Annotated in this window: 54 protein-coding genes (1 of these 54 only partly in view); 17 read left to right on the top strand and 37 right to left on the bottom strand. The window is 67.0% G+C overall.

The features are described 5' to 3' along the window. Nucleotides 1-531: the 5' end (the start) of an efflux RND transporter permease subunit gene (locus AC5W54_RS18625; RefSeq protein WP_495963594.1), read on the bottom strand. Its footprint begins 2613 nt before the window's first position; the window shows 531 of its 3144 coding nt (coding positions 1-531); it begins with the start codon at nt 529-531; its stop codon lies beyond the left edge, outside the window. Next, nucleotides 531-1736, bottom strand: coding sequence for an efflux RND transporter periplasmic adaptor subunit (locus AC5W54_RS18620; RefSeq protein ID WP_495963593.1), 1206 nt, complete (start codon nt 1734-1736; stop codon nt 531-533). Before AC5W54_RS18620 ends, AC5W54_RS18625 begins: the two co-directional genes overlap by 1 nt. A 239-nt stretch (nt 1737-1975) precedes the next feature. Here AC5W54_RS18620 and AC5W54_RS18615 point away from each other — a divergent pair, with 239 nt between their 5' ends. Continuing rightward, on the top strand, nt 1976-2902 hold the full coding sequence (locus AC5W54_RS18615) for an alpha/beta fold hydrolase (protein ID WP_495963592.1): 927 nt from the start codon (nt 1976-1978) through the stop codon (nt 2900-2902). Here the strand turns inward: AC5W54_RS18615 and AC5W54_RS18610 are convergent, their stop codons facing one another. After that, on the bottom strand, nt 2903-3742 hold the full coding sequence (locus AC5W54_RS18610) for a fructosamine kinase family protein (RefSeq protein WP_495963591.1): 840 nt from the start codon (nt 3740-3742) through the stop codon (nt 2903-2905). 202 nt (nt 3743-3944) lie between these two features. Between AC5W54_RS18610 and AC5W54_RS18605 the strand changes: the two genes are divergently transcribed. Beyond that, nucleotides 3945-6767, top strand: coding sequence for an AMP-binding protein (locus AC5W54_RS18605; protein WP_495963590.1), 2823 nt, complete (start codon nt 3945-3947; stop codon nt 6765-6767). Between the two features lie 96 nt (nt 6768-6863). Here AC5W54_RS18605 and AC5W54_RS18600 read toward each other — a convergent pair whose 3' ends face one another. Then, complete coding sequence (locus AC5W54_RS18600) at nt 6864-7373, bottom strand: fasciclin domain-containing protein (RefSeq protein WP_495963589.1); 510 nt, start codon at nt 7371-7373, stop codon at nt 6864-6866. 222 nt (nt 7374-7595) lie between these two features. Between AC5W54_RS18600 and AC5W54_RS18595 the strand changes: the two genes are divergently transcribed. Further along, nucleotides 7596-7907, top strand: coding sequence for an NGG1p interacting factor NIF3 (locus tag AC5W54_RS18595; protein WP_495963588.1), 312 nt, complete (start codon nt 7596-7598; stop codon nt 7905-7907). 50 nt (nt 7908-7957) lie between these two features. Here the strand turns inward: AC5W54_RS18595 and AC5W54_RS18590 are convergent, their stop codons facing one another. The 15 genes from AC5W54_RS18590 to AC5W54_RS18520 form a co-directional block, all read right to left on the bottom strand. After that, entirely contained in the window at nt 7958-9256 is a 1299-nt protein-coding gene (locus AC5W54_RS18590) for a TRAP transporter large permease (protein ID WP_495963587.1), read from the bottom strand. Continuing rightward, a complete protein-coding gene (locus AC5W54_RS18585) occupies nt 9256-9786 on the bottom strand; it encodes a TRAP transporter small permease (RefSeq protein WP_495963586.1) in 531 nt (176 codons plus the stop codon). Before AC5W54_RS18585 ends, AC5W54_RS18590 begins: the two co-directional genes overlap by 1 nt. 74 nt (nt 9787-9860) lie before the next feature. Continuing rightward, nucleotides 9861-10877 (bottom strand): TRAP transporter substrate-binding protein DctP, encoded by a 1017-nt coding sequence (gene dctP / locus AC5W54_RS18580; protein WP_495963585.1) that lies wholly within the window; start codon nt 10875-10877, stop codon nt 9861-9863. Between the two features lie 354 nt (nt 10878-11231). Next, nucleotides 11232-12185 (bottom strand): transaldolase, encoded by a 954-nt coding sequence (tal, locus tag AC5W54_RS18575; RefSeq protein ID WP_495963584.1) that lies wholly within the window; start codon nt 12183-12185, stop codon nt 11232-11234. A 48-nt stretch (nt 12186-12233) separates the two neighbouring features. After that, nucleotides 12234-13724, bottom strand: a complete 1491-nt coding sequence (gene xylB / locus AC5W54_RS18570; protein ID WP_495963583.1) for a xylulokinase — start codon at nt 13722-13724, stop codon at nt 12234-12236. Then, on the bottom strand, nt 13724-15211 hold the full coding sequence (locus tag AC5W54_RS18565; RefSeq protein ID WP_495963582.1) for a mannitol dehydrogenase family protein: 1488 nt from the start codon (nt 15209-15211) through the stop codon (nt 13724-13726). The genes xylB and AC5W54_RS18565 overlap by 1 nt, the downstream gene beginning before the upstream one ends. A 49-nt stretch (nt 15212-15260) precedes the next feature. Beyond that, complete coding sequence (locus AC5W54_RS18560; protein ID WP_495963581.1) at nt 15261-15896, bottom strand: nucleoside/nucleotide kinase family protein; 636 nt, start codon at nt 15894-15896, stop codon at nt 15261-15263. A 95-nt stretch (nt 15897-15991) separates the two neighbouring features. Further along, entirely contained in the window at nt 15992-16780 is a 789-nt protein-coding gene (locus AC5W54_RS18555) for an L-iditol 2-dehydrogenase (protein WP_495963580.1), read from the bottom strand. An 89-nt stretch (nt 16781-16869) separates the two neighbouring features. Next, nucleotides 16870-17547, bottom strand: a complete 678-nt coding sequence (locus tag AC5W54_RS18550) for an HAD family hydrolase (RefSeq protein WP_495963579.1) — start codon at nt 17545-17547, stop codon at nt 16870-16872. Nucleotides 17548-17556: 9 nt separating this feature from the next. Further along, a complete protein-coding gene (locus AC5W54_RS18545; RefSeq protein ID WP_495963578.1) occupies nt 17557-18702 on the bottom strand; it encodes an ABC transporter ATP-binding protein in 1146 nt (381 codons plus the stop codon). 15 nt (nt 18703-18717) lie between these two features. Continuing rightward, nucleotides 18718-19578: a carbohydrate ABC transporter permease gene (locus AC5W54_RS18540; protein ID WP_495963604.1), complete on the bottom strand. Its 861-nt coding sequence runs from the start codon at nt 19576-19578 to the stop codon at nt 18718-18720. A 90-nt stretch (nt 19579-19668) separates the two neighbouring features. Next, complete coding sequence (locus tag AC5W54_RS18535) at nt 19669-20556, bottom strand: carbohydrate ABC transporter permease (RefSeq protein ID WP_495963577.1); 888 nt, start codon at nt 20554-20556, stop codon at nt 19669-19671. 82 nt (nt 20557-20638) lie between these two features. Continuing rightward, complete coding sequence (locus AC5W54_RS18530; protein ID WP_495963576.1) at nt 20639-21958, bottom strand: ABC transporter substrate-binding protein; 1320 nt, start codon at nt 21956-21958, stop codon at nt 20639-20641. 158 nt (nt 21959-22116) lie between these two features. Then, nucleotides 22117-23073 (bottom strand): sugar-binding transcriptional regulator, encoded by a 957-nt coding sequence (locus AC5W54_RS18525; protein ID WP_495963575.1) that lies wholly within the window; start codon nt 23071-23073, stop codon nt 22117-22119. Between the two features lie 59 nt (nt 23074-23132). After that, the gene (locus AC5W54_RS18520; protein WP_495963574.1) at nt 23133-23690 is read right to left on the bottom strand and encodes an NUDIX hydrolase; all 558 of its coding nucleotides are present in this window, start codon (nt 23688-23690) and stop codon (nt 23133-23135) included. Nucleotides 23691-23794: 104 nt separating this feature from the next. Between AC5W54_RS18520 and AC5W54_RS18515 the strand changes: the two genes are divergently transcribed. From AC5W54_RS18515 to AC5W54_RS18495, 5 genes are read left to right on the top strand one after another with little or no spacing between them, the layout of a single operon-like run. Continuing rightward, entirely contained in the window at nt 23795-24439 is a 645-nt protein-coding gene (locus AC5W54_RS18515; protein WP_495963573.1) for a CoA pyrophosphatase, read from the top strand. Between the two features lie 8 nt (nt 24440-24447). Beyond that, complete coding sequence (locus AC5W54_RS18510; RefSeq protein WP_495963572.1) at nt 24448-25098, top strand: 2OG-Fe(II) oxygenase; 651 nt, start codon at nt 24448-24450, stop codon at nt 25096-25098. Beyond that, on the top strand, nt 25098-26702 hold the full coding sequence (locus AC5W54_RS18505; protein ID WP_495963571.1) for a PAS domain-containing protein: 1605 nt from the start codon (nt 25098-25100) through the stop codon (nt 26700-26702). Before AC5W54_RS18510 ends, AC5W54_RS18505 begins: the two co-directional genes overlap by 1 nt. Further along, the gene (locus tag AC5W54_RS18500) at nt 26699-27358 is read left to right on the top strand and encodes a response regulator transcription factor (protein ID WP_495963570.1); all 660 of its coding nucleotides are present in this window, start codon (nt 26699-26701) and stop codon (nt 27356-27358) included. The genes AC5W54_RS18505 and AC5W54_RS18500 overlap by 4 nt, the downstream gene beginning before the upstream one ends. Nucleotides 27359-27408: 50 nt before the next feature. Continuing rightward, complete coding sequence (locus tag AC5W54_RS18495) at nt 27409-28536, top strand: fatty acid desaturase (protein ID WP_495963569.1); 1128 nt, start codon at nt 27409-27411, stop codon at nt 28534-28536. A 12-nt stretch (nt 28537-28548) separates the two neighbouring features. Here the strand turns inward: AC5W54_RS18495 and AC5W54_RS18490 are convergent, their stop codons facing one another. From AC5W54_RS18490 to AC5W54_RS18480, 3 genes are all read right to left on the bottom strand, one after another. After that, entirely contained in the window at nt 28549-29619 is a 1071-nt protein-coding gene (locus AC5W54_RS18490; protein ID WP_495963568.1) for a L,D-transpeptidase family protein, read from the bottom strand. Nucleotides 29620-29775: 156 nt separating this feature from the next. Next, on the bottom strand, nt 29776-31167 hold the full coding sequence (cls, locus tag AC5W54_RS18485) for a cardiolipin synthase (protein WP_495963603.1): 1392 nt from the start codon (nt 31165-31167) through the stop codon (nt 29776-29778). A 133-nt stretch (nt 31168-31300) separates the two neighbouring features. After that, a complete protein-coding gene (locus AC5W54_RS18480) occupies nt 31301-31834 on the bottom strand; it encodes a hypothetical protein (protein ID WP_495963567.1) in 534 nt (177 codons plus the stop codon). Nucleotides 31835-32080: 246 nt separating this feature from the next. Here AC5W54_RS18480 and AC5W54_RS18475 point away from each other — a divergent pair, with 246 nt between their 5' ends. From AC5W54_RS18475 to AC5W54_RS18460, 4 genes are read left to right on the top strand one after another with little or no spacing between them, the layout of a single operon-like run. Beyond that, nucleotides 32081-32539 carry an ATPase gene (locus AC5W54_RS18475; RefSeq protein WP_495963566.1) on the top strand — a complete coding sequence of 153 codons (459 nt, stop codon included), beginning with the start codon at nt 32081-32083 and terminating at the stop codon, nt 32537-32539. Beyond that, entirely contained in the window at nt 32540-34237 is a 1698-nt protein-coding gene (locus AC5W54_RS18470; protein WP_495963565.1) for a PHA/PHB synthase family protein, read from the top strand. 52 nt (nt 34238-34289) lie between these two features. After that, complete coding sequence (locus tag AC5W54_RS18465) at nt 34290-34880, top strand: ABC transporter permease (protein ID WP_495963564.1); 591 nt, start codon at nt 34290-34292, stop codon at nt 34878-34880. 49 nt (nt 34881-34929) lie between these two features. After that, nucleotides 34930-35991, top strand: coding sequence for an AI-2E family transporter (locus tag AC5W54_RS18460; protein ID WP_495963563.1), 1062 nt, complete (start codon nt 34930-34932; stop codon nt 35989-35991). A gap of 7 nt (nt 35992-35998) precedes the next feature. Here the strand turns inward: AC5W54_RS18460 and AC5W54_RS18455 are convergent, their stop codons facing one another. The 14 genes from AC5W54_RS18455 to AC5W54_RS18390 form a co-directional block, all read right to left on the bottom strand. Continuing rightward, nucleotides 35999-36451, bottom strand: coding sequence for a hypothetical protein (locus tag AC5W54_RS18455; RefSeq protein ID WP_495963562.1), 453 nt, complete (start codon nt 36449-36451; stop codon nt 35999-36001). A 52-nt stretch (nt 36452-36503) separates the two neighbouring features. Then, the gene (locus tag AC5W54_RS18450; RefSeq protein WP_495963561.1) at nt 36504-36872 is read right to left on the bottom strand and encodes a cation transporter; all 369 of its coding nucleotides are present in this window, start codon (nt 36870-36872) and stop codon (nt 36504-36506) included. A 2-nt stretch (nt 36873-36874) separates the two neighbouring features. Further along, nucleotides 36875-37132 (bottom strand): hypothetical protein, encoded by a 258-nt coding sequence (locus tag AC5W54_RS18445; RefSeq protein ID WP_495963560.1) that lies wholly within the window; start codon nt 37130-37132, stop codon nt 36875-36877. Next, entirely contained in the window at nt 37129-37365 is a 237-nt protein-coding gene (locus AC5W54_RS18440) for a DUF2933 domain-containing protein (RefSeq protein WP_495963559.1), read from the bottom strand. The genes AC5W54_RS18445 and AC5W54_RS18440 overlap by 4 nt, the downstream gene beginning before the upstream one ends. An 88-nt stretch (nt 37366-37453) precedes the next feature. Then, entirely contained in the window at nt 37454-37846 is a 393-nt protein-coding gene (locus AC5W54_RS18435) for a hypothetical protein (protein WP_495963558.1), read from the bottom strand. Nucleotides 37847-38030: 184 nt separating this feature from the next. Further along, nucleotides 38031-38801: a copper resistance protein B gene (locus AC5W54_RS18430; protein ID WP_495963557.1), complete on the bottom strand. Its 771-nt coding sequence runs from the start codon at nt 38799-38801 to the stop codon at nt 38031-38033. Between the two features lie 9 nt (nt 38802-38810). Continuing rightward, nucleotides 38811-40712 (bottom strand): copper resistance system multicopper oxidase, encoded by a 1902-nt coding sequence (locus tag AC5W54_RS18425; RefSeq protein ID WP_495963556.1) that lies wholly within the window; start codon nt 40710-40712, stop codon nt 38811-38813. 73 nt (nt 40713-40785) lie between these two features. Beyond that, nucleotides 40786-42114, bottom strand: coding sequence for a sensor histidine kinase (locus AC5W54_RS18420; protein ID WP_495963555.1), 1329 nt, complete (start codon nt 42112-42114; stop codon nt 40786-40788). Next, complete coding sequence (locus tag AC5W54_RS18415) at nt 42101-42766, bottom strand: response regulator transcription factor (protein ID WP_495963554.1); 666 nt, start codon at nt 42764-42766, stop codon at nt 42101-42103. The genes AC5W54_RS18420 and AC5W54_RS18415 overlap by 14 nt, the downstream gene beginning before the upstream one ends. A gap of 4 nt (nt 42767-42770) precedes the next feature. Beyond that, nucleotides 42771-43268 carry a cupredoxin domain-containing protein gene (locus tag AC5W54_RS18410; protein ID WP_495963553.1) on the bottom strand — a complete coding sequence of 166 codons (498 nt, stop codon included), beginning with the start codon at nt 43266-43268 and terminating at the stop codon, nt 42771-42773. Nucleotides 43269-43371: 103 nt separating this feature from the next. Then, the gene (gene lgt, locus AC5W54_RS18405; RefSeq protein WP_495963552.1) at nt 43372-44193 is read right to left on the bottom strand and encodes a prolipoprotein diacylglyceryl transferase; all 822 of its coding nucleotides are present in this window, start codon (nt 44191-44193) and stop codon (nt 43372-43374) included. A 51-nt stretch (nt 44194-44244) separates the two neighbouring features. Further along, on the bottom strand, nt 44245-45117 hold the full coding sequence (locus AC5W54_RS18400; RefSeq protein ID WP_495963551.1) for a WD40/YVTN/BNR-like repeat-containing protein: 873 nt from the start codon (nt 45115-45117) through the stop codon (nt 44245-44247). A gap of 84 nt (nt 45118-45201) precedes the next feature. Continuing rightward, on the bottom strand, nt 45202-46899 hold the full coding sequence (locus tag AC5W54_RS18395) for a multicopper oxidase family protein (RefSeq protein ID WP_495963550.1): 1698 nt from the start codon (nt 46897-46899) through the stop codon (nt 45202-45204). Between the two features lie 72 nt (nt 46900-46971). After that, on the bottom strand, nt 46972-47316 hold the full coding sequence (locus AC5W54_RS18390) for a hypothetical protein (protein WP_495963549.1): 345 nt from the start codon (nt 47314-47316) through the stop codon (nt 46972-46974). Nucleotides 47317-47693: 377 nt separating this feature from the next. Here AC5W54_RS18390 and AC5W54_RS18385 point away from each other — a divergent pair, with 377 nt between their 5' ends. From AC5W54_RS18385 to AC5W54_RS18375, 3 genes are all read left to right on the top strand, one after another. Further along, complete coding sequence (locus AC5W54_RS18385; protein ID WP_495963548.1) at nt 47694-47978, top strand: hypothetical protein; 285 nt, start codon at nt 47694-47696, stop codon at nt 47976-47978. Nucleotides 47979-48102: 124 nt separating this feature from the next. Then, entirely contained in the window at nt 48103-48846 is a 744-nt protein-coding gene (locus AC5W54_RS18380; RefSeq protein ID WP_495963547.1) for a Spy/CpxP family protein refolding chaperone, read from the top strand. Nucleotides 48847-48919: 73 nt separating this feature from the next. Next, entirely contained in the window at nt 48920-51433 is a 2514-nt protein-coding gene (locus AC5W54_RS18375; protein ID WP_495963546.1) for a heavy metal translocating P-type ATPase, read from the top strand. Nucleotides 51434-51485: 52 nt separating this feature from the next. Here the strand turns inward: AC5W54_RS18375 and AC5W54_RS18370 are convergent, their stop codons facing one another. After that, nucleotides 51486-52406, bottom strand: coding sequence for a LysR family transcriptional regulator (locus AC5W54_RS18370; protein ID WP_495963545.1), 921 nt, complete (start codon nt 52404-52406; stop codon nt 51486-51488). Nucleotides 52407-52580: 174 nt separating this feature from the next. Between AC5W54_RS18370 and aptA the strand changes: the two genes are divergently transcribed. Then, a complete protein-coding gene (gene aptA / locus AC5W54_RS18365; protein ID WP_495963544.1) occupies nt 52581-53924 on the top strand; it encodes an omega-aminotransferase AptA in 1344 nt (447 codons plus the stop codon). A 124-nt stretch (nt 53925-54048) separates the two neighbouring features. Then, the gene (locus AC5W54_RS18360; protein ID WP_495963543.1) at nt 54049-55539 is read left to right on the top strand and encodes a CoA-acylating methylmalonate-semialdehyde dehydrogenase; all 1491 of its coding nucleotides are present in this window, start codon (nt 54049-54051) and stop codon (nt 55537-55539) included. Nucleotides 55540-55914 lie beyond the last annotated feature (375 nt).

The raw sequence follows: 55914 nt of genomic DNA, 5'->3' as shown, positions 1-55914 counted from the left end.
CAGCGAGGCATCGCCCACCCCGGGGATACGCACCAGCTCGTCGAGCACGTTGAGCAGCGCATAGTTGGAGATGAACAGCGGTTCCTGGCTGCCGTCCGGCGAATACATCACCGGCACCATCAGCATGTTGGTCGAGCGCGCCTCGACCCGCACGCCCTGGTCGCGTACCTGCTGCGGCAGGCGCGCCGCGGCGGCCTGGACGCGGTTGTTGACGTTGATCGCCGCCTGGTCGGGGTCGGTGCCCATCTCGAAGGAGACGGTGATCTGCAGGCTACCTGCGTCGGTGGCGCTGGACTCCAGGTAGATCATGTTGTCGACGCCGTTGATCTCCTGCTCCAGCGGCGCCGCCACGGCTTCGGCCAACACCTCGGCGCTGGCCCCGGGATAGTTGGCCTCGACCACTACCTGGGGCGGCACCACGTCGGGATACTGCTCCACCGGCAGCGCCCGCAGGGCGGCGAGCCCGGCCAGCACGATGATGATGGAGATGACCGAGGCGAAGATCGGTCGATCGATGAATAGCCTGAGCATCACGCCTCCTCGTCGGACTGGGCGTCTCTGGGTTGCGCCTCGGCAGCAGACGCCCCGACCTCCTCGGCCTCGACCGGCATGCCGTCCTGCAGCGCCACCTGCCCATTGACCACGAGGCGCTCTCCCGGCTCGAGGCCGGAGAGGATCACCTGCTCGCCGCCGACGATGGGGCCGAGCTCGACGACGCGCGCCTCGGCGACGTCGTCGGCGACCACGAAGACCCGGGCGCCTTCGGCCCCCTGCCCCACGGCGGCCTGGGGTATCCGATAGACGTCCTCGAGGTTCTGTACCTCGACCCTCACCCGCACGAACTGGCCGGGCACCACCTCGCCGTCGGGATTGGGGAAGACAGCCCGAGCCGAGACGCTGCCGGTGCGCGGGTCGATGGTGCTGTCGGTGAAGTCGATCACCCCGCTCTCGGCATATTCTCGGCCATCGGGCAGGATCAGCCGCGCCTCGCGACGCTCCACCTCGCCGTTGGCGACCATGGCCCGCCGCGCGGCGCGCTGCAGGGCGGCGTCGCCCTCCGGCAGCGCGAAACGCACATGCACCGGGTCCTGCTGGGTCACGGTGGTCAGCAGGGTGCCGCGCTCGATCAGGCTCCCCTCGGGGAAGCTCTCGAGCCCGGTCATGCCGGCGAGCGGCGCACGCACCTCGGTGTAGTCGAGGTTGAGCTGCGCAGTGGCGACCCCCGCCTCGGTCAGGGCGTAACGCGCCTCGGCCAGTTCCCGGGCGGAGAGCGCGGTGTCCCGCTCGCGTTCGCTGACGGCGTTCTGGTCGTACAGCGCCGAGATGCGCTGCCACTCGCGGTTGGCCTGGTTCAGCTCGGCGCGGGCATTGGCCCGCTCGGCCTCGGCGCGCTTGAGTTCGATCTCGTAGGGCTCGCGGTCGATACGAAACAGCGGGGCGCCATCCTCGACGACCTGCCCCTCGACATAGAGGCGCTCCTGCAGGATGCCCTGCACCCGAGCACGCACCTCCACCTCGCGGGAACCACGCACCCGCGCGGCATACTCCGCCTCGACCGACACGGAGCCCGGCGACACGCCGACCACGAAGACACGGGGAGGCGGCCTGTCGCCGCCCATGGGACCGCCCTGTCCCCCGACATCGTCCTGGCCACAGGCAGAGAGCAAGGTCGCCAGCAGGCCGACCATCAGGACGTATCGAAGGGGGCTGCGCCCTGCGAGGGGTACCAGACGCATGCAATGCCTCCACTGTGGAAAGTGCCATCGGGAATCCGAAGCGGCACGGGGCGCCATCGGGGCCCCGCGTTCAGAAACGGTCGTTTGTCAGGAGTCGGGGATTATAGCTACATCCATGTATGTATGCTAGCCGTCCCCTGATCGTCTTCTCGTCCCCATCGGGGAAGTCGGTTATGCTGCCATGCAGCATAGCCCTTCGATAACAGCCCTTCGATAACAGCCCTTCGATGGAGGCAGCGATGGATGCACTGGAGCTGATTCGGGTACGGGAACTCGAGGTGGCCGTCCGCATCTGGCACCCCGAGGCCCCGAGGACCGTGGTCGCCTGGCACGGGCTGGCCCGTCATGGCGGCGATTTCGCCGGCCTGGCCCGGGAGCTCGGCCCCGGTTGGCGGGTACTGGCCCCGGACACCCCCGGGCGGGGCCTGTCGAGCTGGTCGCTCTATCCCGCCCACGACTACCTCTACTCCCACTACATGACGGTGGCCGTGGCGGTGCTCGATCACTTCGGCCTGGAGCGGGTCCCCTGGGTGGGCACTTCCATGGGCGGCCTGCTGGGCATGCTGCTGGCCGCCGAGGCCGAGACCGCCGGACGCATCGAGCGGCTGGTGCTCAACGACGTGGGGCCCGAGCTCGACCCCGACGGCCTGACCGAACTGGCCACCTACTTCGGCGTGCCCCATCGCTTCCACCGCTTCGGTGACCTGGAGAAGGAGTTGCGCCGCCACTACGTCGGCTTCGGCATCGAGGGCGACGATGCCTGGCGCCAACTGGCGCTGGGCAGCGCCCGCCGCCTGCCCGATGGCAGTTGGACCTATCACTACGATCCCCGCATCGGCGAGCAATTCATCCACGACACACCCCGCGATACCTGGGCCGACTGGGCCGCGATCCACTGCCCGCTGATGGTGATCCGCGGCGAGACCTCGCCGCTGCTGCGTGCCAACAGCGTGGTACGCATGGCCGAGGTCCATCCCCGCCTGGTCCGTCTCAAGGTGCCCGGCTGTGGCCACGCCCCGATGCTCGACCGCCCGAGCCAGGTCACCCCCATCGCCGATTTCCTCACTCGCCCCCGGCGCGACCTGCTGCCGGCCGCCGACCGCCGCCACGGCATGCCCTGGTGGCAGCGGGGCATTCGCTGGATGAAGGCGCTTCGCGGCGGCTGATCAGGCCGCCTCCAGCCGCGCCACCGTGCGCTCCACCCCGCTGCGGTAGGCGCCGCCGAACAGCAGCAGGTGGTTGAGCAGCGGGTAGAGCTGAAACAGCGCCTCGCGCCTCGGCCAGTCGGCCGGGGGATCGCCATTCCAGTAGGCCTCGAAGAAGGCCTCGCCGGGGGAGCCGAACAGCGTCAGCATGGCGAGATCCACTTCCGGATAGTGGCGGTATACCGCCGGGTCGATGACCGCTGGCCCCCGAGGCGTGAACAGCACATTGCCCGCCCACAGGTCACCGTGGAGCAGACTCGCCGGGGCATCGGGCAGCCAGCCCTCCAGCCCCTCGGCGATCGCCTCGAGCCGAGCGCGCAGGCGGTTGTCGAGCAGCCCCCGGACCTGGCAGGCCTCGACCAGCGGCAGCAGGCGACGCTCGCGCTGAAAGGCCCGGCCATCGCCGAGCGGGGCGTTGGACTGGGGCGTACGCCCGCAGGCGTTGTCGCGGGGCCAGCCATGCTCGCCCGCGGCATGGCCGTGCAGTTCACGCAACCCCTCGCCCAGGGTGGCCTCGTCGCTCGCCGAACGGGACACCGTTGCCAGCGCCTCCATCACCAGCCAGCCGTCGCCTGCGGCCAGCACGGCGGGCACGACCAACCGGGTGCCGGCCTCACGCAGCGCCTGCAGTCCCTCCGCTTCACCGGCCAGGCGTACCGGATCGTCGCGCTTGACCACCGCCGGCCCCCGATCGGTTGCGACGCGATAGACCGCGGCGATATCGCCACCCCCCAGCGGGTGCAGTTCGCCGTGCGGTGTCAGGCCATGACGCGCCAGCAACGTCGAGAGAGCGGGTTCCATGCCATATCCCCTTTCCTGTACCTGCCACCAGCCTCACCAGTGTCGGAATGTGAATCAAGTGCCTAGGCTCGTTGACCAAGTACAGTAAGCACGCGACGTTACCGCCACCCTGCACGGAGCACTGGCCTGGCCAGCACCTACAGTAAAGAAGCCTCTTCCCGGAATCGCCCATGGAAGGGCGGAGCAAGCCGCGAGGTCACCGATGGATCCAGCCAATGAGACCCGACGTGCACAGCAAGCCGAAGCGTTGCAGCACCGGCTGCTCGACGTGATCGACGCCCTGGTGCGCGAGACGCAGCCCCGCCGCGGCAAGACCGGCCGGCCGACGCTCGACTCACGCCTGGACCGGGACCTCGGCCTCGACAGCATGGCCCGCTCCGAGCTGCTGCTGCGGCTCGAGGACGCCTTCGGCGTGACGCTGCCCGAGACCGCCCTGATGGCGGACACCCCGGCGGAGCTGCTGGAGATCCTGCTGGCCACCCCGGCCGGCGACCGCGACACGGCACCCGCCACGCCCACCCCGCACGTCGAACCGGTACAAGGCACTCCCGATGCCGCCGACAGCCTCAATGCGGTTCTCGACTGGCACCTGGCGCGCCACCCCGATCGCCCCCACCTGCATGTCTACGGCGACGGGGACACGCCACGCACGCTGAGCTACGCCGATCTCGATCGCGGCGCCCAGGGCATCGCCGCGGCCCTGTGCCAGCGCGGCGTGCAACCCGGGGATCGCATCGCGTTGATGCTGCCTACCGAGCCGGACTACTTCACCGCCTTCTTCGGCATCCTGCGCGCCGGCGCCGTGCCCGTGCCCATCTATCCCCCGGCCCGCCCGACCCAACTGGAAGAGCACCTGCGGCGCCACGGGCGCATCCTGACCAGTGCCGGCGCACAGATCCTGATCACGGTGGCCGAGGCCCGCCGAGTGGCGCACCTGCTGCGGGCCGAAGCACCGCGGCTGTCGGCCATCGTCACGGTGGCGGAGCTTGCGAATTCGACCGCCGGGGGGGCCACGCCCCCCGAGCCGCCCGCCTCGTCGGACCTGGGCCTGCTGCAGTTCACCTCCGGCAGTACCGGCGACCCCAAGGGGGTCATGCTGACCCACGGGCAGCTGCTGGCGAACATCCGCGCCATGGGCGAACGCCTGGAGGCGACCTCCCGGGACGTCTTCGTCAGCTGGCTGCCGCTCTACCACGACATGGGCCTGATCGGCGCCTGGCTCGGCAGCCTCTACCACGCCATCCCGCTGGTGGTGATGTCACCGCTCGCCTTCCTGGCCCGCCCGCTGCGCTGGCTCGAGCTGATCCACCGCCACCGGGCCACCCTCTCTGGCGCCCCCAACTTCGGCTACGAGCTCTGCCTGCGCGCCCTGACACCCGAGCGGGTCCAGGGGCTGGACCTGAGCTGCTGGCGGGTCGCCTTCAACGGGGCGGAGCCGGTCAGCCCCCGCACCATGCAGCGCTTCACCGAGGGCCTGGCCGACTGCGGGCTGCGCCCGGACGCCCCGATGCCCGTGTACGGGCTGGCCGAGGCGGCGGTGGGGCTGTGCATCTCCCCGCCCGGGCGAGGCCTGCGGCTCGACCGGGTGGATCACGAAGCCTTCACGCGCAAGCAACAGGCGCGCCCGGTCCATGGCCACGAGCCGACCCTGACCTTCGTCAACTGCGGTCCACCGCTGCCCGGCTACGCGGTCCGCATCGTCGATCGTGATGGCCACGAGCTGGCGGAGCGACACGAGGGCGACATCGAATTCCGCGGGCCCTCGGCCACGGCGGGCTATTTCGACAATCCGGCGGCGACCCGCGACCTCTTCGACGGCGAGTGGCTGCGCACCGGCGACCGCGGCTACCTCGTCGACGGCGACCTTTATATCAGCGGCCGGGTCAAGGATGTGCTGGTGCGCGGCGGGCGCAACCTCTACCCCTACGACCTCGAGGAGGCCATCGGCCGCATCGAGGGCGTCAGGAAGGGGTGCGTGGCGGTGTTCGGCAACCCCGATCCGGAGAGCGGTATCGAGGAGCTGGTCGTGGTGGCGGAAACCCACGTCGACGACCCGGCCCGCCGCGACGCGATCACCCGGGCGATCCGCGACGTCACGGTCGACATCGTCAACATCCCGGCCGACGCCATTCGCCTGGTCCCGCCCCACAGCATCCTGAAGACCTCCAGCGGCAAGCTGCGTCGCACGGCGACCGCCGAGCGCTATCGCAGCGGTCGCCTGGGCCTGCGCGCCACCCCCGTCTGGCGACAGGCGCTCGGGCTGGCGGCGAAGGCCGGCCTGCAGCGCTCGCGAGTGCATCTGGTGCGGTTCGTCGAGATCCTCTATGCCGGTTATGCCTGGAGTATCTTCGGCCTGGGGGCCGCCCTGGTCTTCCTGCTGGCGCTGCCCCTGCCGCGGCCCGCCTGGCGCTGGCGCGTCGCGCACCATCTCAGCCGCCTGGCCGCGGTACTGGCCGGGATTCGCCTCGAGCGCCAGGGAGTCGAGCGCCTCCCCCAGCGGGCGCCCTGCGTGCTGGTGGCCAATCACGCCAGCTACCTGGACGCCCTGGTGCTGACGGCGACGCTGCCGCGGGGATTTCGCTACCTGGCCAAGACCGAGCTCCAGCGGCACCTGCCGCTCCGGCTGATACTGAAGCGCATGGGTGCGCTGTTCGTGGAGCGCTTCGATCCCCGCCAGGCCACCCGCGACACCGCCCGCATCCTCGAGGCCGTCGACGCCGGCGACGCCCTGGCGTTCTTCCCGGAAGGCACCTTCCGCTCGGAGGCCGGCCTCGGTGACTTCCATATGGGGGCCTTCGTCACCGCCGCCCAGGCCGGCGTCCCCGTGGTGCCGGTGGCCCTGCAGGGCACCCGTGAGGTACTGCGCGGCAGCGAGTGGTTTCCCCGCCCCGGCCGCGTGCGCATCAGCGTCGGCGAGGCGATCCAACCGACGGCCACCGGCTGGGCCGAAGCCGTCAGGCTGCGCGACACCGCCCGATCGTTCATCCTGTCGGCGAGCGACGAGCCGGACCTGACCGCCCCCTGAGTCAGACGACGATCACGCTGCGATGATACAAAAAGGCCGCCCGGTCGGGCGGCCAGACAGGGAACGGCAGGGGCAGCCGTCGGAGGAGCCGTGGGGCTACTCGGGCATCAGGACGCTGTCGATCACGTGAATGACGCCGTTGCTGGCCTCGACATCGGCCTGGATCACGGTGGCATCGTCGATCATCACCTGCCCGTCCATGGTGGTGATGGTGAGGTCCTGTCCCAGGACGGTGGTCGCGCTGTCCGCGCCCATGGCGTCCTCGGCCATGATCTTCCCGGGCACCACGTGATAGGTGAGGATGGCCTGCAACTGCGCCTGGTTCTCCGGCTCGAGCAACCCCTCGACGGTACCCTCGGGGAGGGCGGCGAAGGCCTCGTCGGTGGGGGCGAAGACGGTGAGGGGCCCTTCCCCCTTGAGCGTCTCGACCAGGCCGGCGGCCTCGACGGCAGCCACCAGGGTCTGGAACTGACCGGCCTCGACGGCGGTATCGACGATGTCCTTGTCCATGGACGAATGGCTCCCGGCCTGGACGGCACTCGCTAGCAGCAGGCCAGCCAGGCCCGTACCGAGAGACAGGGATAGGGCACGATTGATGATACGCATGGGGTCTCACTCCTCCTGGTGGGCGAAGGCACGTCGGCGGCCACGCCCTGATCTGGGGAATCCGGTCCGACGCGGCGGCGTCAAGACCTATACAGACACTAGACCATGCACATGATTTGAACAAGATATGTTTTACCCTTGTACAAGAAAATTCCCCGAGCTGACACGACAGGGGCTTCTGTGGCACAACAGGGAGGACGAAACCCACGAGGAGAGGATCCCATGTACAAGCTGGCCTTCTTCGTCCCGGTGGCGGACGCCGAGACCGTCAAGGAAGCGATCTTCGCCACCGGTGCCGGCCGCATCGGCGACTACGAGGCGTGCTGCTTCCAGACCCCGGGCACCGGACAGTTCCGCCCGCTGGCCGGGGCCAATCCACATATCGGCCGGGTCGGCGACCTGGAGCGGGTGGAGGAGCTCAAGGTGGAGCTGGTCTGCGAGGATGCCCTGATCCGAGAGGCGGTGGCCGCGCTCAGGGCTGCCCATCCCTACGAGGAGCCGGCCTTCGACGTCTGGAAGCTGGAGACCTTGTGACACGACGACGCCTGCCGCGGGGCCATCCCGCGGCAGGGCGCGGACTCACCTCAGCGGATAAAGCCCAGCTGACGCGGCAGGAACAGCGACAGTTCCGGTACGAAGGTGGTGATCAGCATCACCGGCAGTCCCACGCAGGCGATCAGCAGCAGCGCCGGCGAGAAGGTCTTGTGGATCGACACCCGGCCGATGCGACAGGCCATGTAGAGGATCGGCGCCACCGGCGGACTGTTGGCACCGATCACCACCGAGCAGGCCACGATGGAGGCGTAGTGCACCGGATGGATTCCCGTCTCCACCATCAACGGCAGGAACAGCGGCGCGATGACCACCGTCACCGAGACGTCGTCGAGGATGGCGCCGGCCAGGATCAGGAAGACGTTCACCGCGATCAGGATCATCAAGGGATCGCTGATCATCACCGTGATCAGCTCGGTGAGCTCCTGGGGCACCCGCTCCGCGGCGAGGATCCGCCCGATCATGAACGAGAACAGCAGGATCAGGATGATCGACCCGGTGGTCTCCGAGGCGGCGATCACGCTGCGGTAGAAGCTCCCCAGGGTCTGGTCGCGATAGACCAGGAAGCCGATGACGATGGCGGCGAAGGCCGCCACGGCCGCGGCCTCGGTGGGTGTGAACACGCCACCGTAGATGCCGCCGAGGATGATCACCGGCAGGCACAGCGCCGGCAGCGCGCGCAGGGTGGCGCGGCGGCGGGAGCGCTGACCCGCCGCGGCGCCCTCCTGGCCCGCCACTTCCTGGAACAGCCGCCCGCAGGCGAGGCGATTGACCAGGATCAGTCCCACGATCAGCAGCAGCGCGGGCCCCACCGTGGCGGCGAACAGCGCCGCCACCGACTGGCGGGTCACCACGGCGAACAGGATCATGGTGATCGACGGCGGGATCAGGATGCCCAGCAGCGACGAGATGCCGAGCAGCGCCGAGGAGTAGCCGCGGGGATAGCCGCGCTGCTCCAGGGGCCCGACCATGATGGTACCGATCGAGGCGACCGCCGCCGTGGCGGTACCGGCGATGGCGCCGAAGATCCCCGAGGCCAGCACCATGGACGCCCCCATCCCGCCCCGCCGCCGCCCCACCAGGGTCTCGATGAAGACCACCAGCCGGGTGGCGATGCCGCCGCTCTGCATCAGGTAGCCGGTCAGCACGAACAGCGGCAGGGCGATCAGGATCACCGAATCCACGGAGCGGAACCCCTGCAACATCAGGGTATTGAAGTTGGCGTCGTAGACGAAGGCCAGGTAGGCCAACACACCGGCGAAGGACCAGGCGATGGGGACGCCCAGCCCCATCAGGATCAGCAGCAGAACGATCGCGAGCAAGCCTTCCATCATCGCTCTCCCAGGGTCGCGAGAGGTGCCGACCGGCCGGCACCAGTGAACTGGCGGATTCCCGCGACGAGGTCTCGCAGGGCATAGCAGAAGCAGCCGACGCTGGCGACCATGATCGAGAGCTGGGAGATCCACAGCGGAATGGCCAGCTCGGGGGTACGCTGGGGCCGCACCATGCCCCACGAGAGCATGCTCCAGGCCCAGTAGACGAAGAAGGCGCAGATCACCGCGACGATGGTCGAGACGAGCGCCTTGTGCAGCGCCCGGGTACGCGAATCGCGGATCTGCAGTTCGAGGAAATCCACCACCAGGTGCTCGTTCTGGCGGCTGGCGATCAGGGCCCCGGTCATGTAGAGCCACATGCCGGCGAGCATCACCAGCTCCAGGGTGCCGACCAGCGACCAGCCGAAGACATAGCGCGCCAGGATCAGGAACACCATCAACCCCACCACGAGCAGGCTCGCGGTGAAGGCGATGATATCGAGCAAGCGACCGACCCACAGGTCCAGCCGGGAAAGAAACCTCTGCATGACGAGCTCTCCACGCAGTAAGGGGTCGACCCGCCGGGCGGGTCGACGCCATGGCTAGCGAATCACCTCACCCGTTACAGCGGCGTGGCGTTGGCGCGGATGACATCCATGATGTCCTGGCCGATCTCGCGGCCCATCAGCGGCCAGACCTGCTCGCGGGCACGCCGGGCGAAGTCGTGGATCTGCTCGTCGGCGAGCTCGAAGTACTGCATGCCATCCTCCTGGGCCTTGGCGATGTAGAACTCGTCCTGCTCGCGGGCCGCCACGAACTGCTGGTTCATCACCTCGAGTGCCGCCTCGCTGACCACCTGCTGGTGGGCCTCGCTGAGCGACTCGAAGGCCTCCATGTTCATGGTGAGGATGCCGGTCATGAAGAAGTGCTTGGTGTGGACGTAGTAATCGAGGATGTCGCGGAAATACTCGTAGGGCCAGTAGATGACATTGCCGGCCTCGCCGTCGACCACGCCGGTCTGCAGCGCGGTATAGACCTCGCCCCAGTCGATGGCAGCAGTCTGGTAACCGAGCGCCTGCATGGTCTGGGGGGCCGGGAACACCGTCATGGTACGCACCGCCAGATCGGCGGCCTGCTCGACATCGAGGGCGTACTTGCCACGGGAGGCGACGCCGTTGAAGCCTTCCGGCCAGGGGCCGAAGAACTTCAGACCGATATCGGCATAGATGTCGCCGAGCAGTTCATTGACCCAGCCCCCCGGGCTGTAGGCCTCGAAGGCTTCTTCCCAGGACAGGGTCATGTAGGGGGTGTAGATGACACCGATGCGCCGATCGTAGGAGGTCATCGGCCAGTTGAGCATCATGTGCACGTCACCGGAGACCAGCAGATCGAAGACCTCCTGCTGCCCACCGATCTCGTTCTGGTAGAAGATATTGACCTGCAGCTCGCCGCCCGAATTCTCCTCGATCAGGCGCCCCCAGGTCTCCAGGGCGTCCCCGGCGGGGGAGCCCTTGGTCCCTGAATCCGTGGCCAGGCGCAGGGTGGTGGCCTCGGCATCGAGCGAAGCCCCCATCAGGAAGATAGCAGCAGTGAAGGCCGAAACCGCGGGCAGGAATCCGCCTTTCGTGGCAAGTGTCATGACCGAATCTCTCGCGTAGTTGTGGTTGGCACGACACTGTTTACCGCCCGCCCCAAAACCGGTCAATGAACCTCTCTGAAACGACAAATAAGTATTGACGACTATAAAAGACCAATTAAGCAGATATTTTTATGGAAAATAAGCGATATAATGCCATCCTCTCGCTTTATCGGTCGGGAAAGGCCGCAAAGCCATGAGGCGCCGGCTCGAGGTGCCGTGTCGCCGATGCCTGCCTGGAGGTCGCATCAGGGCAGGATTGCAGGGGGCGCTTTTTACCTGACCCGCAACCCTGACCCAGGTCATTGTTTTACAGTCGAAAGTCTGCTGATCCCCGGGTAGAGGGCGCCACCCGTGCTATCCCAGGCGCGCGTCGATCAGCGCCTCCAGGGCCTGCTGGTCCTCGGCGAAGCGGCGGATGCCCTCGGCCAGCTTGTCGTTGGCCATGGCATCCCGGTTATGCTCCCAGCGGAACGCGGCCTCACTCAGCGGGGCCGGACGCGACCCCGAAGCCTCCGCCATGGCCACCCGACGCTCCACCTCGCCGTCGCTCGCCGCCAGCTCCTCGAGCAGGGCCGGCGAAATGGTCAGCCGCGGGCAGCCGGCCAGCGCCAGCACCTGGCCGGTGGTGCGGAAGCTCGCCCCCATCACCACGGTGTCGTAGCCGCCCTCGCCGGCGCGGGCGCAGACCCCACGCACGAACTGCACGCCGGGATCCTCGTCCGGCGTGAAATCACGGCCGGTTTCCTTCTTGTACCAGTCGGTGACCCGGCCGACGAAGGGCGACACCAGGAACACCCCGGCATCGAAGCAGGCCTGGGCCTGGGCCTCGCTGAACAGCAGGGTCAGGTTGCAGTTGATGCCCTCGCGCTCCAGCACCTCGGCGGCGCGGATGCCCTCCCAGGTCGAAGCCAGCTTGATCAGCACCCGCTCCGGGCCCACGCCGCGCCGGCCGTAGAGCTCGATCAGCTCGTGGGCCTTGCGGATGCTGGCCTGGGTGTCGAAGGACAGTTTGGCGGCCACCTCGGTGGAGACCCGGCCGGGCACCAGCCGGGAGATCTCCACCCCCTTGGCCACGGCGAGCCGGTCCACGGCGTGCTCGACCTGCTGCTGCCGGTCACCTCCCTCGGCCCTGACCGCAGCCAACTCCGTGTCGATCAGCGCCTGGTAGCCGGGCAGCTCGAAGGCCTTGAGCAGCAGCGAGGGGTTGGTGGTGGCGTCCTGGGGCCGGTAACGGCGGATCGCCTCCAGGTCGCCGGTGTCGGCCACCACCAGGGAGTGGCGTTTGAGATTGTCGAGCCGTGATGTCATGGCGTCCTCCTTATGCTGTCGATGAACAGAGAGTGTCCGGAACGATGATCAAGCCGCGATACCATGCCGCTCGGCCAGTGCCCGCCGGTAGCGGTCGTAGGCGGCGCGATAGGCATCGACACTCGCCGGGGCGGGGTCGGCCCGCGACTGCTCGTCGAGGTGCACCAGGCGCTCGCAGAGTGCGGCCAGCGACACGCCCCGATCTCGTTGATGACACCAGGCGGCCTGCAGCGCCGCGCCGAGGGCCGCGGCATCGGTGACCTCGGGGCAGATCACCTGGGTATCGGTGATGTCGGCGACCATCTGCCGCCACACCGGGCTCTTGGCCCCGCCGCCGATCAGGCGGATCTGGCTGGCCCCCTCGGCCAGCCCCCCGAACAGCTCGAGGCCATAGCGCAGGCCGAAGGTGGCGCCCTCCATCACCGCCCGGCACAGATTGGCCGGGGTGGCGTTGACACCACTCAGGCCGAGGAAGCTCGCGGTGGCCTCGGGCAGCATCGGTACCCGCTCGCCGTTGAAGAACGGCAGCACGGTGACGCCCTCGGCACCGATCGGCGCACCGGTGACCCGTTCGCCGAAGGCTGCCAGGTCGAGGTCGAACAGCTCGCGCACGCGGGTGGTGGCCGAGGTCACGTTCATGGTGCAGATCAGCGGCAGCCAGCCACCGGTGCTCGAACAGAAGTTGGCGACCATGGCGCTGTCGGCGATCACCGGCTCGGGCGAGTAGGCGCACAGGGTGCCCGACGTGCCGAGGCTCATGGTCACCAGGCCCGGGGTGATATTGCCGGTACCAATGGCGCCGAGCATATTGTCACCCCCACCGCTCGACACCAGCACATCGTCGGATAGCCCCAGCTCCCGGGCCACCTCGGGGCGTACCACGCCGACCGGCGCATGGGACTCGATCAGCCGCGGCAGCACCCCGCCGGGGTCGAGCTCCGGGGCGATCTCGGTGAACACGTCCTCTCGCCAGCGCCGGGTGCGGGTATCGAAGTAGCCGGTGCCGGAGGCGTCCCCGGCCTCGGTGACCCGCTCGCCGGTCAGCCAGAAATTCAGGTAGTCGTGGGGCAGCAGCAGCGTGGCGATGCGCCGGTAGGCCTGGGGCCGGTGCTCGCGCAGCCAGGCCAGCTTGGAGGCGGTGTAGCCGGTCTGCAGCACCAGGCCAAGCCGGTCGAGACACTCCGCCTCACCGCCCAGGCGCTCGACCAGGGCGGCGTTGTGCGTCGCGGTTTCGGTGTCGCACCACAGCTTGGCCGGGTGCACCGGCTCGCCGGCGGCGTCCAGGGCCACCAGGCCGTGCTGCTGGCCGGAGACGCCGATGGCGCGCACCGCACGAGCATCGATGCCGGTCCGTGCCACCGCCTCGCCGAAGGCGCCGCGCAGCGCTGCCACCCACTCGCCGGGATCCTGTTCGCGGCGCCCATGGTCGCCCTCGATCAGACGGTGCGGACGACTCGCCTCACCGAGAATCGCCGCCCGTTCGACGTCGACCACCACCACCTTGGTACTCTGGGTACCGCAATCCACCCCGATATACATCACACCATTCCTTTTGCGCCGACCAGTGTCTCGAGGGTAGCGCGTGCGCCACGCTCGTGCAGAGAGCTCAGGGCAACCAGGTAGGCCTCGCGGAAGCGCGCATTCTCGGCCAGCTCGCCGAACAGCTCGCGATTCTCGATAAAGGCGGTCGGGTGCTCGCGGTTGCGCTGCGCCAGCGCCATCAATTCCCCCTTGAGGCGATCCACCACCGCGATGGGCTCGCCCCGCTCGTCGACGCCCTCGGCATAGCGCGCCCAGCTCGCCACCACCGCCGCCGCGCGGTGGACCTCGCCCCCCGTCTCGAGCTGCTGGCGGATCACCGGCACCAGCCACTTGGGGATGCGATCCGAGCTCTCGGCGCACAACCGGGCCAGGGTGTCCTTGACCTGGGGGTTGGCGAAGCGCTCGATCAGCGTCAGGCGGTAGCGTTCGAGGTCCACCCCCGGCACCGGCGCCAGGGTCGGCGAGGCCTCGCGGCGCATGTAATCGAGCAGGAAGTCGACGAACAGCGGGTCCTGGCACACCTCGTGGGCATAGCGATAACCGGCCAGATAGCCGAAGTAGGTCAGCGCCTGGTGGCTCGCATTGAGCAGTCGCAGCTTCATCAGCTCGTAGGGCTCGACGTCGTCGACCAGCTGCACGCCGGCCATGTCCAGCGGCGGGCGGCCGGCGACGAAATGGTCTTCCAGCACCCACTGGGTGAAGGGCTCGCAGACCACCGGCCAGGCGTCGTCGAGGCCGAAACGCGCCGCCAGCTCGTCGATGTCGGCCTCGCTGGTCACCGGGGTGATGCGATCGACCATGGCGTTGGGAAAGGCCACCGAGGCCTCGATCCAGTCGGCGAGTTCCGGGTCCCGGGCCCGGGCGTAGGCGCAGAAGGTCCCCCTGGCCACCTCGCCGTTGCCCTGGATGTTGTCGCAGGACATCAGGGTGAACGGCGCCACCCCGCGTTCGCGACGCCGTGCCAGGCCCTCGACGATCAGCCCGAAGGCGGTGCGCGGCGCCGTGGGGTGCTCGAGATCGTGGCGGATATCGGGATTGGCCAGGTCGAACTCGCCGGAGACCGGATGGACGTTGTAGCCGCCCTCGGTGACGGTCAGCGAGACGATGCGGATCGCCGGGTCGGCCAGCAGCTCGATCACCGCTGCCGGGTCGTCGGGGGCGAACCGATAGTCGATGAGGCTGCCGATGACTCGCGGCTCCCGGCGCCCATCCGGGTGCTTCACCACCAGGGTATAGAGGTGGTCCTGGGCGGCCAGGACCTCCTGCATGCGGCGGTCGCCGGGCATCACCCCGATGCCGACGATGCCCCAGTCCAGTGCCTCGCCTCGGTTCATCAGGGCATCCAGGGTCATGGCCTGGTGGGCGCGGTGGAAGCCGCCGACCCCGAAGTGGACGATGCCCGGGGTCACCTCGCGTCGATCGTAGGCGGGCCGGGCCACCTCGGGGGAGAGTTGGGCGATAGTGTCGTTGTTGAGTCGGATCATGGGAGTCTCCGGCCGAGTCGTGCCCGGCGTGTCGGCCCGCGGCGCGGCGTCAGCGCCACACCAGATCGGGCGGAATGGAAGTGGTCTTGACCAGGCGGGCGTTGAGCATGTCCTTGTCACGGGCCTTGGCCTGGGCCCCCTCGGCGTCCTGGCCCATGGTCAGCCAACGCTCGACGAGGCGTCGCTCGAGGGTGGCGTCGTCCACCTCGAGCATCACCCGGAGGTCGAAGAGGCCGTGCAGGGCCCGCCAGGGCCCCTGGTCGAGAAGCAGGTAATTGCCCTCGACGATGACGATGCGGTGGGCCGGGGTGACCAGGCGGCCACCGGCCCGGGCCAGGTCCAGGGGGCGATCGAAGATCGGCACCGCCACCGTGGCGTCGTGACGGCGGATGCGCTCCAGGTCGACGCGCAGCCCCTCGGCATCGAAGGTGTGGGGTGCCCCCTTGACCGGCAGCTGCGCCTCGTCGAGCACGGCATTGTCGAAGTGGTAGCCGTCCATGGGCACCACCACCGCCTGGCCGGGCAGGTGGGCGTCGATGGCCCGGTAGAGCCGCTCGGAGCAGTAGGACTTGCCGGCCCCGGGCGGCCCGGCGAGGGCCACCAGGAAGCGGTCGCGGCCCTCGGCGGCGACGATGACGGTCTCGGTGATCTCGGTCAGCGACTCGACATGGGGAACGGAATGCATGGCGTCTCTCCTGGCAGGGGCTGGATTCACGAGCGTCATGATGCCCGGCCTCGGAGCGCCACGACACCGCCGCGGGTGGCGATAGTGCTCATGGTTCAGCTCATCCAGTTGCCGCCGTCGACGTTCAGCGTCTGGGCGACGATATAGTCGCTGTCGTCGCAGGCCAGGAAGACCGCCGGACCGGCGTAGTCCTCGGGACGCCCCATGCGCCCGTAAGGCACCGCCTCGCCTACCAAACGCTTCTTCTCGCCCAGCGGCCGCTGCTCGTGGCGAGCGAAGAGTGCATCCACCTCCTCCCACATCGGGGTGTCCACCACCCCGGGGGCGATGCCGTTGACGCGAATGCCGTGCTGGATCAGGTCCAGGGCGCAGGACTGGGTGAGGCTGATCACCGCCGCCTTGGTGGCGCAATAGAGGCTCACCAGCGGCTCACCGCGGCGCCCCGCCTGGGAAGACATATTGATGATGGCCCCGCCCCGGCCGCACGCGACCATGGCCCTGGCCACCGCCTGGAGGGTGAAGAACAGGCCCTTGACGTTGACGGCGAACTGCTTGTCGTAGCTGGTCTCGGTCACGTCCAGGACCGGGGCCATGTCGAAGACGGCAGCGTTGTTGACCAGGATGTCGATGCCGCCGAAGCGCTCGGTGACGCTTTTCACCATGGCGTCGATGGCGGCGCGGTCACAGACGTCCAGGCGTACGCCCATCAGCCGCTCGGCGGCGTGCCCCTCGCCCTGCAGGGTGGTCAGGGCCTCGTCGATGGCGCCCTGGTCGATATCGGCCACCACCACGCTGGCCCCCTCCTCCAGATAGGCCCGGACGACGGCCAGGCCGATGCCGCGGGCGCCGCCGGTGACGACGCCGATCTTGTCTTTCAGTTTCATGCTGCGTGCCTCCCATAGGGGGGGTGAGAAAGCGGGTTGAGAAAGCAAATTGAGAAAACGGGTCGGGAATCCTGCGCAACGGCTTGGGGCTAACCGGCTCGGTGCGCGGTACGCCAGGCAGCCACCAGGGGCTCGAGCTCCTGCATCTGCGCGATGACCCGCCAGGCGCCGGCGGCGGTCAGGCGCTCGGCCTGGCCCGGCTGTACGTGGCTGGCGCCGGTGAAGCCGATCACCGTCATGCCGGCGGCGTGGGCGGCGGTGACCCCGGAGACGCTGTCCTCCACCACCAGGCAGCGTGCCGGTGCCACACCCAGGGTTTCGGCGGCCAGGCGGTAGAGGGCGGGATCCGGCTTGGGGCGGACCACCTCTTCGGCGGTGAAGACCGGCGCCCCCTCGAGGCGGGCCGCGAGCCCGGTGGTGGACAGCGAGGCCAGCACCCGCTGCCGTCGGCTGTTGGAGACCACCGCCTTGGGCAGGTCGATGGCGGCGATGGCCGCGGCCACCCCGGGCATCGCCTGGAGCTCCCGGGCCAGGCGCGCCTCGATGGTATCGTCCACCCGATCGGTGGCCGCCGGCGGCAGGCAATGCGCACTCAGGCCCTCCAGGTGACGCAGAATATTGGCGGTGGTCATGCCCAGCGCCTGGCTGAGCACGGTGTCAGCGTCCAGGTCCGGCAGCCACTCGCCGAGCAGTTCCACCAGGGTCGCCTCGGCGATCGCCTCGCTGTCCACCAGCACGCCATCGCAGTCGAAGATCAGGGTCTCCATGACTCCCCCTCAGGCGCCGTTGACATCGGTCGCGGCACGGTTGTCCTGGCGGCGCAGGCCGGCCAGGGGGTGGCGATCCAGGCTCGGCAGCGCCAGCCCCTGGCCGTCGAAGAGATGCGCGCGGTGCGGCTCGAAGCCGAAGCGTACCCGCTCGTGCACCCGATGGGTCACGTCACCGTCGGCCATCAGGGTGATCAGGTCATCGCCCATCTTCAGGTAGAGGGAGGTCTGGCCTCCGAGACGCTCGATCACCTGGATCTCGCCCTCCAGCGGCCCCGTCTCGTCGAGCACCAGGTGCTCGGGGCGAATGCCCAGCTCCAGAGACGAGTCGCTGTCCAGCTCGGTACCGTTCACCGGCACCCGGCAGCGCCGGCCTCCCGGCAGCGTCACTTCGACGCCCTGCCCGTTCGCATCACTCAGCGAGACCGGCAGGAAGTTCATCTTCGGCGACCCGATGAAGCCAGCGACAAAGCGGTTGCAGGGATGGTGGTAGAGCTCCATGGGCGAGCCCACCTGCTCCACCACGCCGCCCTGCAGCACGACGATCTTGTCGGCCATGGTCATGGCCTCGATCTGGTCGTGGGTGACGTAGATCATGGTGGCGTCGAGCTCCTCGTGGAGGCGCGCCAGTTCGATGCGCATCTGCACCCGCAGGGCCGCATCCAGGTTGGAGAGCGGCTCGTCGAACAGGAAGATGCTGGGATTGCGCACGATGGCCCGGCCGATGGCCACCCGCTGGCGCTGGCCGCCGGAGAGCGCCTTGGGCTTGCGGTCGAGCAGCGGCTCGAGTTGCAGGATCCGGGCTGCCTCGCGCACCTTCTCGCGGCGCGCCTCCTTGCCGACGCCGGCCAGGCGCAGGCTGAAGCCCATGTTGTCCTCGACGGTCATGTGGGGATAGAGCGCATAGCTCTGGAACACCATGGCCAGGCCGCGGTCGGCGGGCCCGACCTCGTTGATACGCTGGCCCTCGATGACGATATCGCCTGAGGAGGCGCTCTCCAGGCCGGCGATGATGCGCAGCAGGGTCGACTTGCCGCAGCCGGAGGGCCCGACGAAGACCACGAACTCCTTGTCGTTGACTTCCAGGTCGACGCCCTTGATGACGTCGGTGTCGTCGAAGCGCTTGGTGATCTGCTTGAGTTGTAGTGTTGCCATGGGAAGGCTCCTTGATTACTTGACGGCGCCGAAGGTCAGGCCACGCACCATCTGTTTCTGGGTGAGCCAACCGAAGACGAGGATCGGGGCGACGGCCATGGTCGAGGCAGCCGAAAGCTTGGCCCAGAAGAGCCCTTCGGGGCTGGAAAAGGAAGCGATGTAGGCGGTCAGGGGGGCCGCCCGGGACGAGGTGAGGTTGAGGCTCCAGAAGGCCTCGTTCCAGCTCAGGATCACCGACAACAGACCGGTGGAGGCGATGCCCGGCAGGGTCAGCGGGATCAGCAGGAAGCCCACCTCCTGGAGGGTGCTGGCGCCGTCCATGCGCCCCGCCTCGAGGATGTCCTTGGGCAGATCCTTGAAGAAGGTGTAGAGCATCCAGATGACGATCGGCAGGTTCATCAGGGTGTAGACGACGGTCAGGCCGATGCGGGTATCCAGCATGCCCAGGTCGCGGAAGATCAGGTAGATCGGCACCAGCACACCCACCGGCGGCAGCATCTTGGTGGAGAGCATCCACAGCAGGGTGCCCTTGGTGCGCTTGGTGGGCAGAAAGGCCATGGAGTAGGCCGCGGGAATGCCGATCAGCAGCGCCAGCAGGGTCGAGCCGACGGAGACATAGACGCTGTTCCAGGCGAACCGGAAGTAGTCGGCCCGCGCGTGCACGGCCTCATAGCTCTCCAGGGTCGGCGTGAAGAACAGTGTCGGGTTGGCGATGGCCTGGGCCTCGGTCTTGAAGCCGGTGAGCACCATCCACAGGATCGGGAAGAAGATGACGAAGGTGATCGTCCAGGCCAGCAGCGCCAGCCAGAGGCGCTTGTGGCGCGCCAGGACCCCGCCGATGCCCTGACTGCCCAGCGCCTGGTGGGTCGGGGGCATCGCGGTCGTGGCCGGTGCGGTGGTGGGTGTCTTGTTGAACATCTCGTGACCTCGTTGCGTGTGCCGCGGTGCGGCTTAGTCTTCCCGGTACTACTCTTCCAGGTTCCTGGCGACCATGCGGATCAGGAAGATCGCCACGATGTTGGCCAGGATGATGGCGATGACCCCGCCGGCGGAGGCGCCGCCCACGTCGAATTCCAGCAGCGCGCGGATATAGATCAGGTAGGCCAGGTTGGTGGTGGCCAGCCCGGGTCCGCCCGAGGTGGTGACGAAGATCTCGGCGAAGATCGTCAGCAGGAAGATCATCTGGATCATGATCACCACGCTGATCGCCCGCTTGAGATGCGGCAGGGTGATGAAGAAGAAGACGGCCACGGGGCCCGCCCCGTCCATGCGCGCCGCCTCGACCTGATCATCGTCCAGGGATTGCAGGGCGGTGAGCAGGATCAGCAGGGCGAAGGGCAGCCATTGCCAGGCGACGATGATGATGATCGACAGCAGCGGGTAGGAGGAGAACCAATCGATGGCCGGCAGGCCGAACAGGCCGGTGAACCAGGCCAGCACGCCGTTGACCGGGTGCATCATCATGTTCTTCCACACCAGGGCACTGACGGTGGGCATGATGAAGAAGGGCGAGATGGCCAGCACCCGGGCGATGCCGCGGCCGAAGAACTCCTGCTGGTAGAGCACCGCCAGCAGGGTGCCACCGATCACCGAGATCGCCAGCACCGAACCCACCAGCACCAGGGTGGTGCCCATGGCCGACCAGAGCGCCGGATCGGTGAGCAGGTATTGGTAGTTTTCCAGACCGGCGAACTGCTCCATGCCGGGCATCAGCAGGTTGTAACGCTGGAAGGAGAACCACAGGGTCATCCCCAGGGGAATCAACATCCAGATCAGGAGGAGCGTGACGGCCGGTGCCTGCAGCGACATGGAGCGCAGGCCACCGACGGTCCGCCCGGAAGCGCGAGTACTCATGGGAATTACCCTTGGGTAGCGGAGTGGAGGGGGCCGGCCTGACCGGGAGTCAAGCGCCAGCCGGCCGGCCCTGTCGCTCGGATCAGTCGAAGTAGCCGGCCTGCCGCATGGCCCGTTCGGCGCCGCGCTGGGCGTTGTCGAGTGCCTGCTGCACCGGCATCTGGCCGGTCAGGGCCGCGGCCACCATCTGGCCCACCTGGGTGCCGATGGCCTGGAACTCCGGGATGCCGGCGAACTGCACCCCCACGTAGGGGCTCGGCTCCAGGGTGGAGTCGGTGGGATCCGCGTTCTGCATCGCCTCGAGCACGAAGCCGGCGAAGGGTGCGGCCTCGAGGTAGCGCGCGTCCTCGTAGGTGGACGTCCGAGTGCCCGGCGGTACGCTGGTCCAGCCCTCGCGTTCACCCACCAGCTCGATGTAGTTGCGGGAGGTGGCCCAGGTGATGAACTGCCGGGCGGCCTCCTGACGCTCGGACGACGCCGGGATGGCCAGCGACCAGGACCACAGCCAGTGGGAGCCCTTGGGCGTCACGGCCACGGGGGCCTGGGAGAAGCCCAGCACCTCGGCCACGTCCGACTCGCGGGGGTCGAAGATGCGGCCCGCCGCCGAGGTGGCGTCGATCCACATCGCACAGCGCCCATTGGAAAACAGCGCCAGGTTCTCGTTGAAACCGTTGGAGCTGGCGCCGGGCGGGCCATAGTTGCCCAGCAGGTCGACGTAGAAGGCGATCGCCTCCTGCCACTCGGGCGAGTTGATCTGCGGCTGCCACTCCTCGTCGAACCAGCGTCCGCCGAAGGTGTTCACCAGGGTCGAGACGAAGGCCATGTTCTCGCCCCAGCCCGGCTTGCCGCGCAGGCAGATGCCGTAGACGCCGTTATCCGGGTCGTGGATCTGACTGGCCCAGTCCCGGGCCTCTTCCCAGGTCGGCTGCTCCGGCATCGCGATGTCGTGCTGTTCGAAGAGGTCGGTGCGGTAGTAGAGCATCGAGCTCTCGCCGTAGAAGGGCAAGGCGTGGAGGGTGCCGTTGTGGGAGAGGCCATCGCGCACCGGCCGGAGCAGGTCGTCGACCTCGTACTCGGCCGGCAGGTCGGCGAGCGGCACCAGCCACTCGCGCTCGGCCCAGATGGGGACCTCGTAGGTGCCGATGGTCATGACGTCGAACTGGCCGCCGCCGGTGGCGATATCGGTGGTCAGGCGCTGGCGCAGCACGTTCTCTTCCAGGATGACCCAGTCGACCTCGATACCGGGGTGGGCCTGTTCGAACTCGCTGGTCAGGCTCTGCATGATCACCATGTCGTTGTTGTTGACGGTGGCGACGGTGATCTCGGTCTGCGCATGGGCCTGGGAGGCGGCGGCGATGGCGGCTGCCAGGGTGGCCAGCGGCAGGGCTCGGGTGAGCTTCATGAGGGGCTCCTTTGCGGGACTCGTGTTGTTATCTGGCGTGTCATCTTGATCACTTTGATCATCTTCCAATCAAATGATCAGACAGCGAGCCAAAAAAAGCAAAGCCGAGACGCCTAGACTTTGGTCGCAGAGGGCATCGCATCCGCGTGGGCGGCGGCTCAGCGCCGCGCCCGCTCGACGATGTAACGCGCCGCCACCTCATCGGTGACCAGTCCCTTGAGCCAGCCACCGCGCAGGGCGGCGAGGATGGCGGGCGCCTTGTCGCGCCCGCCGGCGAGCGCCACCAGCGGCTGTCCGGCCAGCATCTCCAGCGGCAGGCTGGTGATGCGTCGACTGGTCGAACAGTCGATCACCTCGCCCCGGGCATTCATCGGCCAGCCCAGCAGCTCGCCCACCGCCTCCAGAGCCAGCAGTTCGTCCAGCTCGCCCTCGGAGATGAAGTGGTCCTGGAACAGGGTGGCCTGGCGGTCGATCTTGCCGATGCCGATGTAGGCGGTCTCGGCCTGGCGCGCCACCTCGGCGACGGCCTGGAAGAGCCGCTGCTGCTGCATGGCTTCCTTCTCCTCCACCGACCCCGCCACCACCGGTGCCGGCAGCAGGAAGCGCTCGCCGCCGGTCTTGTCGGCCAGCACCATGACGCCGTCGTAGCGGTTGGAGGAGCCGTCCCGGGCCACGTTGCCCACCAGGGAGACGAAGCGGTGCTGGGGGCGCTCGATGCGGCTGATCGCCTCCACCGTGGCGCGCACCGAGCGGCCGGTGCCGAGCGCCAGGGTCAGCGGCTCGCTGCGCTCCACCAGCCGACTGACGCGCTCGGCACCGGCCACGGCCAGGTAGTGGGCGGCGCCGTCGGCGGCCTCCGGCTCGGCCGGCACCACGTCGCAGAAATCCAGCTCGAAGCACTGGCGGATGGCGCTGGACATGGCCATGCAGGCCGCCACCGGGTGATCGATATGCACCTTGATCAGCCCCTCCTGGCGGGCCAGGGCCAGCAGGCGCTGCACCCCGGGGCGCGACACCCCCAGCTGCTGGGCGATCTCGTCCTGGGTCATGCCGCCCACGAAGGACATCCAGGCGGCCCGCGCCGCCTGATCCAGCTTTACCTCGAACTTGTCCACGTCGTGTTTCCTTGTTCGGCCCGCAACCGTCTCCCGCAACAGGCGCCGCTCCCTGTCGATCACGCACTACCGAAATAGCGCTCCCGATCTGCCGCGGTGATGTCGCTGATATGCAGCGGGAACTGCCCCTCGCCGCGGTCGGCGTAGAAATGGCGCAGGGTACGCTCGATGGTGGGAAAGGCGAGCTCGTCCCAGGGGATCTCGTGCTCCTCGAAGAGCGCCACCTCGAGGCTCTCGGCCCCAGCCCCGAAGCCGCCCGCCAGGTCCGCCCGGAAGATCATGTAGACCTGGTTGATATGCGGCAGGTTGATCAGGGTGTAGAGACCATGGATGCTGACCTCGGCGCAGGCCTCCTCGAGGGTCTCGCGCATGGCGGCCTCGACGGTGGTCTCGGCGTTCTCCATGAAACCGGCCGGCAGGGTCCAGAAGCCCTTGCGCGGCGCGATGGCGCGACGACACAGCAGCACCCGCGAGCCACTCACCGGCAGGGTGCCGGCGACGATGCGCGGGTTCTGGTAATGGATGGTGCCGCACGCGTCGCACAGGTAGCGCGGGCGATCGTCCCCCAGGGGGATCGCGAAGCGAACGGTGTGGCCACAGTGGCTGCAGAAGTTCATGGCACTCCCTGGCGGGCTGGCGAGCGACCCGATGGCCGCCCGACTCCGGGCTTGACGCCGGCGACGGCGGCCGGGTAGAAGGGATCAAACCCGATGGAAACCCCATGTTAGAGAAACTTCGCGAACGCCTGCAAGCGCACCGGCCACAACGGCTGACGCTCGACCTGCCCGAGGCTGCGGTGCTGATGCCGATCGTCGACCGTCCCGAGCCGACCCTGCTGTTCACCCGCCGCGCCGACCACCTCACCACCCACAGCGGCCAGGTGGCCTTTCCCGGCGGCAAGCGCGAGGAGCACGACCCCGACCTGCTGACCACGGCGCTGCGCGAATCCTTTGAGGAGATCGCCCTGCCCCGCGAGCGAGTCGAGCTGCTCGGCCGGCTCTCGGACGTCCTCTCGCTGCACGGCATCTGCGTCACCCCCTACGTGGGCCTGATCCCGCCGGACCTGCCGCTGGTTCCCGACCTCAGCGAACTGGATGCCATCTTCGAGGTGCCGCTGTCGCTGTTCCTCGAGGATCGTCGCCATCACACCGACGTCATCCCGCACGATGGCGTACTGCACTATGTGCCCAACTACCATGTGGGTGGCCAGGTGATCTGGGGGCTCTCGGCGATGATGCTGGTGGAGCTGCTGGCCGAGGGCTTCGGCCGCGAGATCAGCCTCCACCGCGAGCCGCCGACCGGGCGGTTGTGCTATTTTCCCGAGCGCCTCCTGCGCGCCCGGGGTACCCTGGCCAGAACGCCCTGAACCCTCCCATGCTCCCCCCGGTCCTGGCTCCCCACGCCCTGCCCTGCCTGGTCGACGCCCTGGTGGAGCAGGGCTGGTATGTCGGCGAGAGCTTCCTCGAGCCCGGGCTCTGTGCCGAGCTTCATCGGGAATTGATGACCCTCGCCGAGCACGACGCCCTGGACGCCGCCGGCATTGGCCGCGGCCAGGCCCACGTGCTGCGTCGCGATATCCGCGGTGACGCCATCCGCTGGCTCGACCGCGAGAGCCCGGCCCAGCGCCGCTACCTCGAGGCCATGGGCGAGCTGCAGGACCAGCTCAATCGGGCGCTGTACCTGGGGCTCTTCGAGTACGAGGCGCACTTCGCCCACTACCCGCCCGGCGCCTTCTACCGCAAGCATCTCGACAGCTTCCGCGGCCGCGCCAACCGGGTCGTCTCCACCGTGGGCTACCTCAACCCGGACTGGCCGGCGGACGGCGGCGGCGAGATGGCGATCTTCGCCGCCGACGACCCCGAACGCGAGGTCGCCAGGGTGCGCCCCGCGGCCGGCAACTTCGCCTGCTTCCTCTCCGAGGCTGTCCCCCACGAGGTGCTGCCGACCCGCCTGCCGCGCGCCAGCATCGCCGGCTGGTTCCGGCGCAACGCCTCGCTGGGCGGCCGGGTGGACCCGGCGCGCTGATGGCGGGCAACGACGAACTCCGCCGGTGCCAATCGCGGCTGGCCGAGCTGGAGACGCGCAACGCCGAGCTCGAGGCCCGCTGCGCCGCGCTCGAAGAAGCGAAGCGCCACTATCGCTGGCTGGCGGAGAGCACCACCGACCTGATCTCGCGCCACGCCCGCGACGGCACCTTCCTCTACGCCTCCCAGGCGGCTCGCGACCTGCTCGGCTATGCGCCCGAGGAGCTGATCGGCGTCTCGGCCTACGACCTCTTCCACCCGTCGGACCTGGCCGATCTGCTCAACAAGTCGCCCCGGGTCTACTACCACGACGGTTTCTATCAGCAGACCTACCGCTTCCGGGCCAAGGACGGCCACTACGTATGGTTCGAGACCACCAGCCGCACCCGCCGCGACCCGGCCACCGGCGAACTGCTCGACATCCTCTGTGTCTCCCGCGACGTGGGCCGGCGGATCCGCGCCGAGGCCAACCGCGAGCGCCTGGCCCGGGTGGTCGAATCGACCACCGACTACGTGCTGTTCGTCGACGGCGAGGAGCGCGTCTTCTACTCCAACGAGGCGGCACGCCGGCTGCTCTCCCTGCCCCGCGAGGGAGGCGACGCCGCCCTGGGGCAGGCCTATACGCCGGAGTCGCTGGCGGTGCTGCGCGAGCTCGTGCTGCCCGCCGTGGCCCGCTACGGCTCCTGGAGCGGTGAGCTGGAGATGCGCGGCCCCCGCGCGCCGGTGCCGGTGCTCAGCGTGGTGCTCGCCCACCGCGGTCCCGGCACCGAACCCGGCCACCTCTCATTGCTCAACCGCGACATCGGCCTGCGCAAGGCCGCCGAGGCCCAGGCCCGCCGCCATCAGGAGCAGATCGCTCACGCCAACCGCCTGGCCACCACCGGCGAACTGGCCTCCAACATCGCCCATGAGCTCAACCAGCCGCTGGGCGCCATTGCCAACTACGCCAACGGCGCCCTGATGCAGCTGCGCGCCGCCCCGAGCCGCCCCGCCGGTGACCTTGCGCTGCCGCTCGAGCGGATCAGCGAGCAGATCCAGCGCCTGGCCGAGCGCCTGCGCCACATCCGCACCTTCGTACGCAAGGGCCGGACCCGGCCGCGGCCGGTGACGCTGTCCGAAGTGGTCGACGCCGCCAGCCGGCTCTGCGAGTGGCAGTTCCGCCAGGCCGGCGTGCGGCTGATCCAGGCACTGCCCGAGGGCCTGCCGCGGGTGCAGGCCGACCCGATCGCCCTCGAACAGGTATTGATCAACCTGCTGCTCAACGCCCTGGAAGCGAGCCGCGACCACCCCGGCGCCGACCGGGTCGAGATCGGCGCTCGACGCAGCGGCCCCCGGGAGGTGACCTTCACGGTCGGCGACCGGGGACCCGGCATCGCCGAGGCGGACGCCGAGCGCATCTTCGCCCCCTTCCACTCCGGTCGCCCCGACGGCCTGGGCATGGGGCTTGCCATCAGCCACTCGCTGATGGAGGCCATGGGCGGCCGCCTGGCGCTGGCCCCCGGCGACGGTTCCGGCGGCGCCGTCTTTGCCGGTACACTGCTCACCGAGCCCGGGCCGCTCCCGCGGCCGGATCCGACCGATCGCTCACCCAGGAGACCCGCGTGACCCAGGCACCGGCCACCCCGAACCGCACCACGCCGCTCATCGCGGTGGTCGACGACGACGAGGCCCTGCGCGACTCGCTGGCCTGGCTGCTGGAATCGGTGGGCCTGGCGACCCGAGCCTACGGCGACGGCGAGGCCTTCCTCGCCACCACTGAGGCCCATGACGCCATTCTGCTCGACGTGCGCATGCCCGGCCTGTCCGGCCTGCAGGTGCAGCAGCGGATGAACGAGCGCGGCGACACCACCCCGGTGATCTTCATGACCGGCCACGGCGACGTGCCCATGGCGGTGTCGGCGCTCAAGGCCGGTGCCTTCGACTTCATCGAGAAGCCGTTCAACCACCAGCAACTGATCGACACCGTGCAGCAGGCACTGGCCGAGCACCAGCGCGAGCGCCAGGCCCGCTCGCGGCTGGAGTCCCTGCAGGCCCGCTATGCCACCCTGCGCCCCAAGGAGCAACAGATCCTGGTGCACGTGGCCGAGGGCATGATCAGCCGCGAGATCGCCGACCACCTAGGCGTCAGCGCCAAGACCGTCGAGGTCTACCGGCTGCGCGCCATGAAGGCGCTGGGAGCCGCCAACCTGGCCGAGCTGGTCAGGATCTGCGTGGCCCTGGGGCTGGTGGAGGCGCTACCGACGGAACCTCGGCAGCGGTAGGTGGAGACGGTTCTTCTACCGGAGTGTGCGGTACCGTACAGACATCGTGCGTGCCGGACGCCAACCTACAACTCATGGACCCCCAAACGCCGACTATCGACATCACCGCCGAGCCACGGGCATTGAAGCGCGCCCTGGGCGAGTACCGCACGCCGCGCCTGGCGCGCAGTGTCGTGGAACTCATGGTCACGGTGATCCCCTTCGCCGCCCTCTGGATACTGATGTGGGGCACCCTGAGCGCCGGCTACTGGCTTGGCCTGTTGTTCGCCGTGCCCGCCGCGGGCTTTCTCGTGCGCTTGTTCATGATCCAGCACGACTGCAGCCACGGGTCATTCTTTCGTTCCCGAAGTGCCAATGACTGGGTCGGCCGAGCCATCGGCGTCTTGACCCTGACGCCCTACGATCTCTGGCGACACAGCCATACCCTCCATCATGCCAGCTCCGGCAACCTCGATCGCCCGCGTGTCGGCGGCATCGACACCCTGACCGTGCGCGAGTTCCGGGGCTTGCCGAGAACGCAGCAGCTCCTCTATCGCTTGTACCGGCACCCGCTGGTGCTGTTCGGTATCGGCCCGACGTACCTGTTCATCCTGGACCATCGCCTGCCAGTGGGTTTCATGCGCGCGGGGTGGATGCCCTGGCTGAGCACCATGAGCACCAACGCAGCGATCGCGCTTCTCGTCACCACCATGATCTGGCTGGTCGGCGTGATCCCCGTTCTGCTCGTGCAACTGCCCATCACGCTTCTCGCCTCCTCGATCGGCGTCTGGCTGTTCTATGTCCAGCATCAGTTCGAGGACACCCTGTGGGAGCACGACGACGACTGGACGTTCCACGAGACGGCGCTGCACGGCAGTTCCCACTATGACCTGCCGGGCCCCCTGCGCTGGTTAACCGCCAACATCGGGATACACCATGTCCATCATCTCTGCAGCCGTATCCCCTCCTACCGGCTACCCGAAGTGCTGCACGACCATCCCGAACTCCGCCATATCGGCCGCCTCACCCTGCGGCAAAGCCTCGCGTCGGTGCGGCTCACGCTGTGGGACGAGGAGCAGCGTCGCCTGGTCTCCTTTGCCGAGGCGCACAGGGCGGCCACCGACCAGGCTCGCCAGGAGCCCGTCGGATTTGACCGATCGTCGCGAGAAACCCGAGCTTTCGTAGCAGATCAGCGTTAAGTCCGACAGGCTCTAGACCCTGACCTCGTCGAGAAAGCCGTTGTCGCTGTCGGCGGCTGGCGCCTCCTCGGGCTCGGACTCGCGGGGCGGCTCCAGGGCCACCACCCGGCCACTGGGGCTCTCGAGCAGCTCGCGCAGCTGCTCGTAGTTCACCGCCACGGGCGCTTCGCCACCGTCCGCCTCCCCGTTGCGCGACAGGCGCTCGAGGGTCTCGACCAGCGCCGACATGCCGTGCTCCTGCTCCTCGAGGGGCGCGAAGGCCTGTACCAGGGGCCGGCCCTCTTCCCAGCCCACCTTGATCGGCTGGTCGACGAGTTCGACCCGGGTGCCCTCCGGCACGCGCCCGAAGATCGACTCGATGTCCTCCGGGAACATGCGGATGCAACCGCGGCTGGCGCGCATGCCGATGCCATCGGGCTGGTTGGTGCCGTGGACCAGGTAGCCCGGGATGTCGAGCAGGATGGCGTGGCGCCCCAGGGGATTGTCGGGACCCGGGGGCACCACCGCCGGCGCGCTCTCGCCCCGCTCGGCGGCCTCACGGCGCACCGAGGCCGGCGGATACCAGGCCGGATCCTCCAGGCGCATGGTGGTCTCGGTCACCCCCAGCGGCGTATCGAACCCCTCGCGGCCGATGCCGATGGGATAGGTCTCGACCCGCGGGATCTCGCCCTCGCCCACCTCGGGGTAGTAGTAGAGCCGCAGTTCGGCCACATTGATGACGATGCCGGTGCGCTCCGTCTCCGGCAGAATGAAACGAGTCGGGATCACCACCTCGGTGCCCGCTCCGGGCAGCCAGATGCTCACCTCGGGATTGGCCCGACGGATCTCCTCGTAGCCGACATTGTGCGCCCGGGCGATATCGAGCAGGGTGTCCTCTTCGCTGGCCTCGACCACGTACTCCTCACCGATCACGTTGCCCGACTCGGGCAGCGGATAATGTCCCTTGGGCCACTCAGGCTCCTCCTCGGCCAGGGTCACGGCCGAGCAGAACAGGCCGCTGGTCACCAGCAGCCCTCCCAGGGTCCGCGCCAGCCACCGCACCGCTCGTCCCGACACGCCGGGATTACCTCTCGCTATTGCCATCTTCTCGCCTCTTCCATGTTGCCGCGATCTTCGAAACCTCGGCGATATCATCATGCGAACAGTGTACCGGCGAGCGCCCTCATCATGAGCAGGAACACTGTGGGGTTTTGTCACAGACGCCTCCCCCACCTTACGCCGAGTCCTGTTCCCCCAGGGTCACAGCACCGGCGCCAGCAGGTGAGCCGCGCGCGCCGCCACCCGATGCCAGAGCGGCTGTTCGTCGATGTCCTCACGCCGCATCCGCCGTGCCCGGGCGAAGTCGGCCTCGAACATCGCCTCGACCTCGGCGGCGAATGCCGGCTCCATCACCAGCGCCGTCACCTCGAAGTTAAGCCGGAAGGAGCGGTTGTCCAGGTTCACCGTTCCCACGGCGGCACCGACATCGTCCACCAGGAAGGCCTTGCCGTGCAGGAAGCCCTCCTGGAAGCGATGGACCTCGACCCCAGCATCCAGCAGCGGCCCCAGGAAGGCATAGGCGGCGAAGTAGGTCAGTGGATTGTCCGGCCGTTCGGGAATCAGGATACGTACATCCACCCCGCTCAGGGCAGCCAGCTTGAGCATCGCGAGCACGCCCTCGTCGGGAACAAAATAGGGACTCGAGATCCAGATTCGCTCGTGGGCGGCATGAATCGCCTGCTGGATCATCAGGCTGGCAGTTTCGAAGCGGTCCGCCGGTCCGGAGGGCAGGATCAACACCGGGGTGGCGTGGTGCGACGGCACCACCGGTTCCCAAGGCAGGTCGGGGATCCCCTCGGTGGCCCAGTGCCAGTCCTCCAGAAACACCAGCTGCAGCGCCAGGGCCGCCGGCCCCTCGATCATCAGGTGGGTGTCCCGCCAGGGACCGATTCGCGGGTGGCCGTGCAGGTACTCATCGCCGACGTTGAAGCCACCCACCCAGGCCCTGGCACCATCGGCCACCACGATCTTGCGATGATTGCGGAAGTTGAGCTGGAAGCGATTGCCTGGTCCTCGCGTGGAATGGAAGCGATGTACCCTCACCCCGGCCTCTTCCAGCGCCTGGAGATAGCGACCCGGCAGGGCATAGCTGCCGACCTCATCATAGAGAAAATAGACCTCGACTCCCTGTCGGGCCTTCTCGATCAGCCGCGCCTGCAGGGCCACCCCCACCTCGTCGGCCCGCACGATATAGAACTGCACCAGTAGATAGCGTTCGGCGGCCTCGATGCCGGCGAACAGGCTCTCGAAGGTCTGCTCCCCATCGATCAGCAGTTCCACCTGATTGCCACCGAGAAACGGCAGTTTTGCCAGCTGTTCAACGCCCACCAGGTGCTTGTCGCTGTGGGCGGCCGAGACCCCGTGCGAGCGCAGCTCGGCGAGCTTGTCGGCCAGCGCCTGTCCCAGTTCCGAGTCCTCGTCACGCCGCGAGGTAGCATAGCCCTGGAACTTGGTGCGCCCGAACACCCAGTAGGCCGGCACCGCCACATAGGGCACCGTATTCAGAGAGACGATCCAGGCGATGGCCCCCTGAGATGTCCGGCTCGACATCATGGCGTCCAGCGACGAGGCCAGGCCCACCAGATGCACCATGCCGAGAACCAGCAGGAGCCGTCGCCAGGGCCAGCGACGCTTGGCAGGTCCATTCCGTGGCGTTCGTGACACGCGCGTTATCCTCACCTCGCGCGCCACTGCAGGCGCGACTCATCCAGGGTCATGCTCACCTCTATTCCTCATTGGCCGCCCTGCCGGGGCCAGAAGCCGCGTCGTCAATTCCCTGCAGACACGTCTCGCCGAGCAGTTGGCGACGCGCCAGCCAGACGATCAGCGGTGGCAAGACAAACCACTGCAGCAGCGGCGACAGCCCCGTCCCCAGCAGCGGTAGGGTGGGCATCCCCTCAGCATACTGCCAGCGCTCCTGAAGTACGGTGGCATGCCACTCCAGCCCGATCGTCACCACGACGCCCACCGCCACGAAACCGGCGAACGCCTTGACGTCAGGGCAGCGCAACCAGTCGCGCCGTCGACGCAGCGCCGCCACGACCCAGTAGGCCACCAGCGCGATGAGCACGTCCCCCAGTGCCGCCCGGGTGCAGAAGCGCACGGCCTCCCAGTGGGCCATGGTCGGCATATCGGCGAAGAAGGGTACCTGCAGGAATTCCCACGGATAGTTCAGCAGGAAGGCGAACAGCGCCACGTTGAACTCCGGCGTGGCCAGCACCCGCTTCAGCCTGCCAGGCCGGGATGGTCCCACCGCCATGACTTACCTCCCAAACCGGTACGGCGTCGACACAGCGACCAGCAGAATCAGCTTGGCTGCCGACAAGTAACGCAGTGTTCCATGGTGATCGATGCCAGGCAATCTTGACGACCTCGAGGGGACATGCCGGCCAGCCAGCGCAGCTCGCCCTGACACGAATCAAGCCGCCTCGGGTGCCAGTGGACTACGCTGAAAACGCTGCCACCTCCTCACCTGAGCCCCCGGCTCCCCAAGCGAGATCGACCGATGTACGTATCAACCTTTCACGATGTGGTCGAGTGGACGCGCGCCCTGCATGAACACCTGGCACGGTGCCTGAAGCACTGCTCAACGCAGCAGGAAGAAGCGCGCGCCAAGTGGCTGCTGGAATATCTGGCGGATCACGAGGCGGCCCTGGAAAGGGTCGTGGCCGGCTTCGAGAGACAGGCCGACCCCAAGGCGTTGAATACCTGGCTCTACGACTACATTTCCTACAAGCCCATCAAGCCCCATCTGTCGTGCAGCGCGCCCTATGCGGAGATGAGCTTCGACGAGATCTGTCAGGAGATCTTCAATCTCCACGATCAGGTCATCGATTTCTATCGTTATCTCGAGGGACGCACCGAGATACCGGAAACACGCGAGTTGATCGGGGAGCTCCTGAGGCTGGAGCAGCATGAAGCGATGCGCCTGGTCCACCAGACCAACCGCTCCAGGGATCTCTGAATGGATCGCGTTCTGAATGCGACGGCGGGACTGCTCACCGGCGGGATGTCACCGACCGCTCTCCACCAGGCCTGGTGGGACTGGGCACAACATCTTGCCGCATCGCCCGACAAGCAGGCCGAGCTGGTCGGAAAGGCCGTGCGCAAATGGGGTCGTTTCGCTGCCTACTGCGAGCGGGCCTGTCGAGACCCTCAGTGCGAGCCCTGCCTCGAGCCGCTGCCCCAGGACAAGCGGTTCCGCGGCGAGGCTTGGCAGCGCTGGCCCTTCAATGCACTCTACCAGGGCTTCCTGCTGCAGCAGCAGTGGTGGCATGCGGCCACCACCGGCGTACCCGGCGTCTCGCGCCACCATGAGGCGATGGTGAATTTCGGTGCGCGGCAGCTGCTCGACGTCTGGGCGCCGTCGAACTTCCTCGCCACCAACCCCGAATTGCTGGAGCAGACGCGACGCGAGGGTGGCGCCAACCTGGCCCGCGGCGCCAGCAATCTGCTGGAGGATTGGCGACGCCGGCAGGCCGGCAAAGGGCCGGTGGGGGCCGAGGCGTATCGGGTCGGCCAGAACGTGGCGGTAACACCGGGCAAGGTGGTCTACCGCAACCGGCTCATCGAGCTGATCCAGTACGCGCCCGCCACCCAGGAGGTCCATGCCGAGCCGGTGCTGATCGTGCCGGCCTGGATCATGAAGTACTACATCCTCGACCTCTCTCCGGAGAACTCCCTGGTCCGCTACCTGGTGGCACAGGGCCACACGGTGTTCGTCGTCTCCTGGAAGAATCCGGGCAGCGACGAGTGGGACCTGGGCATGGCCGACTACCGCCGGCTGGGGGTCATGGCGGCCCTCGACGCGGTCACGGCCAGCTGCCCGGAGCAGCGTGTCCACGGCGTGGGCTATTGCCTGGGCGGCACCCTGCTGTCGATCGCCGCGGCCGCCATGGGCCGGGACGGCGACAATCGCCTGGCCAGCCTGACGCTGCTCGCCGCGCAGACCGACTTCAGTGAGGCCGGCGAGCTGATGCTGTTCATCGACGAGGATCAGGTGCGCTTCCTCGAGGACCTCATGGCCGTCAGGGGCTATCTGGACACGCGCCAGATGGCCGGCGCCTTCCAGCTGCTGCGCTCCCAGGACCTGATCTGGTCGAGGATGGTGCACAGCTACCTGGCCGGCGAGCGTCCGCCCATGTTCGACCTGATGGCCTGGAACGCCGACGGCACCCGCCTGCCGGCGCGCATGCACAGCGAGTACCTGCGCTGGCTGTTTCTCGACAACGACCTCGCCGGCGGGCGCTACCGGGTGGACGGACGCCCCGTGTCCCTGACCGATGTCCATATCCCCGTGTTTGCCGTCAGCACCCTGCAGGATCACGTCGCCCCCTGGCGCTCGGTCTACAAGGTCCAATGGTTGACGCCGGCGGATGTGACCTTCGTGCTCTCCAGTGGCGGGCACAACGCGGGCATCGTCAACCCGCCCGGCAATTCACACCACTACCACCAGATCTCGACCATCCGCGGCGACGCCCCCTTCGTGGACCCCGACGGCTGGCAGGCCGAGGCGGCACATCATGACGGCTCCTGGTGGCCCTGCTGGCAGGGCTGGCTAGCCGATCACAGCACCGCGCGCGTGCCCGCTCGGGAGCCGGGGTTGATCGAAGGCTATCCGGCCCTGGAGGCGGCACCGGGCCGTTATGTCCTGGAGCGCTGAGCATGAACCTGGCCGTTCCCCATCGTGGAGAGGCTCCAGGCGGAGGAGCAGCGTGCACACCGTGGTGCCCGGCCTCTATGCTGTGATCCTGATGGCTTTCCCGACCCTGCTCACCGCGCTCGCCCTGGTGAGGGAAAAGGAAACCGGCACCATTGCGCAGATCTATGCCTCGCCGCTCTCCTCCGTCGAGTTTCTGGCCGGCAAGCTGATTCCTTACGCGATCATCGCCTTCGTGCAGATGGCGATGGTGATCGCCGTCGGTTTTCTCTGGTTCGGGGTGCCGTTCCGGGGCAGCGTCGCTTTCCTGTTGGCGATATCGCTGCTGTACGTGCTCTGTACCCTGGGGATCGGCCTGCTGGTGGCGGCCGTCTCCCGCACCCTGCAGCAGGCCCTGCTGCTCGCCTTCTTCGGCCTGTTCCCGCTGATGTTCCTGTCCGGCACCATGGTCCCGGTGGAAAGCATGCCGAACCTGCTCCAGCAACTGTCGCTGGCCAGCCCCTTGCGTCATTACCTGGAGATCACCCTGGGCATCTTCCTCAAGGGTGCCGGCATGGAGATCCTGTGGCCCCATGCCCTCGCCCTGGTGGCGATCGGCATCCCCCTGTACCTGGCGGCGTGGTTGATCTTTCGACGCTTAATGTAACGGGTTTCGCCCGGCTTCAGGCGGGCAGTTCAACATCAAGGTAACCATCATGTCCGATCACCATGGGTCACCGATACTGAATCCACTCTGGGTGATCGCGATCATCCTCATCGTCGCAGCGCTGAACTGGCTACGGGTTCTCGTCGCCCCCATGGCCTTCTCGCTGTTCCTGATGGCGCTGGTGTGGCCGGTGTACCAGCACCGCGCGCTGAAGGGCAGGCGAGCGCTGCGCGGGTTGGCACTCATCGTTGCGGTGCTGCTCGTGTTGATTGCCATGGCAACCGTGTTCCTGCTGATCGGCTATGGCATCCGTACCGTTGCAGACGGCCTATCGCAGTATGGCACACGAGCGCAGGAGACTTACCGCACCATCGGCCTATGGCTCGAAGGGAGGGGGGTTGTCCTTTGGCCCACCCCAGGGGATCAGTTCAGCCTCAATGAACTCTTTCACCTTGCTCATGAGGCCGTACTACGTATCAATGCCATCATGGGTTTCCTGGCGCTGACCCTGATCTTTCTGATCATGGGCCTGTTGGAAGCCAATGCCTTTCAGCATCGCCTTCCGCATGCGCTTGGGGCGGACGCAGCCGATCGGCTGTTGAGGGCATTCCATGTCCTCGGATGGAAGTTTCGCCGCTACATGCTCGTCAGGACCGCCGTAAGCGTACTGACTGGCTTGTTGACATGGTTATTTTCACTGCTGATCGGGCTCGATCTCGCCATTGCCTGGGGCATACTGGCCTTCGCGTTGAACTACATTCCCTTCGTGGGCTCCATCCTGGCGGTCTTTCCTCCGGTTCTTTTCGCCATTGTCCAGTTCGAGACATGGCAGACTCCGGTTTTGATTCTCCTCGGCATGACACTGATCCAGTTCTCGATCGGTAACCTGCTCGACCCCAGGCTCGAAGGGCGGGCCCTGGCCGTCTCTCCTTTTGCCGTCGTCTTTTCCATCTTCTTCTGGGGCATGGTATGGGGCATTCCCGGCGCCTTCATGGGCGTTCCCTTGACGATCGCCTTCGCTACAGTCTGCAACCATTTCCATGAGGCCTTCTGGATAACACGTCTTCTGACTCCAGGGCCTACGCCAGAGAGCATCAGCAGGGAACGGTGATATCGGTTCACTCCACCACATGGCGGTGGCGGAACTCGACCTCGGTGGTGGGATCGCCGGTTCGCTCGATACGCAGCTGAATGCTGTATCCGCCTTCTGCCGGGAAGCTGAAAAAATTGCCATAGGTGATCGTGTCGGCGATGTCCATCGGCTCGAGTGGCCTGAAGGAGCCCGCATGTCCCTCATGCAGCAGACGTGCGGCCACCTTGGCATCCTCGATCCGCTGGCCACTCTCCTGATCCACCACGGTGACGACCAGGTGCTGTTCACGGGTCGTCACGCCCTCGCGCGCCTGGTGAACAATGCGGTAGTCCTTGACCATCTCCGCCGGCAAGATGCCGATATAGATGTTCATGCCATCCGCCGATTGGAAATAGCCGGCATCCTCGCCAAACAGCGGACCGGCAGCCCATGATGCCAGAAGAGCGACCAGCACGAACGATTTCTTTAAATAGCTCATGTTTCAGCCTCCATTAACTGTCTGGTTGGTTCGCCCCCTCCTATCGACCTTCCTATCGTTTTCCCTTACCACCTGGCGGAGTCTGATGACAGCTCCAGGGCTCATGCCCGGCGTTATCCTTCACGTTCTGATCAACAAACCGGTAATGCTCTTCCTTGAAACGCGTCCACCAGCCATGATTGATCTCGACAGCATGCTTCTTCAAAATATCTTCTACGCAATCAAGACAGATTCTCGATGCATCATAGGCCAGATCAAGCCTCCATTTCCTCTCGTCAAAAGACACGCTATCCAGCCCATAAAGCTCGTCGATGTCGGCGACTGCCGCTCGTATCGTTATCTCATCATTGGGCTCCAGCTTCAGGTGCCGGGTCACCAGGTTGATCTCGGATACACCGAGACGATGGTCTTTATTGCTCATGATCACCCCTCCTTATCGACTACCATGCTGTGCAAAATCTTGACAGACTCAAAAAGTGCAACTGACAACCAGTCATCCCCCCTTCGAGAGTGGGGAGAATAGGCGAAAACAAGTCGAGGAATAAAACCTGGGGTTCTTTCCATATCGGCTCGATATACCTCGCCGAATCCTTCCAGGGCTTCGGTGTCTTCTCGGCGGGTGAGAAGCACATAGACCACGACCAGAGTCCACAGCCCATAGGCGCCTTCCCCGGCATTCATGTCTCATCTCCTCCGCCTTTGCCGTGCCCCCCATGGCTGCCATGACCGCCATGCATGAACAGATGCATCAGCGGACAGGCCAGCAGGATGAGAAACGGCAGAAACTGTATGAAGTGAACCCTGTGCTCGGCCCAGAACAGGTACACCACGAAGGCGAGAAAGAGTCCCAGCGGCAACCAGAAGCGTATGGGCTGCTGGCCGCCGGAATCGGCAGAGTGTTTGTCGTGTTTCATGGTTCACCTCGCATGGTGGAGTGCGGCCATCTCAAGGGCCGAACTCGATGGACGGCTCGTGTCTTGGCATCGTCGAGGAAGGATGCCCTCAGATACGCAGCCGAGCCGTGGTGAGATAAACGGGAGTAGGTGAGTGCGGTAAGAGGCCGGACAGCACCGGCCCGCCCCCCACCGCGACAGGCAAGAGTGACAAGGAGAGCCAGCCGTGGGGAAGGCCCGCGGCGGCAGTCAGGGTGCGCAGGTCATCTGCAGGCACCTTGCCAAGGCTGGCCGTGATGCCGGGAGAGTGATCATCGCAGTTCTCCGGAGGCAGGGACGGCGACGCATCGGCCGCGGCAAGCATCGCCTGGCTCACCGGCTCGCCCACTTCCACCTGGGACGAGCAGGCGTAGGCCGCTCCCACCGACCCGGCCAGCAGCCAGAGCAGCAGGATTCCCGGCAATCGGGTGAACAGCAATCTGCGCAGTCCGTACAGGCTCATCAAGATGTGCCCTTCCATGCCAATGGGGGCCGGCAATACGCAACAACGACGTGCCGACTAATCCAGTATGGCAATGGACGACGCCGACCATGTTGATGCAGATCAAGCGCCGGTGCGTTCTGGCCAAACCCAGGTCACGGCAAGGTCCGGGGGCAGAAGCGCGCGGCTTCTCACGCCGGCCTCCTCAGAACATCAGCCTGACACCGGCGACGACAGCCGTATCTTCCGTAGGGTTTCCCCGGGCACGTGCCAGATCGGCGGTATCGCCATAGCGCTTTTCCCAGTAGCCGCCGACATAGGGGGCGAAGTTGCGGGTGATCTCGTAACGCAACCGCAGGCTGGCATTGACCGAGTTGAGCCCCTCGCCGACACCGAACTCAGGGACGTCGCTGCCTGCCGCGACTACCTCGGCACGCGGTTGCAGGTACCAGCGCTGGGTCAGGCGCACGTCGTGTTCGGCTTCGAGCTGCGCCCAGGCATCGCCATCCTCGCTGACCTTGAGGTCGAGGCTGGTCTCGATGCGGTAGGGCGCCGTCCCCTGCAGGCCGATCACGCCGTAGAAACGTTCGGGATGGTCGTTCGAGCCGACGTTACCCTGGTAGCCGATCCCGCCCTGGAGCTCCCAGAAATCCGAAATCAGGCGGCTGTAACGCAGGTCGAGGGCTTCGAACTCGGCACTCTCGCCATCGCCCTGGACGTTCTCGCCTTCGCTCTTGAGGTACACGCGGTTGATGTCGCCGCCGTACCAGGCCTCGAAATCCCACACCAGGGCTTCGTCCCCCTTGTCGGGAACGACATACTCGAGGCGGTCGAAGGCCGCCGCCCAGGTGTGATGTTCCGCCATCGGCGAGGGCCAGTCGGCCGGGGCGTCGTAGCCATCCTCGGCGTAAGCCCCCGCCATCGTCAGCAGGGCGAGGGCGGCGCAGGTAACGGGCACTGCAGTTCTGGTTTTCATGCGAACTCCTTACGAGACCTTGACGACCCGGAACATGCCGGCATCCATGTGATAGAGGAGATGGCAATGGAACGCCCAGCTGCCCTCGGCATCGGCGGTGATCAGGGCGGAGACCCGCTCCCCCGGCTTGACGTTGATGGTGTGCTTGCGGGGAATCAGCTCACCGGCACCGTTCTCCAGTTCCATCCACATGCCGTGCAGGTGGATGGGGTGCTCCATCATGGTGTCGTTGATCAGGATCAGGCGCAGGCGCTCGTCCTTGCGGAAGTGGATGGGACCGGTGACCTCGCTGAACTTCTTGCCGTCGAAGGACCACATGTAGCGTTCCATGTTGCCGGTCAGGTGAATCTCCATCTCCCGTTCCGGCTCACGGCGGTCGGGCCACGGCGTGAACGCCTTGAGGTCGCGATACACCAGCACGCGGCGCTCGTCATGATCGATGCCGATGCCGGCCTGGTCGTATCGGGAGCCGGGCTGGGCGACACCGGCGGGAAGCATGGCACCCTCCCCTTCGCCAGAAGACGGGGCTTCGCCGTGGTCCATGCCCGGCATGCTGGAGTGATCCATGCCCGCCATAGTGGAGTGGTCCATGCCCGGCATAGTGGAGTGGTCCATGTCCGCCATGCTGGAGTGGTCCATGTCCGCCATGCTGGAGTGATCCATGTCCGCCATGCTGGAGTGATCCATGTCCGCCATGCTGGAGTGATCCATGTCCGCCATGCCGGAGTGGTCCATGCCGCCCATGCTGGAATGATCCATGCCACCATGCGCGCCCATCGCCTCCATGCCGCGGTCGGCAATCCGTCTACGCTCCGGGATGGCCGCCGTCATGCCCTCGCGTGGCGCCAGGGTGCCGCTGGCGTAGCCGCTGCGATCCATGGCCTCGGCGAACAGGGTATAGGCAGTATCGGCTTCGGGCGTGACGAGCACGTCATAGGTCTCGGCGACTCCGATGCGGAACTCATCGACGGGTACGGGCTGTACCGGCTGTCCGTCGGCGGCCACCACGGTCATCTTGAGGCCGGGAATGCGCACGTCGAAGTAGCTCATCGCCGAACCGTTGATCACGCGCAGGCGAATCCGCTCGCCGGGCTGGAACAACGCCGTCCAGTTCTCTCCCGGGGCATGTCCATTGAGCAGGTAGGTATAGGTGCTGCCGGTGACGTCGGCGATATCCCGCGAACTCATGCGCATCTGGGCCCACATGGCACGTGTCCGTGCGGTTTCCCTGAAGCCGTTCTCGCGTACGTCGGCCAGGAAGTCGGCAATGGTGCGTTCCTGGAGGTTGTAGTAGCCTTCGGCGGTCTTCAGATTGCGCATTACCCGCGCCGGATCCTCGAAGGTCCAGTCGGTGAGCAACAGCACATGCTCGCGGTCGTAGCGGAAGGGTTCGCGCTCGGCGGCATCGATGATGATCGGCCCGGCATGGCCGAGCTGCTCTTGCACCCCCGAGTGGCTGTGATACCAGTAGGTGCCGTGCTGGCGAACCGGAAAACGGTAGGTGAAGGTCTCGCCTGGGGCAATGCCGGCAAAGCTGATCCCCGGCGCACCGTCTTCGCCCGCGGGCAGGATCAAGCCATGCCAATGCACGGAGGTGGGCTCATCGAGCAGATTGGTGACACGTAATATCGCGTCCTGGCCTTCCTGCAAGCGAATCAAGGGGCCGGGGCTGGTGCCGTTGATGCTGATCGGGCGGGCGGCCTTGCCGTCGATGGGCAATGACTCCCGGCGGATGGCCAGCGAGACCTCGGGCCCGGTCTCCACCCCCTTGGGGTAGGTGTTGGCCTGGCCCCAGGGATTGGCCCAGGCCGGTCGCAGGCCCAGGGCGGCCGTACTCAGTCCCAGGGCGGCACCGCCCATCAGGAGTTGACGACGCGAGAGGGGAAAAGTAGCAGCTTTGGAGCTTGCCATGCATATCTCCTGTCAGGGATGAAACAGGAGTCGATAGTGGCCCGGCAAGCTGAAACAAGGCTGAATGGTACTGTCAGGGATACGGATCCCCATGGGTAAGGGTGATCACCACCCGCAGGCCTCCTCGCCTACCGGCCTCGAACTGCAGCTGGCCCCCGTACTGCTCGACCAGTTGTCGCAGGATGGAGAGTCCCAGCCCATGGCCGGGCCTGCCTTCATCGAGGCGAAGGCCGCGCCTGCCCAGCAGGGCAATGTCTTCCGCGGAAACCCCGGGGCCATCATCCTCGACGGTGAGCGTCAACGATTCCGCCAGTTCCAGGCGGCAGACCACCTCGCGATCGGCCCACTTGCCGGCATTGTCGAGCACGATGCCCAGCATTTCGGTGAAATCCTGGCGCTCGACGCTCACGCTGGCCTCCATGGCCGGTATTGCCTCGAGGTGAAAGCGCTTGTCGGAATACAGGGCACTGAACATGTCGATCAACTGCTCGGCCTCGCGCCGGATGACGGTCCGCTGGCCAGCATAGGGCCCCGCGATACGAGAGCGACGCAGCTCGGACTCGAGCTGGGCATGCATGTCTTCCAGGCGGAGCAGCATTTTCGCGCGACGCCCCTCATCGATGGGACGGGAGCCTCTCAGCACCTGGGTGACGGCGGCCAGCGGTGTCGTCAGTGCATGCGACAGGTTGGCGACGGATTCACGCGAACGTTGCAACCGCTTGTCATGATCGTCCATGAAGCGGTTGAGCTGCGCCACCAGGTTATCGAGCTCGGAGGGGGTAGCGAGGCGAAGTCGCTCCCGGTCTCCCGACTGCAGCTCATCGAGTTGTTGCTGAAGCCGGGACAACGGTCGCAATCCCCGATTGACGGCGATCAGATTGAGGACGACCAGCAGCATCAGCAGCACGCCGGCGATCCCCCCCACCCACCAGTGCAGCGTGGTCAGCCCCTCTTCCACCTGAGCGAAGTCTTCCCCGATGAGCAGAACGCCGGAGTGACCATCGAAGGAAAACACCTTGCGATAGGCCAGCAGTTGCCGACCCTGCCAATGGATATCGACGAGGGTGTCGTCCTCTCCTGTCAGGTGGGGTTCCAGTGGCGCCAGCCAGCGAGGGTGGGAAGTGGTGATCACGCCATCCAGCCGCAGCGCATAAAGGTGATGAAAGACCTCGTATCCTCCGCCAGCCGACTCGAGCCAGGCGGGGAGCGAGCCCTGCTCCTGGCGAAACTGCTGCAGCGAGTGCTCGGCCTCCAGGCGCAGACGTTCACCGAGGAAGTCGCGGGCGAGATCGTGCAGCAGGATACCGTGCAACAGCCAGGTGACGCCGACCACGATCAAGGCCATGCCGCCCAGCCAGGTGAGCAGACGAAAGCGCAGGCTACGCCGATCAACGTGACGCAAGCAGGTACCCCTGGCCGCGGCGTGTCTGAATGATCTCCTTGCCGAGCCGACGGCGCAATCGACCGATATAGACCTCCACCAGATTAGGCGCCGCGGCGTCCTGTTCCAGCGCATAGAGCTGGTCGAGAAGCTGCGACTTGGAGTGCACGCGATCGGGATGGTGCATCAGATAGCGGAGCAGTCGAAACTCGGTGGCCGTCAGGGCCTGCCAGGTGGCGCCATCCGTGCTGACCCGCTGCGTATGCTCATCGAGCTGGAGCCCGTTGACGGTCAATATCTGCGTCAGGCCACCCGACCGCCGCCTGAGCAGGGCATGCAGTCTGGCCAGCAATTCGGCCTCGTGAAAGGGCTTGGTCAGATAATCGTCGGCACCGCGGCGCAGGCCGATGACCTTGTCCTCCCAGGTGTCGCGGGCCGTGAGGACCAGGATCGGCAAGCGATGCCCCTGCTCGCGCCAGCGTTGCAGCAGGTCGAGTCCCGAGCCGTCGGGCAGGCCGAGGTCGAGGATGGCCAGGGCATACTCCTCGGTCGCCATCAACGATTCGGCCACGCGAATGCTCGTGGCCGAATCGACGCTATAGCCGTCGTCTCCCAAGGTTTCCGCCAGGCTTTCGGCCAGCAGATCATCGTCTTCGAGAAGCAACAGCTTCATGCGCTCAACCCCGGATGTGGATGTCTCCCACCATACCGGATTCGTAGTGGCCGGGAAGATTGCAGGCGAATTCCAGGGCGGTGACGTCCTGGGAGGCGGTCCACACCAGGGTGGCGGTTTCGCCCGGGGCGATGGTCACCGAAGGCATCTGGCCGCCGTGCGCGCCTTCCGCCATGTCATGGCCACCGTGGCCACCGTGGCCGCCGTGGCCGCCCGCCCCCATCGCCTGCATCATCTCGCGGTGCTCTTGCTGGGCCTGGGCATCACCGATCACGAACTCGTGCTCGAGGTTACCGGTGTTGGTGATCTCGAATTTCACCGTCTCGCCCGGCTTGATGTCCAGATTGCCGGGGGTGAACCACATATCACCGGCCTCGAAGCTGATGGTGCGGTCGACTCGAACATCGCCTTGGTCTCCTTGGTACCCACCTTCATGTTCCCCCGCGCCCAGGGCGGCGGTAGAGAACACGCCAACGGCCATCGCCAACAGTATCTTACGCATGTGAATCCCTCTTGTAGTCGTCAGTGGAGCCTCCGTTATAAGCCACGACCCTGAAACGGGGCTGAAAAGTATCTCGATACGCCTGCTTGCCGTGACAGGAGGTTCATCGAAACGTGGTACACCCGGCCGGCTCCGGCCGTGTCGCCTCGTCCACCGGCCGGCGGCGCGACCAGGCGATCAGTGCCGCACCCGCGGCGAGCATCGGCAGCGTCAGCAGCATGCCCATGGTCACCCAGCCGAAGGCGAGGAAGCCGATATGGGCATCGGGCAGGCGCACGAACTCCACCGCGAAGCGGAAGACGCCGTAGAGCAGCAGGAAGAGCCCCGAGATCAGCCCGCGGCGGCGCGGCTGGCTGGAAAGCCACCACAGTACGGCGAACAGTACCACGCCCTCCAGGGCGAATTCGTAGAGCGCCGAGGGGTGGCGCGGCTCCGGCCCCATGTGCGGAAACGGCATGGCCCAGGGCAGTTCGCTGACGCGCCCCGGCAGTTCATGGTTGATGAAGTTGCCGATGCGCCCGGCGCCGAGGCCGATCGGCACCAGCGGCGCGATGAAATCGGTCAGCTGGAAGAAGCCGAGCCGGTGCCTGCGGGCGAACAGCAGCGCTGCGATCAGCACGCCGGCCAGCCCCCCGTGGAAGCTCATCCCTCCTTCCCAGATGCTGAACAGCCACAGCGGATTGGCCAGGAACTGCTCCATGCCATAGAAGAGGACGTAGCCCAGGCGCCCACCGAGCACGACCCCCAGGGCGCCATAGAAGAGCAGGTCGCCGATGTCATCGTGACTCAGCCCCAGCCGGTGGGCGCGACGCCGGCCCAGCCACCAGGCGGCGACGAAGCCGACGACATACATCAGGCCATACCAGTGGACCTGCAGCGGTCCGATGCCGATGGCCACAGGGTCGATCTGAGGATACTGGATCATGTGATGTCCCTTTCAGTGTGAATCGTGGGTTGCGCGGAGTTCGGGGCCGGCTCACAGTGGCGCCCAGTCCTGCCCACCGTTGGTGCTGTGCAGCAACCGCCCCTGGTCATCCGCCGCCACGAGACGGGCAGGATCACCGGGATCCACCGCCAGGTGGATCAGGTAGCGCTCGCCCCAGTCGCGGCTCACCTCCTCCCACTGACGGGTGCCCTCCTCGGCCCGGATCAGCCCGACACCGAGCACGAAGGCGTAGAGCGCATCACCGCTGACCACGACCAGGCTGACGGGGCGGCGTTCGGGATACAGCTGGCGCCAGCGTTCGCCGCCATCCGCGCTCATGAACAGCCCCGTCTGGGTCGCGGCATACAGGTGGTCGGGGTCGCGGCTCGAGGCCGCCAGGTCGATCAGCCCCTCCGGCACGGGTGCCTGCACCCGCCAGCTATGGCCGCCGTCGCTACTGACCTGCAGACGCCCCGCATAGGCGCCGTAGAGCACCTCCGGGTCGGCCTCGCTGATGGTCAGCTGGTGGAAGTCGACCGGTCCGTCGACACCCGGCGAGCGTTGTTCCCAGTTCCGGCCACCATCGCCGGAGACCAGCACGCCGAGATTGCCGCCGCGCGCCGGGTGGCCGCTGGCGAAGAGCGTCTCGGCGTCCTGGGGGTGTGGCGTGAAGCCCATGAAATCGTGGGTTTCGTTCGAGACCTGACGGGCCAGGCCATCGCCACCGACGACATGGAAGCCATGGTGGGTGGCCAGCAGGATACGTTCGCTTTCGGCGGGGTCGAAGGCCAGGCCGTGAATATGGGTCTGCTGGCGCAGCTGCTCCAGGCTGACGCCCTCCGGCTCGCTGGAGCAGGCGGAAAGGAACAGCACCAGCAGCAGCAGCGGTGCCCAGCGGTAGGGAAGCATACGGTAGGGAAGCATTATCGAGACTCTCGTTCCGGTGATTGTGCCGGGCACCCTGGCCATGGTGCACAGGGTGCCCGTTGACAACGTGGTAATCGACGATCAGCGCATGCGGATCGCCGCCATCATGCCCAGTTCCTCGTGCTCGATGATATGGCAGTGGAACAGCCAGTCGCCGGGCTCGTGGAACACCAGCCGCAAGCGCAGGCGTTGCTCCGGGCGCAGATTGACGGTGTCCTTCCACGCCAGCCAGGGCGTCTCCCGCCATTCGCCATCGGCCTCGCGACTGGCGACGACCTGGAAGTGGGTGCCGTGGACATGGAAGGGATGATCCATGTGGGAGTCGTTGAATACTTCCCACTCTTCCACGTCGCCGACCTTGCCCTCGAACATCACCTCGCCCATGGCGAAGCTGCGGCCATTGATCAGGAAGTCCACCGGCGGGCGACCGTTGTCGGCCGCCATGCCCTCCCCGCCTCCGCCGTGGCCGCCATGATCCATCGCGCCGCCGGCATCGCCGCCGCCGTGGTCCATTGTGCCGCCATCACTGGCAGCGCCGCCGTGGCCACCGTGGTCCATCGTGCCGCCACCACTGGCAGTGCCACCGTGGTCGCCGTGGTCCATCGTGCCGCCGGCATCGGCCTCGCCGGCGTCATGCTCCATGCCGGGCATCACTTCCGTCAGGTCGATCGTGCGGCGTACGGCGGGCTCGCCGAGGGGGTCGATGCGCGCCAGCCGCGCCGGCAGGGCCACGGCGGGAACCACTTCGGCCTCACGGGTATGGATCGTCAGCAGCGGGGCCACCGCGTCCAGATGGGCAGGCCGAGCGCCCATCCAGCCCCGCTCGTAAGGGTGGCTGGCCAGTACGAAGCGCTCGGCCCCCTGCTCGCTGATACGCACCAGCAGATCGGCACGCTCGCCCGGGGTCAGCAGCAGCTCCTCCAGTGGCCGGGGCTGCTCGAGCAGCCCCCCGTCGGTACCGATCAGGGTGAGCCCGTGCTCCTCCAGGCGCAGGCGCAGGTAGCGGCCGGCACAGGCATTGACCAGGCGCAGCCTCAGGGTGGTGCCCGGTGCCACGTCCAGGCGCGGCCGTCGCTGGCCGTTGACCAGCAGCAGCTCGCCCTCGCGGCCGTTCATCCAGTCCTCGTCGGTATGGGGCGTCACCTCGCCGGCACCGCTCAGGCGCAGGTCGTTGACCACCAGCAGGTGCTCCTCCACCTCGGCCGGCACGACCTCCTGCCGCGGGCGAACCAGCAGCGCCCCGGCCAGGCCATGGGCGATCTGGCGCGCCAGCACGCCGTGAGGATGCGGATGGAACCAGTGCAGGGCCGCGCTGCCGTCGGCGAAAGTGTGCCGATAGCGACGCGACTCGCCCGGCGCCACGGCATCGCTGGGCCCACCATCGTGCGCGTTGGCCACGGCCACGCCATGCCAGTGCACGGTGGTCTCCTGCGTCAGCTCGTTGACCAGGGTGACATCGAACTCGTCGCCTTCGGTGACCTCGATCAGCGGCGCCACCCTGCGGTTGTAGAGCCACAGGCGAGCTTGATGACTATCGCCGAGAGCGACCGCGTGCGGCGCCGGGGTGAGCACGCTGCGGAACAGTCCCGGCTGGTCGGCGAGATTGGTGATTCGGGGCAGTGGCTGCAGGGGCTGACCCTCGGGCAGGGTCGTGGCACCCAGCAGGGTCAAGGGGGCATGGTCGGCATGCCGGCCGGCGATGGCATAGGCCAGCAGCCCGGAAGCCGAGAGCGCGACCCCACCCAGGGCGGAATAGCGCAGGAAATCACGGCGTTGCATAGGGATCTTCCTCGTTGTTCGAACAGCCATCACCGCTCGCACGCGACGAGCGGCAGCGTCAGGGACGGGTGTTCAAACGCGAGGAGGCCGCTCGAGGCGATCGGGCACGCGGAGGGGAAGGGACTCGGCCACCGCCCAGCGCGGTTCGTGGGACGGCGCCGGGCCGGAGGCGAGGTCCTGCAGGGTCCCGTTGCAGACGGGACAGGGCGTCCCACAGGTCATGGTCGCCAGGGAGGACTCGTTCGGGCCGTCGACATGCTCAGCCTGGTGGCCGTGATCCGGGGAGTCCAGGAGCAGGACATGCTCCGCCAGGCACTCCCCGCCCTCATGGGCCCAGACACCCATGACCGCCTGCGGCAACGCCAGCGCGATGCCGAACAGCAGACAGAGCAACCAGGAGAGGGAGCGATGGCGCATGGAGCCCAACCGGTGAGGGATCGAGTCGAAACGGTTCAGGCCTAGTCTTTCACGGCCCTTCCCGAGGCGCAACCTGTGACAGTCCCGGTGCCGCCAAGTTCCGGAGCCTGTTTTCATATTTGTGCAAAAAAACCGGAAAACCAGTCACCTGGGCCCAGTACACGGCGGGTGACAGACGCGCGGATTGATACACGTCAAGTAGTGCCGTACCGGATTCGACTACGCTGAGGGAGCACGATCCAACCAAGGGAGTGCCACCAATGGGCCCGCTATCTGCAGAATCCCGGCGTCGACCTCCCCCCTTCTGCAGATGGGGGCGAGGCTGGCTGGCCGTCCTGCTGGGCCTGGCAATGATGTTGCTGGCGACCTCCCCGACCATGGCCCATGCCACCGCGATCGACACCATGGCGCCGCATGCCGCCGGCATCGCGACCCTGGAAGACGATCCGGGTCGGCACTGTCACCACGGCCACGGCAGTCAGGCTATCGGTAATGCTCTGCTGCGCGTCGAGCGCCAGGATCTCGATCTCGAGGTCCTCGCCTCGTCGGTGGCCTCGCCCGTCACGGCTCCCCATGTCGCCACCGTCAGTGGCCTGCCGCGGGCCCTCCCCGATCCTTCTCCGGTTCCCGTCTACCTGCTCACGCGACGCCTCAGATCCTGAGCTCGCCGGCCGTCTCGACCCGCACGCCCGGCGCGTGCCATGCAGCGATTCACCACAGCAGCAGACGACGATCACCCGATGGACCCTTGCGCCGATGACGCGGGCCCACTCAAGGAGAAAGACCATGAACACTCGCAAGCACGCACTCGCTCTCGGCCTGGCCCTGGCGATGGGAATCGGCGGTACAGGCCTAGCCATGGCCCAGGGCGGCATGATGGGCTCCGACCAGGGAGAGCGAGGCCCCGGCATGATGGGCGGCCAGGGCGACATGGGCCCCGGCATGATGGGCGGCCAGGGCGGTTATGGCCCGGGCATGGGCCCTGGCATGATGGGCGGCCAGGGTGGCTATGGCCCGGGCATGGGCCCCGGCATGATGGGCGGCCAGGGTGGCTATGGCCCGGGCATGGGCCCCGACATGATGGGCGGCGGCATGGGCCCTGGCATGATGGGGGGAATGATGGGCGGCGGCATGGGCCCTGGCATGATGGGGGGAATGATGGGCGGCGGCATGATGCCCTGTCCGATGATGGGCGGACAAGGCATGGGCATGATGCAGATGCTCGACACCGAGCAGTACCGCGAGATGCGCGAGTTGATGCAGGAACATCGCCCCGCCCAGTTCGAGCGCATGGGCCAACTGATGAACCTGCGCGACGACCTGATGGCCGAGATGCATGGCGAGCGTCCCGACCCCGAGCAGGTACAGGCGCTGCACGGCCGGATGGCCGAACTGCATGGCGAGATGATGGCCGAGATGGTCCGCATGCGGAATGCCATGCACGACCTCTTGACCGAGGAGCAACGCCAGCAGTTGCAGGAGGCGCCTCCCGGCGGCGTCGACCCGGACGACCACGACACCCATCACTGATCGCCGTTCTCTCCCCTGAACCGGGCGATCACGCGATGATCGCCCGTTCGGCCTTTCCATCAGGAGGATAGTGATGGCCGACATGACGTCGAAAACGATAACCCTGACCGTGCCCGGCATGGGCAGCGACCACTGCGCCGGCATCGTGCGCACCACGCTCCAGCGGCTGGACGGCGTGGGCGAGATCGAGACCAATATCGCCAACCACCATGTCCGGGTGGCCACCGGCGAGGACGGCCCCGACGCCGAGGCCCTGCGCCGCGCGGTGGAAGGCGCCGGCTATGACGTGGCCGCCGTCAGTGGCGGCGCCACGGGCAAGCGGCAGATCCGCCTGACGGTACCCGGCATGGGCAGCGACCACTGTGCCGGTATCATCCGCACCACCCTCGAGCGGCTCGACGGCATCGAGGCGATCGACACCAATATCGCCAACCACCGCGTCTCCGTCACCGTTGCCAGTGGCGGCCCCGCTGGCGAAGCCCTCAAAGACGCCGTGGAGGGTGCCGGCTACGACGTGGCCGCGGTACATGCCGAAGCCGAGGAAGAGGATAGCGACGCCGACACCAAGATCGAGGAGGCCTACCTCTCCCAGGCCCGCAAGCGGCTGATCATCGCCGCGGTACCCACCACCCTGATCATGATCCTCATGATGCCGCACATGTTCTGGCAGCCGATCCCGGGGTACCTGGCGATCATCGCGCTGCTGGCCTTGCCGGTGGTGTTTCTCCAGGGCGGTGCGGCCACGCACCGCTCGAGCTGGCGCTCGCTGAAGAACGGTACCTTCAACATGGACGTGCTGATCTCCATGGGCAGCCTGCCGCCCTACCTGATCGGCCTGATCGGCTTCGTCACCCCGATGACCTCGTTCATCGAGATGGCGGCAACCATCATGACCTTCCACCTGCTGGGCCGTTACCTGGAGGCGTTGGCCAAGGGGCGTGCCTCCCAGGCGATCCGCCGCCTGCTGACGCTGGGTGCCAAGACGGCCCGGGTGGAGCGTGACGGCGAAGAGATCGAGGTCCCGGTGAAGGAACTCGCCCCCGGCGACATCATGGTGGTGCGCCCCGGCGACAAGGTGCCCACCGACGGCGAGGTGGTCGAGGGGGAGAGCCACCTCGACGAATCCATCGCCACCGGCGAGTCGATACCGGTCTACAAGGGCCCCGGCGACGGCGTGATCGGCGCCACCATCAACAAGGAGGGCCGGCTGCGGGTCAAGGCCACCCGAGTCGGTGGCGACACCTTCCTCGCCCAGGTGGTGCGCCTGATCGACCAGGCCCAGGGCTCGCGGGTGCCGATCCAGGAGTTCGCCGACCGCATGACCGGGCGCTTCGTGCCGGCGGTGCTGGCCATCTCCCTGCTCAGCCTGATCGTCTGGACGCTATTCCCGGACGCCCTGCGCCCGATCCTCGACTGGGGCGCCACCTTCCTGCCCTGGGTGAACCCCACGGCGGCCACGCCGGTACTGGCGATACTGGCCGCCATCGCCGTGCTGGTCATCGCCTGCCCCTGCGCCCTGGGCCTGGCCACCCCCACGGCGCTGATGGTCGGCTCGGGCATCGGCGCCGAGCGCGGCATCCTGATCCGCTCCGGCGAAGCGATCCAGACCTTCAAGGACGTCAAGGTCATGGTGCTCGACAAGACCGGTACCATCACCCGCGGCGAGCCCAGGCTGACCGACGTCGTCGCCGCCGAAGGCGTCGACGAGACCCGCCTGCTCCACCTGGCGGCGAGCGTCGAGAACGCCTCGGAGCACCCCATCGCCCGGGCCATCGTCGACGGTGCCCGGGAGCGCGATGTCCCGCCCGGCGAGGTCAGCGAGTTCCGCTCCACCGGGGCGCGCGGCGTCTCCGGCAAGGTGGGCGAGGAGAAGGTGCTGATCGGCAACCGTCGCCTGCTGGAGGAAGAGGGCGTGACCGGCCTCGATGCACTGAGCGAGGCCATGGGCGACCTCGAGCACAAGGGGCGAACCGTGGTGATCCTCGCCGCCGACGGTCAGGCGCTCGGCCTGGTGGCCGTGGCCGACACCCTCAAGGAGGAGTCGGTGGAGGCCATTCGCGGCATGCATGAGCTCGGCCTGCACGTGGTGATGATCACCGGCGACAACGAGCGTGCCGCGCGGGCGGTGGCCGACGAGGTGGGCATCGACGAGGTCCAGGCCGGCGTACTGCCGGAAGGCAAGGTCGACGCCATCCGCGCCCTCCAGGCCAAGCACGGCAATCACGTGGCCATGGTCGGCGACGGCATCAACGATGCCGCGGCCCTCAAGCAAGCCAATGTCGGCATCGCCATCGGCGCCGGCGCCGACGTGGCCATCGAGGCCGCCGACGTGACCCTGGTGCGCGGCGAGCTGACCGGGGTGGTCGACGCCATGCACCTCTCCCGCGCCACCTTCGGCAAGATCGTGCAGAACCTGCTCTGGGCCAGCGGCTACAACGTGGCGGCCATTCCCATCGCCGCCATCGGGCTGCTGCACCCGATGATCGGTGTCATCGCCATGACCACCAGCTCGCTGTCGGTGATCGGCAATTCGCTGCTGCTCAAGCGGCGCTATGCCCGGGAGCAGTCGAGAGGAAACGACTCATGACTCGCGATCCTTCACCGCACTGCCGGGCGGGGCATGTATCGGTCGGCCACTGTCACTCCTTCACCAGGCGATCCAGTTCCTCCAGATAGCTTTCCAGCACCAGGTTGGGCGGGGCTCCCTTGCGGGTGATGGCGCTGTAATGGGTGAGGTAGTGCCACCTGCTAGGGTTCAGGGCGCGCATCCGGCCGTCGCGCACCCATTGCTCGGCGTAGTGGGTGGGCAGGTAACCGATGTAGCGACCGGACAGGATCAGGAAGGCAATGCCTTCCCGGTCGGTGGCCGAGGCGGCCGCCCTGAGGGGCTCATGGAGCGCCTTGATCTCCGGCGTCTGGGCATAAGCGGGTATCACGGCGTCACAGTTCGCCAGTCGCCCTTCCGTGACCTTCTCGGTATCGAACAGCGGATGCTCGGAAGCGCAGTACAGCTGCGAGGTCTCCTCGTACAGCGAGAGGTAATGCAGCCCGGGCAGAGTCTTGAGCGCCGGAATCACGCCGGTATGCAGGCGACCATCGAGCACGGCCAGCTCGATATCGCTGGGCGGTATCATGCGGATGTTGATGCGCACATCCGGGCCACGCTCCTTGAGTGCACTGAGGGCGTTGGTGATATGCATCTCGGGTATGGTCACCAGGTTGTCGGTGATGCCGATATTGAGCTCGCCCTTGAGCCAGGCATGCAGGCCGTTGACCCGGGTACGAAACCCCTCCACGGCCGCCAGCAGCTGCAGCGTGGCCTCGTAGACCTCGGCCCCCTCCTCGGTCAGCGAAAAGCCACTGCGGCCTCGCTGGCACAGGCGCAGGCCGAGCCGCGTCTCCAGGTCGTTCATCGCCATGCTGATGGCGGCCCGGCTGATGTTCAGCTCCACCTCGGCGGCAGAAAAACCACCGCACTCGACCACCTTCCGGTAGATCCTCAGCAGACGCAGATCGGCGTCGCTCAGTTGGCCCGTCAAGGCCTCCTTGCGGCGTGACATCGACACGCCCCTCCTCTCGATGACGGTCGCCTCCGAGGGTATCGCCGCCAAGACAGAAAGTTAAGTAATGACTTGCATGAAATTAAATACATCTGGATTTAACTTATTGACAGCCGGATCTAGTCTACCTCTACAGAGCCACCGACAGCGGCGATATCAACAGAGGGTGCTGCCATGTCCGAGCGAGATTTCTCCCAGACCGCGGGGCTGAGCCCCGAGCAGCTGGATGCTTACTGGATGCCCTACACCGGCAACCGCCAGTTCAAGCGCGACCCGCGCATCATCGTCGGTGCCGAGGGCAGCTACCTCACCGATGCCCAGGGCCGCCGGGTCTTCGACGGCCTCTCCGGCCTGTGGACCTGCGGCGCCGGCCATGGCCGCCCGGAAATCACCGAGGCGGTGAGCCGCCAGCTTGCCGCGCTGGACTATGCCCCGGCCTTCCAGTTCGGCCACCCCAAGGCCTTCGAGCTGGCCCACCGGCTCCGCGGGCTGACCCCGGCGGGCCTCGACTACGTGTTCTTCACCGGCTCCGGCTCCGAGAGCGCCGATACCGCGCTGAAGATCGCCCGCGCCTACTGGCGCAAGAAGGGCCAGCCGACCAAGACCAAGCTGATCGGCCGCGCCAAGGGCTATCACGGCGTCAACTTCGGCGGCATCAGCCTGGGCGGCATCGGTGCCAACCGGGTCCTGTTCGGCCAGGGCGTCGATGCCGACCACCTGCCCCATACCCTGCTCCCGGAAAACGCCTTCACCAGGGGCATGCCCGCGCGTGGCGCCGAGCGGGCCGAGGAGTTGCTGGAGCTGATCGCCCTGCACGACGCCTCCAACATCGCCGCCGTGATCGTCGAGCCCCTGGCCGGTTCCGCCGGGGTGATCCCGCCCCCCGTGGGTTACCTCAAGCGCCTGCGCGAGATCTGCGATGCGCACGACATCCTGCTGATCTTCGACGAGGTGATCACCGGCTTCGGCCGCATGGGGTCCATGACCGGCGCCGAGGAGTTCGGCGTGGTGCCGGACATCATGAACGTCGCCAAGCAGCTGACCAACGGCGCGGTGCCCATGGGGGCGGTGATCGTCCAGGGCGAGATCTATCACACCTTCATGGAGCAGGGCGGGCCCGACTACCTGCTCGAGCTGCCCCACGGTTACACCTACTCCGGCCACCCGGCGGCCTGTGCCGCGGCGCTGGCCACCCTGGAGGTGCTCGAGAACGATCGCCTGATCGACCGCGTGCGGGAGATGAGCCCGGTCTTCGAGGAGGCCCTGCATGGCCTCAAGGGGACTCGCTATATCAGCGACATCCGCAACTACGGTCTGGCTGGCGCCCTGCAGATCGAGCCCTACCCCAATGAGCCGGCCCGGCGCCCCTTCGAGATCGCCATGAAGTGCTGGGAGAAGGGCGTCTACGTGCGCTACGGCGGCGACACCATCCAGCTCGGCCTGCCCTTCATCGTCGAGCGCGAAGAGATCGACCGGCTCGTCAATGCATTGGGCGACGCGCTCGGTGAGCTGGAATGAACGGAACAATCGTGGTGGAAGACGAGGGCCCCGTCGACGGATCAGCCCCGAGCACTCCGCCAATGCCGACCACCTTATTGGACTGAAGAACTCAACCTATAACACTCCCTCAGAGAGGAAGCATATGACCACCCTCGGCCATCTGATCAACGGCTCACGCGTTGCCGGAGAAGGGCGCACCCAGGACATCTTCAACCCCTCCACCGGCGAGGTCGGCGGCCAGGTCAGCCTGGCGTCGAAGGCCACCGTCGAGGACGCCATCGCCGCCGCCCAGGCTGCCTTTCCGGCCTGGCGCGACACGCCGCCCGCCAAGCGCGCCCGGGTCATGTTCCGCTTCAAGCAGTTGCTGGAAGAGCATGCCGACGAGATCTGCCGGCTGATCGGCCAGGAACACGGCAAGATCGTCCACGATGCCAAGGGCGAACTGCAGCGCGGCATCGAGAACGTGGAATACGCCTGCGGCGTGCCGGAGCTGCTCAAGGGCGAGCACAGCAAGAACGTCGGCCCGGGCATCGACTCCTGGAGCGAGTTCCAGCCGCTGGGCGTGGTCGCCGGCATCACGCCCTTCAACTTCCCGGCCATGGTCCCGCTGTGGATGTACCCGATGGCCATCGCCTGCGGCAACACCTTCGTGCTCAAGCCCTCCGAGCGTGACCCGACCTCGACGCTCTTCATCGCCGAGCTGGCGCTGGAGGCGGGCCTGCCCGCCGGCGTGCTCAACGTGGTCAACGGCGACAAGGAAGCCGTCGATACCCTGCTCGACGACTCCCGCGTGCAGGCGGTCAGTTTCGTCGGCTCCACGCCGATCGCCGAAACCATCTACAGCCGCGCCAGCGCCAACGGCAAGCGCTGCCAGGCCCTGGGCGGCGCCAAGAACCACGCCATCGTCATGCCCGACGCCGACATGGACAACGTGGTCACCTCGCTGACCGGGGCCGCCTTCGGCTCGTCGGGCGAACGCTGCATGGCGCTGTCCGTGGCCGTAGCCGTGGGCGACGCGGCCGCCGACGCCCTGATCGCCAAGATGCAGGAGCAGATGCAGAGCCTCAAGGTCGGCCCCTTCCATGACGCCGAGAACGACTTCGGCCCGGTGATCACCCAGGCCCATAAGGAGAAGGTCTGCGGCTACATCGACAGCGCCGAGGCCCAGGGCGCCGAGATCGTCGCCGACGGCCGCGGCGTCCAGGTGCCGGGCTTTGAAAACGGCTTCTACGTCGGTGGCACCCTGATCGACCGCGTGACCCCCGAGATGACCTGCTACCGCGAGGAGATCTTCGGGCCGGTGCTGCTGGTGGTGCGCGCCGGCTCCATGCAGGAGGCCATGCAGCTGATCGACGCTCACGAGTACGGCAACGGTACCTGCATCTACACCCGCGACGGCGAGGCGGCCCGCTACTTCAGCGACCACATCCAGGTCGGCATGGTCGGCATCAACGTGCCGCTGCCGGTGCCGGTCTCCTACCACAGCTTCGGCGGCTGGAAGCGTTCGCTGTTCGGCGACCTGGCCGCCTACGGCCCGGACGCCGTGCGCTTCTACACCAAGCGCAAGACCGTCACCCAGCGCTGGCCGTCCGCCGGGGTCCGTGAGGGCGCGCAGTTCTCCTTCCCCTCATGACGCCCCGGCATGAGGGGGGTGAGACAGCGTATTGGCGCATGCCCGCAGCCGGATCGTCCCCTGATCCGGCTGCTTTCGTTCAGCCGGCGGGGGCTTTCCGCCCCTGACGAATCCCCACATTTTGCTCGACGTTGATCGCTTGTTCGCCGAAGAAGGCGCCGAGGCTGCCCCTATGGGGTCAGACCCCAACCGAGTCGCGAAGCCCGTCATGGTGCGCCTTGCGAGCGGATTCACCGCCGCCGGGGTCTGACCCGAATGGCACTTACTTAAGGCGCTGACCGACGCATAATCGGTTGATTTACAAGAAAACGGACGATGGAATACGGTATTGTGCAAGTCGCGAAACCACACACAAACCGCAAACCCATCGCCCGC

This window comes from Halomonas sp. LMYGS-3 (assembly GCF_059509875.1).
Note: the sequence above shows the minus strand (reverse complement) of the source record. Positions and strands in the feature narration are given on the sequence as shown.

What these genes read in the sequence shown, in the direction of transcription:
- AC5W54_RS18620 (WP_495963593.1), bottom strand. Translation starts at nt 1,736, where the DNA reads ATGCGTCTGGTACCCCTCGCAGGGCGCAGCCCCCTTCGATACGTCCTG.
- AC5W54_RS18615 (WP_495963592.1), top strand. Translation starts at nt 1,976, where the DNA reads ATGGATGCACTGGAGCTGATTCGGGTACGGGAACTCGAGGTGGCCGTC.
- AC5W54_RS18610 (WP_495963591.1), bottom strand. Translation starts at nt 3,742, where the DNA reads ATGGAACCCGCTCTCTCGACGTTGCTGGCGCGTCATGGCCTGACACCG.
- AC5W54_RS18605 (WP_495963590.1), top strand. Translation starts at nt 3,945, where the DNA reads ATGGATCCAGCCAATGAGACCCGACGTGCACAGCAAGCCGAAGCGTTG.
- AC5W54_RS18600 (WP_495963589.1), bottom strand. Translation starts at nt 7,373, where the DNA reads ATGCGTATCATCAATCGTGCCCTATCCCTGTCTCTCGGTACGGGCCTG.
- AC5W54_RS18595 (WP_495963588.1), top strand. Translation starts at nt 7,596, where the DNA reads ATGTACAAGCTGGCCTTCTTCGTCCCGGTGGCGGACGCCGAGACCGTC.
- AC5W54_RS18590 (WP_495963587.1), bottom strand. Translation starts at nt 9,256, where the DNA reads ATGGAAGGCTTGCTCGCGATCGTTCTGCTGCTGATCCTGATGGGGCTG.
- AC5W54_RS18585 (WP_495963586.1), bottom strand. Translation starts at nt 9,786, where the DNA reads ATGCAGAGGTTTCTTTCCCGGCTGGACCTGTGGGTCGGTCGCTTGCTC.
- dctP (WP_495963585.1), bottom strand. Translation starts at nt 10,877, where the DNA reads ATGACACTTGCCACGAAAGGCGGATTCCTGCCCGCGGTTTCGGCCTTC.
- tal (WP_495963584.1), bottom strand. Translation starts at nt 12,185, where the DNA reads ATGACATCACGGCTCGACAATCTCAAACGCCACTCCCTGGTGGTGGCC.
- xylB (WP_495963583.1), bottom strand. Translation starts at nt 13,724, where the DNA reads ATGTATATCGGGGTGGATTGCGGTACCCAGAGTACCAAGGTGGTGGTG.
- AC5W54_RS18565 (WP_495963582.1), bottom strand. Translation starts at nt 15,211, where the DNA reads ATGATCCGACTCAACAACGACACTATCGCCCAACTCTCCCCCGAGGTG.
- AC5W54_RS18560 (WP_495963581.1), bottom strand. Translation starts at nt 15,896, where the DNA reads ATGCATTCCGTTCCCCATGTCGAGTCGCTGACCGAGATCACCGAGACC.
- AC5W54_RS18555 (WP_495963580.1), bottom strand. Translation starts at nt 16,780, where the DNA reads ATGAAACTGAAAGACAAGATCGGCGTCGTCACCGGCGGCGCCCGCGGC.
- AC5W54_RS18550 (WP_495963579.1), bottom strand. Translation starts at nt 17,547, where the DNA reads ATGGAGACCCTGATCTTCGACTGCGATGGCGTGCTGGTGGACAGCGAG.
- AC5W54_RS18545 (WP_495963578.1), bottom strand. Translation starts at nt 18,702, where the DNA reads ATGGCAACACTACAACTCAAGCAGATCACCAAGCGCTTCGACGACACC.
- AC5W54_RS18540 (WP_495963604.1), bottom strand. Translation starts at nt 19,578, where the DNA reads ATGCCCCCGACCCACCAGGCGCTGGGCAGTCAGGGCATCGGCGGGGTC.
- AC5W54_RS18535 (WP_495963577.1), bottom strand. Translation starts at nt 20,556, where the DNA reads ATGAGTACTCGCGCTTCCGGGCGGACCGTCGGTGGCCTGCGCTCCATG.
- AC5W54_RS18530 (WP_495963576.1), bottom strand. Translation starts at nt 21,958, where the DNA reads ATGAAGCTCACCCGAGCCCTGCCGCTGGCCACCCTGGCAGCCGCCATC.
- AC5W54_RS18520 (WP_495963574.1), bottom strand. Translation starts at nt 23,690, where the DNA reads ATGAACTTCTGCAGCCACTGTGGCCACACCGTTCGCTTCGCGATCCCC.
- AC5W54_RS18515 (WP_495963573.1), top strand. Translation starts at nt 23,795, where the DNA reads ATGTTAGAGAAACTTCGCGAACGCCTGCAAGCGCACCGGCCACAACGG.
- AC5W54_RS18510 (WP_495963572.1), top strand. Translation starts at nt 24,448, where the DNA reads ATGCTCCCCCCGGTCCTGGCTCCCCACGCCCTGCCCTGCCTGGTCGAC.
- AC5W54_RS18505 (WP_495963571.1), top strand. Translation starts at nt 25,098, where the DNA reads ATGGCGGGCAACGACGAACTCCGCCGGTGCCAATCGCGGCTGGCCGAG.
- AC5W54_RS18490 (WP_495963568.1), bottom strand. Translation starts at nt 29,619, where the DNA reads ATGGCAATAGCGAGAGGTAATCCCGGCGTGTCGGGACGAGCGGTGCGG.
- cls (WP_495963603.1), bottom strand. Translation starts at nt 31,167, where the DNA reads ATGGTGCATCTGGTGGGCCTGGCCTCGTCGCTGGACGCCATGATGTCG.
- AC5W54_RS18480 (WP_495963567.1), bottom strand. Translation starts at nt 31,834, where the DNA reads ATGGCGGTGGGACCATCCCGGCCTGGCAGGCTGAAGCGGGTGCTGGCC.
- AC5W54_RS18475 (WP_495963566.1), top strand. Translation starts at nt 32,081, where the DNA reads ATGTACGTATCAACCTTTCACGATGTGGTCGAGTGGACGCGCGCCCTG.
- AC5W54_RS18470 (WP_495963565.1), top strand. Translation starts at nt 32,540, where the DNA reads ATGGATCGCGTTCTGAATGCGACGGCGGGACTGCTCACCGGCGGGATG.
- AC5W54_RS18460 (WP_495963563.1), top strand. Translation starts at nt 34,930, where the DNA reads ATGTCCGATCACCATGGGTCACCGATACTGAATCCACTCTGGGTGATC.
- AC5W54_RS18455 (WP_495963562.1), bottom strand. Translation starts at nt 36,451, where the DNA reads ATGAGCTATTTAAAGAAATCGTTCGTGCTGGTCGCTCTTCTGGCATCA.
- AC5W54_RS18450 (WP_495963561.1), bottom strand. Translation starts at nt 36,872, where the DNA reads ATGAGCAATAAAGACCATCGTCTCGGTGTATCCGAGATCAACCTGGTG.
- AC5W54_RS18445 (WP_495963560.1), bottom strand. Translation starts at nt 37,132, where the DNA reads ATGAATGCCGGGGAAGGCGCCTATGGGCTGTGGACTCTGGTCGTGGTC.
- AC5W54_RS18440 (WP_495963559.1), bottom strand. Translation starts at nt 37,365, where the DNA reads ATGAAACACGACAAACACTCTGCCGATTCCGGCGGCCAGCAGCCCATA.
- AC5W54_RS18435 (WP_495963558.1), bottom strand. Translation starts at nt 37,846, where the DNA reads ATGAGCCTGTACGGACTGCGCAGATTGCTGTTCACCCGATTGCCGGGA.
- AC5W54_RS18430 (WP_495963557.1), bottom strand. Translation starts at nt 38,801, where the DNA reads ATGAAAACCAGAACTGCAGTGCCCGTTACCTGCGCCGCCCTCGCCCTG.
- AC5W54_RS18425 (WP_495963556.1), bottom strand. Translation starts at nt 40,712, where the DNA reads ATGGCAAGCTCCAAAGCTGCTACTTTTCCCCTCTCGCGTCGTCAACTC.
- AC5W54_RS18415 (WP_495963554.1), bottom strand. Translation starts at nt 42,766, where the DNA reads ATGAAGCTGTTGCTTCTCGAAGACGATGATCTGCTGGCCGAAAGCCTG.
- AC5W54_RS18410 (WP_495963553.1), bottom strand. Translation starts at nt 43,268, where the DNA reads ATGCGTAAGATACTGTTGGCGATGGCCGTTGGCGTGTTCTCTACCGCC.
- lgt (WP_495963552.1), bottom strand. Translation starts at nt 44,193, where the DNA reads ATGATCCAGTATCCTCAGATCGACCCTGTGGCCATCGGCATCGGACCG.
- AC5W54_RS18400 (WP_495963551.1), bottom strand. Translation starts at nt 45,117, where the DNA reads ATGCTTCCCTACCGTATGCTTCCCTACCGCTGGGCACCGCTGCTGCTG.
- AC5W54_RS18395 (WP_495963550.1), bottom strand. Translation starts at nt 46,899, where the DNA reads ATGCAACGCCGTGATTTCCTGCGCTATTCCGCCCTGGGTGGGGTCGCG.
- AC5W54_RS18390 (WP_495963549.1), bottom strand. Translation starts at nt 47,316, where the DNA reads ATGCGCCATCGCTCCCTCTCCTGGTTGCTCTGTCTGCTGTTCGGCATC.
- AC5W54_RS18385 (WP_495963548.1), top strand. Translation starts at nt 47,694, where the DNA reads ATGGCCCATGCCACCGCGATCGACACCATGGCGCCGCATGCCGCCGGC.
- AC5W54_RS18380 (WP_495963547.1), top strand. Translation starts at nt 48,103, where the DNA reads ATGAACACTCGCAAGCACGCACTCGCTCTCGGCCTGGCCCTGGCGATG.
- AC5W54_RS18375 (WP_495963546.1), top strand. Translation starts at nt 48,920, where the DNA reads ATGGCCGACATGACGTCGAAAACGATAACCCTGACCGTGCCCGGCATG.
- AC5W54_RS18370 (WP_495963545.1), bottom strand. Translation starts at nt 52,406, where the DNA reads ATGTCACGCCGCAAGGAGGCCTTGACGGGCCAACTGAGCGACGCCGAT.
- aptA (WP_495963544.1), top strand. Translation starts at nt 52,581, where the DNA reads ATGTCCGAGCGAGATTTCTCCCAGACCGCGGGGCTGAGCCCCGAGCAG.
- AC5W54_RS18360 (WP_495963543.1), top strand. Translation starts at nt 54,049, where the DNA reads ATGACCACCCTCGGCCATCTGATCAACGGCTCACGCGTTGCCGGAGAA.